Annotated in this window: 64 protein-coding genes (2 of these 64 cut by a window edge); 14 read left to right on the top strand and 50 right to left on the bottom strand. The window is 49.5% G+C overall.

Features of this window, described 5'->3' with window-relative positions; translation table 11 throughout:
- The 8 genes from ACE5LO_RS08725 to hemE all read right to left on the bottom strand — a co-directional run.
- Positions 1-502, bottom strand: partial view of a DUF1829 domain-containing protein gene (locus tag ACE5LO_RS08725; protein WP_375519633.1) — the 5' portion only. The gene continues 290 nt to the left of window position 1, outside the view; 502 of the gene's 792 nt are visible here — the first part of the coding sequence; it begins with the start codon at positions 500-502; the stop codon falls past the left edge of the window.
- A gap of 13 nt (positions 503-515) precedes the next feature.
- Positions 516-956, bottom strand: coding sequence for a DUF6978 family protein (locus ACE5LO_RS08720; protein ID WP_375519632.1), 441 nt, complete (start codon positions 954-956; stop codon positions 516-518).
- A 249-nt stretch (positions 957-1,205) separates the two neighbouring features.
- Entirely contained in the window at positions 1,206-2,012 is an 807-nt protein-coding gene (locus ACE5LO_RS08715; RefSeq protein ID WP_375519745.1) for a DUF92 domain-containing protein, read from the bottom strand.
- A gap of 215 nt (positions 2,013-2,227) precedes the next feature.
- Positions 2,228-2,851 (bottom strand): fumarylacetoacetate hydrolase family protein, encoded by a 624-nt coding sequence (locus tag ACE5LO_RS08710; RefSeq protein ID WP_375519631.1) that lies wholly within the window; start codon positions 2,849-2,851, stop codon positions 2,228-2,230.
- Entirely contained in the window at positions 2,848-3,627 is a 780-nt protein-coding gene (locus ACE5LO_RS08705; RefSeq protein WP_375519630.1) for a glycerophosphodiester phosphodiesterase, read from the bottom strand. The genes ACE5LO_RS08710 and ACE5LO_RS08705 overlap by 4 nt, the downstream gene beginning before the upstream one ends.
- Before the next feature lie 36 nt (positions 3,628-3,663).
- The gene (locus ACE5LO_RS08700) at positions 3,664-5,031 is read right to left on the bottom strand and encodes a CapA family protein (RefSeq protein WP_375519629.1); all 1,368 of its coding nucleotides are present in this window, start codon (positions 5,029-5,031) and stop codon (positions 3,664-3,666) included.
- Positions 5,032-5,143: 112 nt separating this feature from the next.
- Positions 5,144-6,088, bottom strand: a complete 945-nt coding sequence (gene hemH, locus ACE5LO_RS08695) for a ferrochelatase (protein ID WP_375519628.1) — start codon at positions 6,086-6,088, stop codon at positions 5,144-5,146.
- 34 nt (positions 6,089-6,122) lie between these two features.
- Positions 6,123-7,187, bottom strand: a complete 1,065-nt coding sequence (gene hemE, locus ACE5LO_RS08690) for a uroporphyrinogen decarboxylase (protein ID WP_375519627.1) — start codon at positions 7,185-7,187, stop codon at positions 6,123-6,125.
- Between the two features lie 223 nt (positions 7,188-7,410).
- On the opposite strand from hemE, the gene ACE5LO_RS08685 reads away from it, so the two are divergent.
- Positions 7,411-8,628 carry an MFS transporter gene (locus ACE5LO_RS08685; RefSeq protein ID WP_375519626.1) on the top strand — a complete coding sequence of 406 codons (1,218 nt, stop codon included), beginning with the start codon at positions 7,411-7,413 and terminating at the stop codon, positions 8,626-8,628.
- A gap of 76 nt (positions 8,629-8,704) precedes the next feature.
- Here ACE5LO_RS08685 and ACE5LO_RS08680 read toward each other — a convergent pair whose 3' ends face one another.
- The 7 genes from ACE5LO_RS08680 to ACE5LO_RS08650 form a co-directional block, all read right to left on the bottom strand.
- Positions 8,705-9,670, bottom strand: a complete 966-nt coding sequence (locus ACE5LO_RS08680; RefSeq protein ID WP_375519625.1) for an ABC transporter ATP-binding protein — start codon at positions 9,668-9,670, stop codon at positions 8,705-8,707.
- On the bottom strand, positions 9,663-10,649 hold the full coding sequence (locus tag ACE5LO_RS08675) for an ABC transporter ATP-binding protein (protein WP_375519624.1): 987 nt from the start codon (positions 10,647-10,649) through the stop codon (positions 9,663-9,665). Before ACE5LO_RS08675 ends, ACE5LO_RS08680 begins: the two co-directional genes overlap by 8 nt.
- Positions 10,650-10,661: 12 nt before the next feature.
- Positions 10,662-11,588 carry an oligopeptide ABC transporter permease gene (opp4C, locus tag ACE5LO_RS08670; protein WP_375355494.1) on the bottom strand — a complete coding sequence of 309 codons (927 nt, stop codon included), beginning with the start codon at positions 11,586-11,588 and terminating at the stop codon, positions 10,662-10,664.
- A 63-nt stretch (positions 11,589-11,651) separates the two neighbouring features.
- Positions 11,652-12,605: an ABC transporter permease gene (locus ACE5LO_RS08665; RefSeq protein ID WP_375519623.1), complete on the bottom strand. Its 954-nt coding sequence runs from the start codon at positions 12,603-12,605 to the stop codon at positions 11,652-11,654.
- Between the two features lie 64 nt (positions 12,606-12,669).
- On the bottom strand, positions 12,670-14,388 hold the full coding sequence (locus ACE5LO_RS08660; protein WP_375519622.1) for an ABC transporter substrate-binding protein: 1,719 nt from the start codon (positions 14,386-14,388) through the stop codon (positions 12,670-12,672).
- Between the two features lie 294 nt (positions 14,389-14,682).
- On the bottom strand, positions 14,683-15,621 hold the full coding sequence (locus ACE5LO_RS08655) for a winged helix-turn-helix domain-containing protein (protein ID WP_375519621.1): 939 nt from the start codon (positions 15,619-15,621) through the stop codon (positions 14,683-14,685).
- Positions 15,622-15,672: 51 nt separating this feature from the next.
- Positions 15,673-16,305 (bottom strand): O-methyltransferase, encoded by a 633-nt coding sequence (locus tag ACE5LO_RS08650; protein WP_375519620.1) that lies wholly within the window; start codon positions 16,303-16,305, stop codon positions 15,673-15,675.
- Between the two features lie 260 nt (positions 16,306-16,565).
- Between ACE5LO_RS08650 and ACE5LO_RS08645 the strand changes: the two genes are divergently transcribed.
- Both ACE5LO_RS08645 and ACE5LO_RS08640 read left to right on the top strand, forming a co-directional pair.
- Positions 16,566-17,723 (top strand): THUMP domain-containing class I SAM-dependent RNA methyltransferase, encoded by a 1,158-nt coding sequence (locus tag ACE5LO_RS08645; protein WP_375519619.1) that lies wholly within the window; start codon positions 16,566-16,568, stop codon positions 17,721-17,723.
- A 218-nt stretch (positions 17,724-17,941) separates the two neighbouring features.
- On the top strand, positions 17,942-19,948 hold the full coding sequence (locus ACE5LO_RS08640) for an LTA synthase family protein (RefSeq protein WP_375519744.1): 2,007 nt from the start codon (positions 17,942-17,944) through the stop codon (positions 19,946-19,948).
- Positions 19,949-20,223: 275 nt separating this feature from the next.
- On the opposite strand, the gene ACE5LO_RS08635 is transcribed toward ACE5LO_RS08640, so the two are convergent.
- The 12 genes from ACE5LO_RS08635 to ACE5LO_RS08580 all read right to left on the bottom strand — a co-directional run bounded on the left by ACE5LO_RS08635 (position 20,224) and on the right by ACE5LO_RS08580 (position 28,074).
- Positions 20,224-20,493, bottom strand: a complete 270-nt coding sequence (locus ACE5LO_RS08635; protein ID WP_375519618.1) for a hypothetical protein — start codon at positions 20,491-20,493, stop codon at positions 20,224-20,226.
- A 147-nt stretch (positions 20,494-20,640) separates the two neighbouring features.
- Positions 20,641-20,880: a YuzB family protein gene (locus ACE5LO_RS08630; protein ID WP_375519743.1), complete on the bottom strand. Its 240-nt coding sequence runs from the start codon at positions 20,878-20,880 to the stop codon at positions 20,641-20,643.
- Positions 20,881-20,907: 27 nt separating this feature from the next.
- Complete coding sequence (locus ACE5LO_RS08625) at positions 20,908-21,210, bottom strand: iron-sulfur cluster assembly accessory protein (protein WP_375519617.1); 303 nt, start codon at positions 21,208-21,210, stop codon at positions 20,908-20,910.
- Positions 21,211-21,353: 143 nt separating this feature from the next.
- Complete coding sequence (locus ACE5LO_RS08620; RefSeq protein ID WP_375519616.1) at positions 21,354-21,629, bottom strand: hypothetical protein; 276 nt, start codon at positions 21,627-21,629, stop codon at positions 21,354-21,356.
- A gap of 283 nt (positions 21,630-21,912) precedes the next feature.
- Positions 21,913-23,001 (bottom strand): RNA-guided endonuclease InsQ/TnpB family protein, encoded by a 1,089-nt coding sequence (locus ACE5LO_RS08615; RefSeq protein WP_375519615.1) that lies wholly within the window; start codon positions 22,999-23,001, stop codon positions 21,913-21,915.
- Positions 23,002-23,268: 267 nt separating this feature from the next.
- Entirely contained in the window at positions 23,269-24,192 is a 924-nt protein-coding gene (locus ACE5LO_RS08610) for a M14 family metallopeptidase (RefSeq protein WP_375519614.1), read from the bottom strand.
- A gap of 174 nt (positions 24,193-24,366) precedes the next feature.
- Positions 24,367-25,176 (bottom strand): glutamate racemase, encoded by an 810-nt coding sequence (gene racE, locus ACE5LO_RS08605; RefSeq protein WP_375519613.1) that lies wholly within the window; start codon positions 25,174-25,176, stop codon positions 24,367-24,369.
- A 193-nt stretch (positions 25,177-25,369) separates the two neighbouring features.
- Entirely contained in the window at positions 25,370-25,714 is a 345-nt protein-coding gene (locus ACE5LO_RS08600; RefSeq protein WP_375519612.1) for a YtxH domain-containing protein, read from the bottom strand.
- A 178-nt stretch (positions 25,715-25,892) separates the two neighbouring features.
- The gene (locus tag ACE5LO_RS08595) at positions 25,893-26,528 is read right to left on the bottom strand and encodes a helix-turn-helix transcriptional regulator (RefSeq protein WP_375355482.1); all 636 of its coding nucleotides are present in this window, start codon (positions 26,526-26,528) and stop codon (positions 25,893-25,895) included.
- Positions 26,529-26,541: 13 nt separating this feature from the next.
- Entirely contained in the window at positions 26,542-26,985 is a 444-nt protein-coding gene (locus ACE5LO_RS08590; protein ID WP_375519611.1) for a DUF86 domain-containing protein, read from the bottom strand.
- 84 nt (positions 26,986-27,069) lie between these two features.
- Positions 27,070-27,357 (bottom strand): Dabb family protein, encoded by a 288-nt coding sequence (locus ACE5LO_RS08585; protein ID WP_375519610.1) that lies wholly within the window; start codon positions 27,355-27,357, stop codon positions 27,070-27,072.
- Between the two features lie 288 nt (positions 27,358-27,645).
- Positions 27,646-28,074 carry a phage holin family protein gene (locus tag ACE5LO_RS08580; RefSeq protein ID WP_375355478.1) on the bottom strand — a complete coding sequence of 143 codons (429 nt, stop codon included), beginning with the start codon at positions 28,072-28,074 and terminating at the stop codon, positions 27,646-27,648.
- A 265-nt stretch (positions 28,075-28,339) separates the two neighbouring features.
- Here ACE5LO_RS08580 and ACE5LO_RS08575 point away from each other — a divergent pair, with 265 nt between their 5' ends.
- Both ACE5LO_RS08575 and ACE5LO_RS08570 read left to right on the top strand, forming a co-directional pair.
- The gene (locus ACE5LO_RS08575; protein WP_375355476.1) at positions 28,340-28,924 is read left to right on the top strand and encodes a helix-turn-helix domain-containing protein; all 585 of its coding nucleotides are present in this window, start codon (positions 28,340-28,342) and stop codon (positions 28,922-28,924) included.
- Positions 28,925-29,168: 244 nt separating this feature from the next.
- The gene (locus ACE5LO_RS08570; RefSeq protein WP_375519609.1) at positions 29,169-29,381 is read left to right on the top strand and encodes a hypothetical protein; all 213 of its coding nucleotides are present in this window, start codon (positions 29,169-29,171) and stop codon (positions 29,379-29,381) included.
- 22 nt (positions 29,382-29,403) lie between these two features.
- On the opposite strand, the gene ACE5LO_RS08565 is transcribed toward ACE5LO_RS08570, so the two are convergent.
- Entirely contained in the window at positions 29,404-29,952 is a 549-nt protein-coding gene (locus ACE5LO_RS08565; RefSeq protein ID WP_375519608.1) for a GNAT family N-acetyltransferase, read from the bottom strand.
- 158 nt (positions 29,953-30,110) lie between these two features.
- Here ACE5LO_RS08565 and ACE5LO_RS08560 point away from each other — a divergent pair, with 158 nt between their 5' ends.
- A complete protein-coding gene (locus tag ACE5LO_RS08560) occupies positions 30,111-30,983 on the top strand; it encodes an AraC family transcriptional regulator (protein WP_375519607.1) in 873 nt (290 codons plus the stop codon).
- Positions 30,984-31,077: 94 nt separating this feature from the next.
- Here ACE5LO_RS08560 and ACE5LO_RS08555 read toward each other — a convergent pair whose 3' ends face one another.
- Positions 31,078-31,587, bottom strand: a complete 510-nt coding sequence (locus tag ACE5LO_RS08555; protein ID WP_375519606.1) for an SRPBCC domain-containing protein — start codon at positions 31,585-31,587, stop codon at positions 31,078-31,080.
- Positions 31,588-31,611: 24 nt separating this feature from the next.
- The gene (locus tag ACE5LO_RS08550; RefSeq protein ID WP_375519605.1) at positions 31,612-31,944 is read right to left on the bottom strand and encodes an ArsR/SmtB family transcription factor; all 333 of its coding nucleotides are present in this window, start codon (positions 31,942-31,944) and stop codon (positions 31,612-31,614) included.
- A 203-nt stretch (positions 31,945-32,147) separates the two neighbouring features.
- On the opposite strand from ACE5LO_RS08550, the gene ACE5LO_RS08545 reads away from it, so the two are divergent.
- Entirely contained in the window at positions 32,148-32,885 is a 738-nt protein-coding gene (locus ACE5LO_RS08545; RefSeq protein WP_375519742.1) for a polysaccharide deacetylase family protein, read from the top strand.
- Positions 32,886-32,940: 55 nt separating this feature from the next.
- Here ACE5LO_RS08545 and ACE5LO_RS08540 read toward each other — a convergent pair whose 3' ends face one another.
- Positions 32,941-34,275: a sensor histidine kinase gene (locus ACE5LO_RS08540; RefSeq protein ID WP_375519604.1), complete on the bottom strand. Its 1,335-nt coding sequence runs from the start codon at positions 34,273-34,275 to the stop codon at positions 32,941-32,943.
- A gap of 1 nt (position 34,276) precedes the next feature.
- Entirely contained in the window at positions 34,277-34,963 is a 687-nt protein-coding gene (locus tag ACE5LO_RS08535) for a response regulator transcription factor (protein ID WP_375519603.1), read from the bottom strand.
- A gap of 269 nt (positions 34,964-35,232) precedes the next feature.
- Here ACE5LO_RS08535 and ACE5LO_RS08530 point away from each other — a divergent pair, with 269 nt between their 5' ends.
- Positions 35,233-35,871, top strand: coding sequence for a DUF2306 domain-containing protein (locus ACE5LO_RS08530; RefSeq protein ID WP_375519602.1), 639 nt, complete (start codon positions 35,233-35,235; stop codon positions 35,869-35,871).
- A gap of 120 nt (positions 35,872-35,991) precedes the next feature.
- Here ACE5LO_RS08530 and ACE5LO_RS08525 read toward each other — a convergent pair whose 3' ends face one another.
- Positions 35,992-36,870: a hypothetical protein gene (locus ACE5LO_RS08525; protein WP_375519601.1), complete on the bottom strand. Its 879-nt coding sequence runs from the start codon at positions 36,868-36,870 to the stop codon at positions 35,992-35,994.
- 236 nt (positions 36,871-37,106) lie between these two features.
- Here ACE5LO_RS08525 and ACE5LO_RS08520 point away from each other — a divergent pair, with 236 nt between their 5' ends.
- Positions 37,107-38,048, top strand: coding sequence for a zinc-binding dehydrogenase (locus ACE5LO_RS08520; protein ID WP_375519600.1), 942 nt, complete (start codon positions 37,107-37,109; stop codon positions 38,046-38,048).
- 123 nt (positions 38,049-38,171) lie between these two features.
- On the opposite strand, the gene ACE5LO_RS08515 is transcribed toward ACE5LO_RS08520, so the two are convergent.
- Positions 38,172-38,354, bottom strand: a complete 183-nt coding sequence (locus ACE5LO_RS08515; protein ID WP_375519599.1) for a hypothetical protein — start codon at positions 38,352-38,354, stop codon at positions 38,172-38,174.
- A gap of 70 nt (positions 38,355-38,424) precedes the next feature.
- A complete protein-coding gene (locus ACE5LO_RS08510) occupies positions 38,425-39,342 on the bottom strand; it encodes an NAD(P)/FAD-dependent oxidoreductase (protein WP_375519598.1) in 918 nt (305 codons plus the stop codon).
- A 235-nt stretch (positions 39,343-39,577) separates the two neighbouring features.
- Between ACE5LO_RS08510 and ACE5LO_RS08505 the strand changes: the two genes are divergently transcribed.
- The gene (locus tag ACE5LO_RS08505) at positions 39,578-40,381 is read left to right on the top strand and encodes a MurR/RpiR family transcriptional regulator (RefSeq protein ID WP_375519597.1); all 804 of its coding nucleotides are present in this window, start codon (positions 39,578-39,580) and stop codon (positions 40,379-40,381) included.
- Between the two features lie 208 nt (positions 40,382-40,589).
- On the opposite strand, the gene ACE5LO_RS08500 is transcribed toward ACE5LO_RS08505, so the two are convergent.
- The 3 genes from ACE5LO_RS08500 to ACE5LO_RS08490 form a co-directional block, all read right to left on the bottom strand.
- A complete protein-coding gene (locus tag ACE5LO_RS08500; protein ID WP_375519596.1) occupies positions 40,590-41,309 on the bottom strand; it encodes an N-acetylmannosamine-6-phosphate 2-epimerase in 720 nt (239 codons plus the stop codon).
- A 5-nt stretch (positions 41,310-41,314) separates the two neighbouring features.
- The gene (locus ACE5LO_RS08495) at positions 41,315-42,883 is read right to left on the bottom strand and encodes a PTS transporter subunit EIIC (RefSeq protein ID WP_375519595.1); all 1,569 of its coding nucleotides are present in this window, start codon (positions 42,881-42,883) and stop codon (positions 41,315-41,317) included.
- A 224-nt stretch (positions 42,884-43,107) separates the two neighbouring features.
- On the bottom strand, positions 43,108-43,737 hold the full coding sequence (locus ACE5LO_RS08490; protein WP_375519594.1) for a TetR/AcrR family transcriptional regulator: 630 nt from the start codon (positions 43,735-43,737) through the stop codon (positions 43,108-43,110).
- A gap of 167 nt (positions 43,738-43,904) precedes the next feature.
- Between ACE5LO_RS08490 and ACE5LO_RS08485 the strand changes: the two genes are divergently transcribed.
- Positions 43,905-44,267, top strand: coding sequence for a winged helix-turn-helix transcriptional regulator (locus ACE5LO_RS08485; protein ID WP_375519593.1), 363 nt, complete (start codon positions 43,905-43,907; stop codon positions 44,265-44,267).
- 169 nt (positions 44,268-44,436) lie between these two features.
- Here ACE5LO_RS08485 and ACE5LO_RS08480 read toward each other — a convergent pair whose 3' ends face one another.
- The 8 genes from ACE5LO_RS08480 to ACE5LO_RS08445 all read right to left on the bottom strand — a co-directional run bounded on the left by ACE5LO_RS08480 (position 44,437) and on the right by ACE5LO_RS08445 (position 51,052).
- A complete protein-coding gene (locus tag ACE5LO_RS08480; RefSeq protein ID WP_375519741.1) occupies positions 44,437-44,940 on the bottom strand; it encodes an MFS transporter in 504 nt (167 codons plus the stop codon).
- A gap of 65 nt (positions 44,941-45,005) precedes the next feature.
- Positions 45,006-46,433 (bottom strand): hypothetical protein, encoded by a 1,428-nt coding sequence (locus ACE5LO_RS08475; protein ID WP_375519592.1) that lies wholly within the window; start codon positions 46,431-46,433, stop codon positions 45,006-45,008.
- A 254-nt stretch (positions 46,434-46,687) separates the two neighbouring features.
- Entirely contained in the window at positions 46,688-47,593 is a 906-nt protein-coding gene (locus tag ACE5LO_RS08470; RefSeq protein WP_375519591.1) for a phosphatidylinositol-specific phospholipase C, read from the bottom strand.
- 31 nt (positions 47,594-47,624) lie between these two features.
- Positions 47,625-48,125: a type 2 periplasmic-binding domain-containing protein gene (locus ACE5LO_RS08465; RefSeq protein ID WP_375519590.1), complete on the bottom strand. Its 501-nt coding sequence runs from the start codon at positions 48,123-48,125 to the stop codon at positions 47,625-47,627.
- A complete protein-coding gene (locus ACE5LO_RS08460) occupies positions 48,122-48,496 on the bottom strand; it encodes an extracellular solute-binding protein (RefSeq protein WP_375519589.1) in 375 nt (124 codons plus the stop codon). Before ACE5LO_RS08460 ends, ACE5LO_RS08465 begins: the two co-directional genes overlap by 4 nt.
- 168 nt (positions 48,497-48,664) lie before the next feature.
- Positions 48,665-49,360, bottom strand: a complete 696-nt coding sequence (locus ACE5LO_RS08455) for a glycerophosphodiester phosphodiesterase (RefSeq protein WP_375519588.1) — start codon at positions 49,358-49,360, stop codon at positions 48,665-48,667.
- Between the two features lie 246 nt (positions 49,361-49,606).
- Positions 49,607-50,617, bottom strand: a complete 1,011-nt coding sequence (locus ACE5LO_RS08450; protein ID WP_375519587.1) for a LacI family DNA-binding transcriptional regulator — start codon at positions 50,615-50,617, stop codon at positions 49,607-49,609.
- 141 nt (positions 50,618-50,758) lie between these two features.
- Positions 50,759-51,052 (bottom strand): DUF6809 family protein, encoded by a 294-nt coding sequence (locus tag ACE5LO_RS08445; RefSeq protein ID WP_375519586.1) that lies wholly within the window; start codon positions 51,050-51,052, stop codon positions 50,759-50,761.
- A 155-nt stretch (positions 51,053-51,207) separates the two neighbouring features.
- On the opposite strand from ACE5LO_RS08445, the gene ACE5LO_RS08440 reads away from it, so the two are divergent.
- Positions 51,208-51,426: a helix-turn-helix domain-containing protein gene (locus ACE5LO_RS08440; RefSeq protein WP_375519585.1), complete on the top strand. Its 219-nt coding sequence runs from the start codon at positions 51,208-51,210 to the stop codon at positions 51,424-51,426.
- 214 nt (positions 51,427-51,640) lie between these two features.
- On the opposite strand, the gene ACE5LO_RS08435 is transcribed toward ACE5LO_RS08440, so the two are convergent.
- From ACE5LO_RS08435 to ACE5LO_RS08425, 3 genes are all read right to left on the bottom strand, one after another.
- Positions 51,641-51,724, bottom strand: coding sequence for a putative holin-like toxin (locus ACE5LO_RS08435; RefSeq protein WP_375519740.1), 84 nt, complete (start codon positions 51,722-51,724; stop codon positions 51,641-51,643).
- Positions 51,725-52,038: 314 nt separating this feature from the next.
- Positions 52,039-52,122, bottom strand: a complete 84-nt coding sequence (locus ACE5LO_RS08430; RefSeq protein WP_375519739.1) for a putative holin-like toxin — start codon at positions 52,120-52,122, stop codon at positions 52,039-52,041.
- 321 nt (positions 52,123-52,443) lie between these two features.
- Positions 52,444-52,527: a putative holin-like toxin gene (locus ACE5LO_RS08425; RefSeq protein ID WP_355318476.1), complete on the bottom strand. Its 84-nt coding sequence runs from the start codon at positions 52,525-52,527 to the stop codon at positions 52,444-52,446.
- A gap of 216 nt (positions 52,528-52,743) precedes the next feature.
- On the opposite strand from ACE5LO_RS08425, the gene ACE5LO_RS08420 reads away from it, so the two are divergent.
- Both ACE5LO_RS08420 and ACE5LO_RS08415 read left to right on the top strand, forming a co-directional pair.
- Positions 52,744-53,601, top strand: coding sequence for a LysR family transcriptional regulator (locus ACE5LO_RS08420; protein ID WP_375519584.1), 858 nt, complete (start codon positions 52,744-52,746; stop codon positions 53,599-53,601).
- A gap of 133 nt (positions 53,602-53,734) precedes the next feature.
- Complete coding sequence (locus tag ACE5LO_RS08415; RefSeq protein ID WP_375519583.1) at positions 53,735-55,129, top strand: transcriptional regulator; 1,395 nt, start codon at positions 53,735-53,737, stop codon at positions 55,127-55,129.
- Positions 55,130-55,357: 228 nt separating this feature from the next.
- On the opposite strand, the gene ACE5LO_RS08410 is transcribed toward ACE5LO_RS08415, so the two are convergent.
- A protein-coding gene (locus tag ACE5LO_RS08410) for a hypothetical protein (RefSeq protein ID WP_375519582.1) crosses the window boundary here: on the bottom strand, positions 55,358-55,586 show its final stretch. 236 nt of this gene lie beyond the right edge of the window; only the last 229 of its 465 coding nucleotides appear in the window; its start codon lies beyond the right edge, outside the window — the gene reads right to left on this strand; its stop codon occupies positions 55,358-55,360.

Genomic DNA, 55,586 nt, shown 5'->3' with positions numbered 1-55,586 from the left:
CGATAAAGTTAATATTTTCATTAAACGGGATGTCATTGTCAAATAAAAAATCGTGAATATCTTCCCAAAATAACGCCTTTACATTTGATCGTGATGTAAAGAACATATCATTAACGTTTATCATTGCTTGTAATAACATATGCTTTCGCATAGGAAAGTCCTTTTGGTTTGTAATAACAAACAACTCGTTATTTTCCCCTCTTCTAACCCCTAGACCATTTAAAATCCCATTGAGGAGTTCCTTTTTCCTCGGTGAGGAATCAACATCGTTACCCGACATTTCCAACTCATCAATTATATACCCATCATCAGTTAGTTTGATATTATCACCTTGTACAGTTGCAAAAATTCGAAGGTAATCATTGTTACGATCCAATAAAGGGGAGGTAATTTCAACAGCCCCCTCAAGTTGTCTGAATTTTGTTTTCTCTTTTACCCAATTGAGATAGTGATTTTTAAGTTCATCTATATTTATATTGTTTTGAAATGAAAGGTCAGCCATTGAAATCACCCCCTTATAAAATTGAGTCAATTATGTTTGTAGGTACACTGGTAATATTATTATACTTTAAATAATCAATTAATACCTGTACCAGGTTTCCTAAGTCAGGAAAATTTGAATCTGCTTCTGTTTCGACAGGGAATGCCCATTTTAAATCAAAACCTTCACGGTAAATATGTAAATGAGGACAAGGAATAATCATACCATCTGGGTTTTGATGTTCTGGTCCTTCAAGGTCTAGTCGAATGAGAGGGATGTTTTTTTTGTACCTCGTTTGAAAAGTTGCTTGAAATACATCAATCCTGCCTCTCCGGATATCAACTATAAATTCTCCCTCAACACTATTTGCAATTAATTGAGTCTTTTCTCCTAAACTAGGAATGGCAACGGAATTATATTGTTGTAAATACTTTATCAATTCGATAAGTTCATCTGCCTCTTTTTGGCTTAACATGATTTACCCCTAAATTAGTATTTATCATTAGGTCTATAATACTATAGATTCATGACAAATTATACCTTTAAATACGTGAGGAAAAATGAAATTTCACAAGTACTTTGTGGTATTTACAACAAAAAAGGCTTCACATAAGCTTAAACAAGCTGGCGCCGCTTTAAGGACACCAGCCTAAAAAATTGAAAGTTAGCTACTTAGCTGAGTATTTCTTATATTTAATCTCCATTGGCTGCATGCAATGTTTCTTTACATCCATAGGTATCCCAAGGCCAAAGCGACCACTCCTCCTGCTACGGAGCTGATCAGATTCACGGCGTCATTGCTCATCCAGGCCCATCCCCGTGCCTTCTCCGTCACCTGGCCGCAATGGGTGCCAACCTCCACTTCACGTCCGCAAACCCGGCAACGGCTCATGTACTGCACTGTCGCTCCAAGATACGAATCGGTAAAAGCTCCTGCCGCCCCCGAAACGCCTCCAGACACAATCCACGCCCACCAGGGGAAAGTGCTCCCGCCAAGAGAGTACTGGAATAGCCACGTGCTCAACCCAATCAGAGCCCCTCCCGCCACGGCCGCACTGGTCCCTAAAGCGGATACGCCCCCGGAGGTTCCCGGAGGAAGCGGGCGCCCATTCAGCACGGAACGCGGAGCCTGACGGCTCAGGCTGCCAATCTCGGTCGCCCACGTATCCGCGGTGACCGTCGCCATGACGCCGACAAAAAGATAGATCCACGCCGGATGCGGCCATACAGCATAGCCTGCACACAGCAGCATGCCAAGCCCGCCGTTGGCAAACACCTGGCCGGCATCCCTATTGCCCGTTTTGGCATAGGATTTCTCAAGCTCCGCCTTACGCTCCTGCTTGTACCGTGAAAGCAGCGTTGACGTGATAAAAAATACTAGCAATATACCAAACCAGAACAGATCACCGGCGCCGTAATAGACCGTTCCCATTATGAAAGCCGCTGCAAAACCGGATAAAGTCAGTGATTTCTTCCTGTATGCGGCTCCTCCAACAAGAAGGGCTCCTGCCGCTCCAATCAACCAGTCCACCATATACCCTCCCGTTAAATCTATCCATGCCTGCCATGGCGCTTTCGCAGGCTCTATTTATGATTATACCATGCTGCCTGTCACCCAGGGAAAACTGGGGACAACAGCGATGGGAGGAATGGTTCGTTCTCGGAGCGCCCCAGAACACAAAAAAGGGAATCCCAGATCAACAGACCTTTTGGGATACCCTGGATTTTAACTGTAAAGTAATTCCATTAACCGATTGTGCAAGCTCCCTGTATTTCGTCCGCCCAGCGGAGCTCCAGCACATCGCCTTGGACCACTGGCCCGACCCCCGCCGGAGTTCCAGTAAAGATCAGATCCCCCTTGCCCAGGCCGTAATGATCGGCAATATAATCCGCAATCTCTTGCAGGGAAAAGATCATGTCCTTCACGTTGCCGCGCTGTACCTCAACTTCATTTTTGCGCAGGGAGAAGTCATGGTTCAGGAGAGCGGCTTCTCCCGCAAACGACAGAAACGGAGTCAGGGGAGCAGAGTTTTTGAAGGCTTTGGCCGCCGTCCAGGGATGGCCTTTTTGCTTGATGACGGACTGCACGTCACGGAGTGTAAAATCGATGCCAAACGCAAACGCCTCGATACATTCATCCACCTTCATGCCCCGTTCATAGCTTCGCCCCAGTCTGACAACAAGCTCGGCTTCATAGTGCAGCTCTCCCTGGTCCAAAGGCAACTGAAGCGTTTCTCCATTCATGGGCACAACTGCATGAGACGGCTTAAGGAAAATCATCGGTTTTTCAGGCACGGCATTGCCCAACTCTTCCGCGTGCAGCTTATAATTGCGTCCCACACAGTAAACATTGCGAATTTCTCTGTTCATCTAATCAGCCACCTCTTCACGGTTAATATGGTGTTGCCAATCAAGCTTTTCCTCTTCATAGCCTGCTTCCATGCCTCAGGCCGGTTGGTGCAGATCATCAGGTCCGGATGAAGGGAGGCAAGACTTCGTATAATCCCAACCTGATCCACAGTCCAGGCCATCACCGTGATGCTCTGCTCCGTCATTTCAGCCATCAGCCTGGCGTCGATCTTCGGATAGGCCATGGATAGAAAGGAGCAGCCCAGCGCTGAAAGTCTCCTCGACAGATCCGCTGGTCTGATATCGGTAATCAGACCCGTGCATACCTCCGGCATAAGCTCCTTCACCCTGCACAGCGCCTGCTGGTCGAACGATGTCAATACGATCTCCTGCTCCATACCGCGTGCAGCAATCTGACGAAGCACCGCACCTTCCAGCCCAGGGTACATGTCCCCCGACGTTTTCAGCTCGATATTCAGCCGGACCTTGCCGCGGCACAGATCAAGCACCTCAGCCAATGATGGGATGGGTTCGCTGCGGTAACGCGGGCTTTTCCAGGAGCCTGCATCCAGCCTGCGAAGCTCGTCCCATGATTTGTCCCTGACCAGGCCTGACCCGTTAGTCGTGCGTTCCAAGCTGAAATCGTGGATAACCACAGGCACCTTATCCTGTGATAACTGAACGTCCAGCTCTATCCATTTCACAAACGGAAATGCCATTGCCTGCCTGAACGCAGCCAGCGTATTCTCTGGCGCTGCAAAGGAAGCGCCACGGTGGGCCACACAGAGGTTATGCATTCTGCTCCCCCTTCATCTTCGTGGTCTGAAGTGCCATCAGCCTGCCGACGCTCTGCCCTTGCTATCAATGCTTATATTGGAAGAAGACATGTTCTCGACCTTCTTGAGGATTTTCGCGGCTTTCTCGCCGGACAGCGGTACAGGCTGCCCAAGCTCAGCTCTGCAAGGGATCAGCTTCATCGCGCATGCGCCGTCTTTTGTACAGGACGCCTGGAACACAGCCGTATCCTGGGTAGCTTCCGTTACAGATTTAGAAAAAATAAAATTGCCGGTGCTGTAAGCTATCCATTTGCCCTTGTATATCTCCAGTCCTTGCAGAACATGCGGATGGCTTCCGATAACGAGATCCGCTCCCGCGTCAATAAATGCATGGGCCAGCTCGGACTGATGATCTTCAAGGACGGAAGCCCGTTCTTTGCCCCAGTGTGTTGTAACGATCACCAAATCAGCCTTCTTGCTTGCCTTCCGGATTGCCTGCACAGCCGCCGCAGGATCGTAGACACCCGCCACGCCCGCGCGATTTGCGCCAGCATGCCAGCTGACCTCGGGGATGACGCGGCTGAAGCCGAGCAGCGCGATCGTCATTCCGTTTCGTTTCACATATACAGGAGCATAAGCTTCCTTCGTATTCATGCCAGCTCCCATATACAGAATTCCGTAATGACGCAGATGAACCAGTGTATCTTTCAGTCCGGAGACCCCCTGGTCCAAAATATGATTATTGGCCAGATTCACCACATTCATGCCGGCAGCCGCCAGTTCAGGAAGGGCATCAGGGGAGGATTTGTATACATAGGTTTTATTTGCTGCCCCTGTACCCCCGTTCGTTACAGGAGTCTCCAGATTGCCTACCGTCAGATCATCCGATTTGAACAGGCTGCCCAGCCTCTTGTACGGGTAATCATAGCCCTTTTCCTGCAGAAGCTGCTCCACTTTACCGGAAAATTGCATGTCACCTACGAAGTTTAAAATGACACTGTCCGATCTGGTATCATCCGCCGAATCACCTGACGTATCGCTGCCCTCTTCCGGGCCAGTCTCCTCCAGAACTCCTTCCTCCTTCGCCGGACCCGGAGTCGTCTGTACCGTCTCCGGAGCACTTGTATCGGGCTCGGCTTCCGGAACCGTTTCCATTTCAGATTCCTGCTGCACCTGCGCTGCTGGCCCGGGAACTGAAGCGTTACCAGACGTTCCGGGATCGGAATCGGTACCCGTCACTCCAGCATTGGAGTTTGCCGCCATCTGCCTGCTAATCTGTTCATTCCCTTCCGTTATGTAATAATAACCAATCATTGCGAAAATCATAAACAACAGTATGAGATTGATTGCGGTCACAGCCCTTATCCGGCTCTGCCGCCGCTTTTTCTTCAGAGCTTTACGCTCCTCAATTCTTGAGGGGGGCATAACTCCTCCTTGTTATTTCATTGTCCTGCAGACTTCTTCATTATATATCAGGACTCTCAGCAAAGAGAACCCCCGCCGGTCACTTCACACGGCAGGGGTTCTCTTTGCTCTTTTAATCGAATTGCTTCCATTTGTCTATAATGACATCGCTCAAAGTCTCCATGTATAGAGGATCGCTGTTCAAGGATTCGATGCGCATCAGCCGCATATCCAGCTCCTTTGCCACCGTCTGAGCTTCAATATCCAGATCGTACAGCACTTCCAGATGATCGGATACGAAGCCGATGGGCGCGGCCAGCACGTCCTCTACCTGTTCCTCGCTCAACTTATGAAGCGTGTCCAAAATATCGGGACCAAGCCATGGTTCAGCCGTGCGACCCGCGCTCTGCCAGGTAAACTGCCAGCGACTTACACCGGCACTTTCGGCCACTGCTTTGGACGTTTCCATGAGTTGATCGACGTATGGATCGCCGATCGAGAGAATGCGTTCTGGCAAGCTGTGGGCGCTGAATAATACCTGCACTGAATCACGGTCGGCGCCTGCTTCCTCGAACAAATCCAGCTTGGCTGCCACTCTTTGAGACAGAGCCTTGATCAGTTTCGGGTGCAGATGATAGCTTTCGATAAAGGCCATTTCCAGGCCGGCCTCAGCCGCTTTTTCTTGTGCCCGTTTGATATAACCTGCAACGCTCATGGAAGAATAGTGCGGAGCAAGCACAATACCGATCGCCTTCTTAATGCCGTCCGCCGCCATTTGCCCTACTCCGTCCTCGATAAAGGGGCGAGCGTGCTTTAACCCCTGATAACACACAAACTCGACATCGGGATTCCGGTTTTCACGGTTCAATGTCTCCTGCAGGCTGTGCACCTGCCGGTCCGTATTTTCACGAAGCGGAAATACGCCTCCGACGATGGCTTCATATCTGTCCTTCAGTTCCTTGAGCTGCTCGGGAGAAGGCGCGTTGCCGCGCCGGATATGCGTATAATACGCCTCTACCTGCTCCAGGCTTTCCGGAGTGCCATACGACATGACCAATACGCCTACGGTTTCCTTCACTTTTATAATCACCTCTGTATGATTTATGGACAGATTACAAGTTGTGCTGGCCCACCCGCTGCTTGATCACTGTGGCCGAATATTCATGCACATATTGGGTCAGTTCTCTAAGCTTGTCGAGCGAGGCTTCCGGAAAAAGTCCGTGTCCCAAATTGAAAATATAGCCTGGCTCCTGAGCACCCTCATCGATAATTTTTTGGGCATGCTGTTTAATAATTTCCATAGGTGCGGTAAGCACATAAGGGTCCAGATTGCCCTGAACTGCAAAGCGATTGTTCAGTCGCCGCCGGCCTTCCGGAATGGATACGCGCCAGTCCAGCCCCACGACATCAGCCTCCAGCGTACGCAGTAGAGGCAGCAATTCACCCGAGCTGACACCCGGAAAATAAATCTTCGGCACCTGCAGGCCGGACAGCTCGTGAAATATCCGCTTGATCGTAGGGAGTACGAATACTTCAAAATCTTGCGGGGCCAGCGCTCCGACCCAGCTGTCAAACAGCTGGAATGCCTTGCCTCCGCTAGCCACATGAGCACGAAGATAGGTTATTACCATATCGCCCAGTTTCTCCATCAGCTGGAACCATACCTGCGGCTCGCTGTACATAAGCGTTTTGGTATGAATGTAGCTCTTGGACGGGCGTCCCTCTATCAAATAACTCGCAATCGTAAACGGCGCTCCGGCAAACGTAATCAGTGGAACTTCGAGCTGCCGGTCAAGAATGCGAATGGTCTCTAAAATATGAGAAAGATCCTTCTCCACGTCGATCGGCTTGAGACGCTCCACATCAGCCGCCGTACGGATGGGATGGTCTATGACCGGACCGACGTTCTTGACTATATCAAAGTCCACGCCAAGGGAAGCAACGGGATTCATAATATCGGAATACAGAATAGCAGCGTCGACACCCAGCTTCCGAACAGGCATCATCGACACTTCGGCTGCCAGCTCGGGCTGGCGGCATATTTCCAGCAGGGAGTATTTTTCTTTGATTTTCCGGTACTCGGGATCGTACCTTCCTGCTTGCCTCATGTACCAGACGGGAATGTGATCCACATCCTCCCTGAAGCATGCACGGATAAAATTATCGTTGTAAGTCATTGGTTTGAGCCCCCAGTTCGAGTGTAAAACCTATACATTCATTATGCCCTTTTTAAAAGTGCGTAACAACCAGCCGGCACGGATGAACGATGACAATCCGATGACAGTTGGATAAAGTTTCAATGAAGTGTGCTATACTAAAAAGAACTGTTTTTTTCTGGTTTCCCTGACTACGGATGAATATCTGAATGACCTCTCCACGGCCGGAAAGGATGTGAGCACCATGAAGACGTGGCAGGTGAACCTCATCGTTCTCTGGTTCGGCCAGTTTTTGGTCAATGCCGGCATGACCATGATTACCCCGTTTCTATCCCTTTATCTCGCACAGGATTTGCACGTTCAGGGCGAACATGAGATCGGCTTATGGGCAGGTGTGATCTTTGCCGCGAACTTTTTGACCTCTTTTATTTTTCAGCCGCTATGGGGCAAGCTGGCGGATCAATATGGACGCAAAATCATGCTGCTTCGCTCCGGCTTTGGCATGGCCTTAGTGATCGGCTGCATGGGCTTTGTCAATCAACCGTGGCAGCTCTTGGCGCTGCGTCTGTTGAACGGAACGATCTCGGGATTTAATCCAGCCTCCATCTCGCTCGTATCCAGCACCACTCCCAAAGAGCGGATGGGCTTTGCGATGGGCATCATGCAGTCCGGACAAATGGCGGGTACGATTCTGGGCCCGCTAATAGGCGGATTTATGGCGGATTGGTTCGGCTTCAGGCCGATCTTCTTTATTACGGGAGGGCTGATCTTCTCCGGGTCCCTGCTCGCACTGTTCCTCGTCAAAGAGAAATTTAACCGCGCTGAGGCCGCCAAGGCTCCACAGACCTCCGTGCTGGCCGGACTGCGTGAACTGAGCCATACGCCGCAGCTGCCTGCGCTGTTTACTGTAACGTTCCTGCTTCAGTTCGCGATGATCAGCACGGTGTCCCTGCTGCCGCTGTATGTGCAGGACCTGTACGGCTCTGCTGAAGGCATTGCTCTTATTGCAGGTTTTGTCACCGCTGTAACCGGCCTGTCCAACATGATTTCATCGCCGGTTCTGGGCAGGCTCAGCGACCGCGTCGGAGCGCACCGGATATTGACCTACGCTCTGGTCGGAGCAGCACTCACGCTTATTCCGCAGGCCTTTGTCCAGACCGTGTGGGAGCTTGTCATCGTGCGCTTCCTGATGGGCGTGTTCATGGGCGGTCTTCTGCCGAGCGTGAATGCCCTGATCCGCTCTTATACGCCAGCAGGCATGGAAAGCCGGGCATTCGGCTTCAACACAAGCTCGCTTGCGCTGGGCAATATGCTGGGCGCTGTGATCGGTGGCCTGCTGTCAGGCTTTATTGGCATTGAAGGCCTGTTTATTATGTCTGGTGTGATGCTGCTGATCAATATGGTATGGGTAAGAATCAAGCTGTACGGCCACCGCAGCAGACAGGCCCATCATTTCCGGTAGAATACAATGTAATCTAAAAAAAGACAGCAAGTTCTTCATAAAAGAAGACCTGCTGTCTTTTTATCTATACCTATTTTCATACCAAATGACAAGCCACGTAATGACCGGCTCCAGCATCGCGGAATTCCGGCACCTGCTGTGTGCATATCTCCTTCGCGAATGGACATCTGGTATGAAACTTGCAGCCCTGCGGCGGGTTGGATGGATTCGGGATGTCTCCCTTCAGCACAATCCGCTCCCGCTTCAGCTTCGGAATCGGTACCGGCACAGCGGAGAGCAGCGCCTTCGTATAAGGGTGCAGCGGATTCCGGAACAGCTCGTCCCGGCTGGCCACCTCCATCATGGAGCCCAGATACATCACTCCGATGCGGGAGCATAAGTGTTCAACCACGCTCAAATCATGCGAAATAAACAAATAGGTCAGGCCGCGCGAATCCTGCAGCTTACGGAAGAGATTGATGATTTGCGCCTGGATCGACACGTCCAGTGCCGACACCGGCTCGTCAGCGATAATCAGGTCGGGACTCAGCGCCAGTGCCCGCGCGATACCGATCCGCTGCCGCTGTCCGCCCGAAAATTCATGCGGGAAGCGGTAATAATGGTACGACGACAGTCCGCAGGAAACAAGCAATTCTTCAACTACATCGCGAATCTCGTCCCTGGATGCCATGCCATGGTCAATTAACGCTTCGCCGATGGCATCACCAACACGGACACGCGGATTCAATGAGCTGTAAGGATCCTGGAAAATCAGCTGCATTTGCGGCCGCAGACGGCGCATCTCCTCCTTGGAGACCCGATAGAGGTCTTTGCCCTTGAAGCGGATTTCACCTTCCGTCTTGTCCGTCAGACGCAGAATCGTCCGGCCTACCGTGCTTTTGCCGCTGCCGGATTCCCCAACCAGCCCGAAGGTCTCTCCCGGCTGGATGGCAAAGCTGATATCGTCAACGGCTCTTACATGAGTGACGGTACGATTCAGAAGCCCTGCTTTGACGGGAAAATACTTTTTGAGGTGATTGACCTCCACCAATGGTTCATGCACGGGCCGTTACCTCCTCTTCATACAGCCAGCAAGCCACCTTCTGCCGTTCACCTTCCTGCTTGAGCAGCGGTTCTCTGGTCCGGCAGATATCGAGGCATTGAGCGCACCGTTCGTGAAAATAACACGATTCGGTCAGCTCCAGCGGATTCGGCACCTGCCCAGGAATAAAATACAGCTCCTCCTCGCGCTGACCAAGAATGGGTTTGGAGCGAAGAAGCCCCTGGGTATACGGATGCTTGGGGCTCTCAAAGAGCTCAACCACCTCTCCTTCTTCCACCACTTTACCGGCATACATGACAATGACATAATCGGCCATTTCGGCTACAACACCCAAGTCATGAGTAATCAGCAGGATGGACATGTTCGACCGCTCTTTGATCTGGCGCAGCATGTCGAGAATTTGCGCCTGAATCGTCACATCCAGCGCCGTCGTCGGTTCGTCGGCAATCAGAAGCTTCGGATCGCAGGAGATCGCTATGGCAATCATGATGCGCTGCAGCATGCCCCCGCTAAGCTCGTGTGGATAGGACTCTGCAATTTGTTCCGGCCGTGAAATGCCGACCAGACCGATCAACTCAATCGCCCGGGAATAGGCTTCCTTCCTGCTCAGCTTCAGATGTTCCATGAGCGGCTCCATAATCTGCTGACCGATCTTGAGCACAGGGTTCAGGGAAGACATCGGCTCCTGGAAAATCATCGCGATATCGCGGCCACGAATGGTTCTTAGTTCATTTTTGCCCAGGTCCGGTAAATTTCTGCCGGCAAACTCGATGCTGCCGCCGACGATCCGGCCTGCCGGCCCTTCGACCAATCCCATGACAGACATCGCGGTAATACTTTTCCCGGAGCCCGATTCCCCCACAATGCACACCGTCTCACCCTGCCTTACCCGCAAGCAGACTCCGTCCACTGCCTTGACTACACCTTCTTCGGTTTGAAAATGGGTTCGTAAATCGTTAATTTCAAGCACGTTGTTCACGGTACTCCCCACCTACTTTTTCAGCTTGGGATCCAGAGCGTCCCGGAGTCCATCGCCGAAAATATTAATTGATATCACCGTCGTAAAAATAGCAACTCCCGGCGGAATCCATAACCACGGATGCTTCTCGAAATCAATCAGGTTGTTGGCCGAGTCAATCATATTGCCCCATGTAGCTGTCGGCGGCATTACACCAAGCCCGAAGAAGCTGAGCACCGATTCGCTCAGAATGGCGCCCCCGATATTCAGCGTTGCCACCACGATCAGCAGCGGCACCAGATTCGGCAGCAGATGATGGAACAGCTTGCGGCGATCGCGCAGTCCCAGCACCGTTGCAGCCAACATAAATTCACGTTCACGCAAACTGAGTATCTGCCCCCTGACAAGCCGAGCAAGCCCCGGCCAGCCGACAAAGCTCAGCATAAGCATAACAATATACATGCGGTAAGAAGTCGGCACCTTCCAGTCCGAGAGCAGCGCCCCCATGATAAACAGGATCGGCAGACTCGGCACCGTCAACAGCAAATCCGCGACACGCATAATCATCTGGTCGACGATTCCCCGGTAATAGCCGGCAATCGCACCCAAAATAGAACCGATAAATACCGACAGGGCCATAGAGGCGATCCCCACGGTCAACGAAATTCGTCCGGCCTGCAGCAGTCGCGTAAGCACGTCTCTTCCCAGCAGGTCTGTTCCCAGCCAGTGATTAAGAGCGGGTGCCTTGTAGGAGGCCGCCATATTGATTTTGCCGCTTGCATAAGGCGACAGCATTGGGCCGATAAAGCAGATGATAAACATGAATACGATATAACCAAAGCCGAATACTGCCAGCTTGTTCCTCAAGATTCGATGAAACGACTGCCTCCACAAAGATGAGCGCGGGGCTTCCCGCTTGGCCTTCTTAATCTCCGCCACTCCTCCGCCGATGGAAGACATGGAGCTCCCCCCTTGCCATATAGGATAATTGGTACAAGATTGTCTACTGCAACTGAATGATCCCTAAAGTTTGACCCGCGGGTCCGCCACATGATAGAGAATGTCCGAGAGCAGTGTGCCGATGACGGTCAGTACCGCGATGAACATCGTGAATCCCATTAACAACGGGTAATCCCTGACGGTAAAAGACTGCATATACAGCTGTCCGATCCCCGGCCAGTTGAAAATCTTCTCAATAATGAGTGATCCGCCGAATAGACCCGGAAGCTCGAATCCGACCAGTGTGATCGCCGGGAGCATGGCATTGCGCAACGCGTGGCGAAACAGCACGGTCCGCTCCTTCATCCCTTTGGCTCTTGCGGTGCGGATATAATCCTGACGGATAACATCCAGCATGTTGCTGCGAAAATAGCGGGTCAGCGATCCGACACCGAGCAGCACCATGACGACCACCGGCAGGGTCATGTGATGAAGAACCTCAAGCACGTAAGCCCACCCGGCTGCATTGCTTCCGGTCGTTGTCATGCCGCCCGGCGGGAGCCATCTGAGATCCACCGCAAACAGCTTGATCAGGAACAGACCGATGAAGAAGGACGGGATCGACATGGCCGCAAAAATCAGCACCATCACCAGGGAGTCAAACCAGGAATACTGCCTGTAAGCTGAAACAACACCAATGATGACGGCAATGACCCAGGTGAAGAAGGTCGAGGTGATCGCGAGCAGAAACGAGTTCCAGACATACTCATTAAACAGCGTCAGCACAGGCTTCTGCTGGGCTAGAGAGAATCCGAAATCCCCATGCAGCGCCCGTCCCATCCAGTTCAGATAGCGGTCGATCAGCGGCTTGTTGAAGCCATAAATCTCCCGCAGCTCCGCTTTGCGTTCAGGACTGAGCTTCAGGTTGTTTGTTATGAAATCTCCCGGTGTCAGTGCATACAGACAGAATATAAACAGTGAGGCCGCCAGAAGTATGACAACCATATATATCAATCTTCGCAGCAGATATGTGCTCATGACCAGCTCCTTTTAACTGAGCCGCCCGCTGATTCCCGGGCGGGCAGCGGGCGGCTGTCTTTTTTTACTTCAAGGTCCAGTTCGGCAGGCTGGTGGAAATGCCCCAGAACGGATTGATCACCAACCCTTCAAGACGGCCGTTCGTAGCCACCACCATCTTGTTATTGCTGGTGAAGATGTATGGCAGATCATCGTTCACGACTTTGTAGAGCTCATGATAAATCTTTTTGCGCTCCTCCATATCCGATGTTGCCAAGCCCTGCTCATACAGCTTTTTCACTTCCGGGTTATCATAACCGGAAATTTCACCGCTGACGAAGTCGCGCACACCGTCCGCAGGGTCGGTCATGAGAGAGGTCGAGAATGCAGCCATGTCATAGTCTCCGCTTTCCAGCTTGGCAAGCTGGGAATTGAAATCCGCAAATTGCTCTGGCTCGAATTTGACGCCGATCGCCTTGTAGTTTTCAGAAGCGACCGCGATGAAGATGTCGGTAGCCTGTTTTTTGGAGCCAATGAAGTGTATGGTAAGCGGTTTGCCGTCTTTCTCCCGAATGCCGTCGGCTCCCATGGTCCAGCCGGCTTCATCCAGCAGCTGGTTTGCTTTCTCCGGATCGTATTGATAAGGATTGATGCCTTCTTCCGTATAAGTCCAAGAAATTGGCGAAGTCGGGATGTTGGCTACCGTCGCTGCTCCCTGGTTGGAATCCACATAGATTGTCTGACGGTCAAGACCATAGGTCAGCGCCTGTCTGACCTTCTTGTCCTGGATGGCCTCATGCTCAAAGTTCAGGCGCAGATAACCGTAATTGCTCGCCGTGTATGGAGTAAGATTGACAAATCCAAGATTTTTCAGCTTCTCGATATTGTCCGTCGTGGCAGGGAAGGATGCATAGTCCTGCTCTCCGGTCTCCAGGAACTGCCATGTATCACCATCTGTTGTTTTATAGATAAAATGCTCCAGCTTTGGTTTGCCTTTATAGTAGTACTCGTTCGCTGCAAAACGCACTTCCTGTCCAGGGATGAATTTCTCCAGCTTATATGCGCCGTTGCCAAGCGGATTGGAGTGAAGATTTTTGATATAATCCAGCTGGCCAAATTTGTAATCCTTTCCGTAGTAGGCTTTGGACAAAACGTCACTGCCCAGCAGCAGGAGAGCTGTTGCGTTAGGCTTCTCCAATGTAGCGGAAATCGTCTGCGGATCAATGACCTTGATCCCCTCGATCGACGAAGCCTTGCCTTCCTTATAAGCTTCTCCACCCTTCACATGGGCTTCCGTGATATCAAAATCGCCGTCGTAGGACTTGTCGTGCAGCAGGGTCCATGTAAAAGCAACATCATCCGCCGTCAAAGGCGAGCCGTCGCTGAATTTCGAATCTGGACGCAGGTGAAAGGTGTATGTAAGCTGGTCATCGGAGACCTCATATTTCTCGGCAAGGTCGGCGTTCGGGAGGCCCTCCTTATTCACCCTCACTAACGGGGCGAACAGAAGCGAGGTGACATTCCCGTCGTAACCGCTTTGGGCAAAATAAGGAGTAAAGGAGCCGCTTGGATCCGTGAGTCCCACAATGACCGTATCGGTTCGTTCCTTGGCTGCAGTCGGGAGCTTGGATAAAGCGGATGCCTTGATTGGCTCAGTCAAGCCTCCAGCTGCCGCTGTCGGGGCATTTTCACTTGCGGCGGTTTGGCCTGTTGTCGGTGCAGCCGCATTGTCCTCCGTGCATGCAGACAGCAGCAGGGCACCGGATAAGAATAGGGCCGACAATACATAAGTACTTTTTTTCATGGTAAACCTCCCTTGAATGTGAGCGATCTGAAGACCGTAGTTATATTTATAATTCCGATCCGCTAACTATGTTTTTTGATCGACAATTCATATTATAAAAACCATGTCCGGTTCTGTAAAGGGAGAACCACAAAAAATTCCACAAAAAAACCGCCTTATCCAGTTCGGTGACCCTCGATTCACAAGATCGGGATGAAGGTCATCTAACCTTAGATCCGAAAAAAATAGACTAAGGTTATATAACTTTCGATCCAGAATATCGGGACAAAAGTTACTGAATAAGGCGGTTTGTCGTTAGGATTCGGTTGCTGCAGCCATCTCGGACGAGCCTGTAATATACGACATCAGCGACTGCTGAAATTCCATAATGGAACGGCTCCGCAAGGAATATTCCACCAGCGTCTCTCCTGCAAAATGAGCGCAGATCAGACCTGAACTCCTCAGCTTGAAGATATGGTCATGTGTAATGCCTTTGGACAGCTTCAGATGTCTGACAATTTCGATAAAGGCTCGTGGGCCTTCATGCAGATAGCGCAATATTTTGAGCCTGCTGCGTTCCCCTAGTGCCCGAATCAGCCGCAAATCGGGATTTGGGAAGACCTCCCCTGAAGCGAGATCGATCCGGGACGAGTAGTGACATATCATGAACCTGCCGTAATCATAAACGACATTCACTGGCTGAAAATGATATTGCGGCACAAGGAGCAGCCGCTCCATGGCATCGGTCTGGCGGAACCGCATACCGCCCGTGGTTCGATCCACAAATTCATCGGCATCCCACAGCGGCTGCTCTGCCAATCTTGAAGCGGTTTCCTGCTGAAGTGCTGCCGGAATGGCCGGATCAACCGACCGAAAATACTCCTCATACCATCCAGGCAGCACCGATAGATAGACAGAGCGAAAAAAAGCCCAGTCCTCCGGCATCGTAACAGGATAGCCGGATGTCAGCTCGTACAGGTCCTCGTTGCTCTGATCCTTTATCCACTGCAGGAATGAAGGCACGGAGCCCGGATCCGGACATAAGAATGCCAGCAGATATACCAGCTTCCATTCGGCACCAATGACGAGCGGTGCAAGACCGGTCTTCAATTCGGGGGACAGCGTTTCACCCATAGCAGCCGCCCATGCAGGAGTCAGATCTATTTTCTTGTGGGACGGCCTGCAAATAAATGTATGTAAGCTGCTTAGAAACTCATAAACCTCTGCAAACCTGACTTCAACTTGATAAGCCATCCTGTGTCTCCCTTCCTCTTCGCTTAAACTCCGACTTAAAGCTTCCCGCCGCTACCGGATACGGGCCAGCGCCAAGCCATCATAGGACGGGAGCAGCGTGCTCTCCAGCCGTTCATCCTCGGCTATCATCTGATTAAAACGTCTCATCGCCTGGACGGATGAACCGTTCTTCTCCGAATTCAGTGTACGGCCGCGCAGAAAACAGTTATCCCCTGCTATAACAGCCCCCGGATTGCCAAGCTCGATTGCATATTCCAAATACAGCGGGTAATTCTCCTTGTCCGCGTCAATGAAGAAGAAATCAAATTTGCGCCCTTCCCGCTTCAACTGCTCAAGACTCTCCAACGCAGGCCCTATGCGGTACTCGACACGGTCGGCAAATCCGGCTTCTGCCAGATGTCCTCCGGCAAGCGCAGCGTATTCTTCCTTCAGTTCAAGAGACGTCAGTCTGCCTTCCGTCCCAAGCCCCCGGGCAAGGCATATCCCGCTGTATCCGCCCAATGCCCCGATCTCCAGAACGCGCTGTGCCCCCGAGATACGGATGAGCATCGTCAGCAGCCGTCCGTATGCCGCCGCCACGGACACCTCGGGCATCCCTTTTTCCCGAATCGTTTCCTTGACCTTCAATAACAGCTCGTCCTCCTTGAATAACTGCTCTATATAATCTTCAGGTGCTGTGTTCAAATGTACTCCTCCTCAAAAAATATTCAGCTTCAGCATAAGCGCGATCCTTGCCGAACCGGTGGAACCCGGTATGTATATTTACGGTTTGTCTCCAGGAATATAATCGCCTATACTATACGAATGAACCTTTGCCTTGCATGTTCGGTTTAATTTCCGAAACCATAATATAGATTGTATTGTTTTTGGGGAATTGCCACAAGGCATTAGACAAGGCGGCCTTATTCAAGTGCCGTACAATCAAGATGGAGTGAATTGTTTACATGGCCCAACTGCAATTGATTGCAACTGCGCCGATGGGGCTGGAAGCCATCGTAGCGCGTGAACTGAAAGAACTTGGATACCACGATCAGACCGTTGAGAACGGCCGTGTCGTATTCACCGGTGATTACATCGATATCTGCCGCTGCAATTTATGGCTGCGCAGCTCGGATCGTATTCTCGTCAAGATGGCCGAATTTGAGGCCACAACCTTTGATGAATTGTTTGAAGGCACCAAAGCCGTGTCTTGGCAGGACTGGATTCCTGCCAATGGCGAGTTTCCGGTGGAAGGACGCTCGCATAAATCCCAGCTCAGCAGCGTGCCTGCCTGTCAGGGGATTGTAAAAAAGGCGATTGTTGAAAAGCTGAAGGAGACCTATCATACGGAATGGTTCCCCGAGAACGGGCCGCGCTATGTCATTGAAGTAATTTTGCTGAAGGACCGTGCCCTGCTTACATTGGACACCACTGGACCGGGGTTGCACAAGCGGGGCTACCGTAAGCTCGTTACCGAGGCGCCGCTTAAGGAGACGCTGGCTTCGGCCATGATTCAGCTCAGTCGCTGGACGCCGGACAGGCCCTTCTATGATCCTTGCTGCGGCTCGGGCACGCTGCTGATTGAGGCCGCCATGCAGGCCTGGAACCTTGCTCCAGGGCTGCGCCGCTCCTTTAACTCCGAGCCTTGGCCAGTGATCGGCGAACAACTGTGGGAAGAAGCCCGCAATGAGGCCATGGATCTCGTGCGGGACGATGTGGAGTTTCAGATTGCAGGCAGCGATATCGATCCCAAGGCCATTGAAGTTGCGCAAGCCGCTGTCAAGGCTGCAGGGCTGGCGGGAGAAATCAGGCTTGATGTCATGCCTGCAGCCAAAATCAGACTGGACGGCGAATACGGCTGCCTGATTACCAACCCGCCTTATGGCGAGCGCCTGGGGGATGAGCCGGAAGCAGAAAAGCTGATCCGTGGCTTGGGGCGCACTGCGGCTGGCATGCCGACATGGTCCTTCTTTACCATCAGTCCTGCCAAGCAGTTTGAGCATTATTGGGGGCGCAAAGCAGACAAACGGCGCAAGCTGTATAACGGCCGGATTGAATGCCAATACTATCAATACCTGGGCCCTCTTCCTCCTCGCCACAGGAAAGCTCAACCCGAAAATTAAAAAATCTCAATCATGCAGAGAGCGGACCCCATGGGGCCCGCTCTCTCTTTCATCCTCCCTCTCTTTTATGTTGAAAAGAAACGCCGGCAGGATATAATAAGTAAGGGCAAATCCGGTTTTTACACAGAGATCACATTCTGTTTACAAATTATTAAACTCTCTGGGACCGGTCAGATTGCCAAAGGGGGAAATGTAAATTGAACAGGTACAATTCCGGCATGATCCATCGTGCCGGGGCAAGGATCGGCAGTTGGCTGCAGAACCGTCATATAGGGTTCTGGATATTTGCCATACTGATTCTGTATAAGCTGGGGCTGCTCCATTCTCAATTGGACGCCCCGAATATTGATATGAACCCGCTGGACTACGTCATTGCCTTTGGTTCATTGCTGATAGCCAGCTTCTGGACCTTTTGGCTGCCTCCACGCGGTCGGTTCACAGCGCTGGCTGTATTAAATGTGCTGCTGACTGCGCTTATTTACTCGGATATGGTGTACTACCGGTACTTTGGTGATTTTATCACCATCCCCGTATTGCTGCAGGCCGGTCAGGTGGAATCACTTGGAGGAAGCATCGCATCATTGATTCATTGGCAGGATATCTTCTTCTTTATGGACTGGATTCTCTTCATTCCTTATCTGTTATGGATAAAAAAACTCCGCAGCAGGCAGTCCGACCGTTTGTTCGAAGGCCCTGTTTTTGGTGGAAATAGACGGTGGTCAGGCAGAAGAATGCTGTTTCGGGCTGGAAGCGGCTTACTGGCATTGGGATTAGGCTGTGTATTGACCTTCGGACCGATCAATTTCTACACCTCGACATGGGCAAAGGGGCTGTTTGTAGGCAACTGGTGGTCGCTTGCGCTTTATAATGTGACGGGGCTGCTCGGATTTCATGGTTACGACATTTATCGTTACAGTATGGAGCATTTGGGACCACAGCCCGTACTGGGTCAAAAAGAGATGGACAAAGACCTGGCCTGGTTTAAAGACCACCAGAGCCTGATCCATGTGGAAAATGAAACCTATGGCAAATATAAGGACAGCAATGTCATGGTTATTCAGGCCGAAGCCTTTATGAATTTCTTCATCGGCAAGCAGATTAACGGCCAGGAAATCACACCCAATTTCAACAAGCTGATGAAGGAAAGCATGTATTTCAGCAATTTCTATCATCAGACCGCCCAGGGACGAACCTCCGATGCCGATTTTTCGGCTCAGAGCTCACTGCACCCGCTGCAGACGGGATCGGTATTCATCCGTTATCCGGATCATGCCTACGATGTGCTGCCAACGATCCTGAAGCGGGAAGGGTACAGCCCCAATGTGCTTCATGCTTATGACAGCAGCTTCTGGAACCGCTACTCGATGTACAGGGCTATGAACTATGATCATTTTTACAGTAAAAAAGATTTTGTGATTGATGAGCCGCTCGGGTGGTCGCTGGGAGACAAGTCCTTTTTCAGACAATCAGTCAGCAAGCTTGAGGAGTTGAACGGGAATCCGTTCTACGCCTTCATGATCACCTTGTCGAGCCATCATCCGTATAACATTCATCCGGAAGGCACCGGCCTGGACACGGGTGAATTCAACGGCACCATGTTCGGCGATTATCTGGAATCCGTGCATTATGTGGATCAGGCACTCGGGGAGCTGGTGGCACAAATGAAAGCGAACGGCATGTGGGACAACACCATTCTGATGTTCTACGGGGATCATGACAATTCCATTCAGGACAAAGCGCTGTATGAGAAGTTTTTGGGTGCATCTCTATCCGACCTCGACATGCAAAAAATCATGAATCAGGTGCCTCTACTCGTGCATCTGCCTGACGGCGGAAGTGCCGGCGTATACAACGAACCGGCAGGCCAACTGGATATTGCGCCCTCCGTTCTGCATTTGCTGGGCATTTCCTCGGAGCCGTATCATTTTATGGGCAACAATTTGCTCAGCGGCAAGCAGCGGATGGTGGTACTCCGTTCGGGGGCATTTACGGATGGAAAAGTATACTACATTCCGTCCAAGGATAATACCTTCGTGAACGGAACGTGCTACATTGCGGTTACGGGAGAACAGACCGATATCCAGGCATGCGGACCGGGGTATCAGGAGACGCTTAACCGGATTGCCATCTCGGATGATGTCATCACCTACGACCTGATCCGCCGCTGGAATCCTGCCGCCATGAACACGGAGCCGTCTGACGGCGCGAAAGCTTCATCGCCATGAACTGAGGAAAATAGAAAGCAGCCATTTTTCAATTAAAGCAAAAGAACGAGAACAGGAGCCGATTCCCCTCCTGTTCTCGTTCTTTTTTTACCCAATCAGAAACCGCGGGAGATTCGCTATTTCTGATTGGGTATTATTAAGTTGAAGGATGCACGAAGCAGCGGAGAGGACGAAGCAATTCCGGAAAAGCGAAGCGTTCGCCTTTGGCCCGGAGGGTCAACAGCGATTGTAGGAATACTTCGTTCTCGGAGCCTTTCAGAACACGATGTTGCTGCTTATTTCAGACCTGTTCTTTTAATAGAATCGAGCCGACGCTCCTCAGTAGCCATCATTTCCTCCGCCGCCTCCATCACATCGTCCCCAAGGTTTTCACTGGCCTGATCCAGGGCATGCCTCGCGTGAGCCCGGGAGTGCTCGGCCTGCTCCACCAGCTGTTCGTTCGGATGTGACATGGCCTGTGTTACCGCATTATGGAACCTGTCCACCGAATTTTGCGTTTGGGCGGCAACACTCTGATTTTGCAGATTGGAATCGTATTGCGACATCACCTGATCCCCTTTCTCGGAGCTAATAAGTACTCGCCTTATAGCATGAACAGGTGGAAGCAGGACTATACAAAAACCCCCGCAACCGTCTGATCGGTTCGGGGGATCTTCGCTGAAAGCACATAAGTCATCATCTTACAAACCGGATTAGGCCTCTAAGCTCGGCTGCTTAATAAATGCAGCAGCCTTGACCAGCACTTCTTCCTCTGTCGGTGCACTTACATACCGTCCATTCACATATACAAACGCACGCTTGCCGCAGGGCCCGCAATACGATTTGCAGCCGATTTTGATCTCGGCATCAGGTGCCATTTTTTGCAGCTTCGGAATAATGCTCTTCATCCGGACAAACTGACATTTATCACAGACACGAATATCGTTTGCCATCATTCATCCTCTCCACTTCATGCCGTCTTAATGGTCACCGTGGTTGCCCATCGAAGGATTCGTAATGACAAAGCCCTCTTCAGGGAAATACAAATAGTCTATTTTGACGCCGTCCAGGAACGGCTGGCCTTCTTCAAGAATTACGTCAATGTCTTTATCTGTGGAGACTACAGTGTCTCCTTCCTTCGGCGTGTCAAGGTCAAGACCATAGTGTGCATGATCTCCATGCGCATGAGTTACAATGACTCTCAGTATTTTTCCGCTGTTCTCGGGTTTATCCAGCTCAAGCTTCAGCACTTTGGCCGCATTACGTGTAATTTTGCACTTCATTTACTTCAACTCCTATAGGCAGCATAATTTATGAAGATTTCAGGATTCAGTGCATCCCTGATGATTAGTAGTCAATATTCCTATTGTAATGAATAATTTATAGAAGCGCAACACCTGTTATTTGGACAAAATGCGAAGGCTGTTCATTTCACCCGAATACGGCCCGGCTCGGAAAGCTGAGGATACTTGCGCTCCGTTCTGGTCACAAACCAGTTCATCAGCAGCATCGCTACCCCGATATCATCAAGCGGCATGAACGGAATCGGAATGATGATGTCCGGAAGAACCCAATAAAGCAGTGCAGGTACGAGAAACAGCAGCTTGTCCCCAAGAGGCACCTGGGGTGAAGCAAGCAGGCGGGGAAGACGGCGCAATACGTGCTCCCACTGCCGCAGAGACCAAAATTTTCTCCATTTCATGGACATCGCTCCATTCCGCGTCTTTTGCAGCTAATATAAGCCTTCATGTATAGCATACCCTTTCACATCAAAATGAAGAAGGCTGGCGAAAAATCAGGCTTCCTGCCGGAAGCGCTGTTCCTCCACAGGTGAATGTTCCCACCGCCTGAAGAGTGAAGAGGCGGGGGCTTCTTGTTTCGACGATCGCTGCCTCTCTGTAGGAAAGGTCTGACTGGATCTCCACAAGCGTTCGATGCGGTACGCATCCCGTTCGGGGCAAACCCTCCCTACGGTATCCAGTCCATCACGCTACGATGTTCAAAGCCCGCTGCAAAATGACCTGGGCCGAAACGATGTCCCTGTCCTGCACCAGCCCGCATTCTTTGCATTCATGAAGCCGGATTGCCAACGTTTTTGGCACTTCCGCACCGCAGATGCAGGTTTGCGATGTGCCGTGGGCGGGCACTTGTACGAGTCGCTTCCCCTGTTTGGCAGCTTTATACGACAGATACGTGATGAATGTTCGCCATCCGGCATCTGATATGCTTTTGGACAGCCGGCGGTTACGGATCATGTTCTTCACTTTCAACTGCTCCACCGCAATCAGATCATGTCCCTGAACGATGCGATGCGATTGTTTGTGTAAGAAATCTTTGCGCTGCCGGGCCACTTTCTGGTGGATGTTTGCGACTTTCTGTTTGGCCTTCTGCCGATTGCGGGAACCGCGCGCTTTACGGGATAATCGCCGCTGGGCGCGTCTGAGCCGCTTCTCCACTCTTCGCAGATGCCGTGGGTTGTCCACCTTCGTCTCATCGGACAGCGCCGCAAACGTGCGTAGCCCGACGTCGATGCCCACGGCGGTTTCCGCCGTCTGGTCGGCTTCCGCTTCCTCTATGTTCACGCCGATCCCCACCATCCACCCGTCTGCATGCCGTTTCACGTTGATTTGGGTCACATTTGCCCGATCGAACGGACGATGTGCACGCATACGGACAAAGCCGATTTTGGACAGATAGACGTATCCATCCCGAGCAAAGGTCTTGTCTACCGCACCAGGCTGAGGGTACGTAAAGGAAAGATATCGGTCGGCTGACTTATAATGGGGAAAACCCGCCTCACCGCGGAAGAACCGCTGATAGGCATCATCCAAACGCCGCAGGCAATCTTGTAACACCTGTGAATGAACTTCTTTATATTCGGGAAATTCCTTCTTGAAGGCGGGCAATTCATTTTGCTGCTTGGCGTAGGTGACGGTTTTGCCCTCTTGGTTGTAGGCGGTATCCCGTTGCTCCTTCGCCCGATTGTACAGCTTCCGGCATAAGATCAATGTTCGAATCATGCGTTCTTCCTGTTCGGGGGTCGGGTAGAGACGAAACTGATATGTGATTTGCACGAAGGTTCACCGCCTTAATAAGAATAAGAACATATATTCCCATCATACCACACAAACATTCGACTAGGAAAGCACGCGCCTCATACCATAGACAAGTGCTTTTAGGCTTCGCCTAACCGAGATTCATCCCCTACTCAAAGTTTTGTGAGCGCTGCTTCCTGAATAAGCTTCGAACAAAACTCGCTTCGGAAGTATAGGCTCAGAGGAAGGGGACTTCTCACGGAAACATGTTAAATTACGCCGTTTTCCCGTAAAGGTTTCAAGCACTCAGCAGCACAAGCCGGAAAGAGCGGCAGACAGCACCTGGCCTGTTTCCCTGCACAGACTGTCGAAATCACTTAGCGGAAGCGGGTTGACGCCTTCCCCCAATTCCACCGTAAAGCCAGGCCTGCCGAATTCAAGAATGAACCAGTCCTTGTAGCCTGCATCGCTGCCGCTGAGTCTGACAGCCCTGAAATTTGCAGCACGGGCCAGCCTTTGCGCCCACATGAGGCTGTTCGTCGGCTCCCTGTCGCGGTAATTCCAGTAAATTTCACGCCCCTGGGTATGAAATGAGATCACCATGTCTGGCAGCAAACGGCGTGTCCAATCGGCCAGTGCACGCGCTTCAGGCTCGGACAGCGGCTCTGTTCCGCCATAATCACGCGGACCCGGTCCCTTCACGGCCCGCCGCTGCAATTCGTCCCCCCAATAGGCCGGAAACTGGTCGTTCAAATCAATTCCGCGTATATTGGCCTTCCAGGAGCTGAAATCAAGGTTTCCCTGGTTCCACTTCAGAAGATTCTCCCGCTCAGGATGGGAATCACTGCCTTCTTCAACGACCAGGTCCACACCGTCCGGATTGACCATAGGAACTACACTTAGTGTAACATCCCGCAGCCAGCGCTCCGGATCATGCCCATGGAGGGATCTTCCCGCTGCGGCTGCCGCAGCACAGTGCTCCAGAAAATGCAGCACGCACGGAGCGGTAATCCACTCGTTGGCATGGACTGCCGCATTTACCGCAAGCTTGCGTTTCCCTTCACCCAGTTCCAAACATGGAATGGTTCTCCCCATCACACTTTTACCTATGGAGCCCACTTTCACGAAATTATATTTTTCATGCAAATGACCAATATCCTCCATCAGACGCTTATACCCGTATCTTCCGGACAGCCCTGTATTCCCAGAACGAATACTAACCTCTTTCATCCCCATTCCTCCCGGCAGCATGTTTCCGTTTCTCGACTTCGGTTCCTGTGCGATCTTATACTCTAATTTATGCCTGCCTGCCCAATCCGTGATTCCGAACTCTTTTTGCAATGCTGAAAAAAGCCGTCCCACCCGGGAACGGCAAAGTTGAAACTTCCTTCTGCATTTTAAAGATTACCCAAGACGGGTCACCTGCCACAAGACGGGAATGTTGCCGATTTGCTCACCAAGCCACTGTCTTGCGATACTCCGAAACAGGCGAGCATCCCCGGAGCAGTAAAACTGGTGGATTGGAAGTGTATCTCCGGAAGCAAGCTTGCCCTTGTTATAAAGTATTGTGCTTGTCTCTCTTGCCGTCTCATCAGCAGAGCTGATCAGCTTGACATAAGGTCCCATCACTTCCTGAATGGTCTCCCTGAGAAAAGGGTAATGGGTGCAGCCGAGAATAAGACAATCCATGTACTGATTGGTCATAGGCAAAAGCGACTTGCGGACAATCAGTGAAGTGCTTTTCGAGTGAAATTCCCCTCTCTCCACAATAGGAACGAGCAATGGACAAGCCAGACTTACAATCTCAATATAAGGAGACAGCTGCTTCAAGGCTGTGGTATATGCACCACTGCTAATGGTCCCGACCGTGCCGATGACCCCCACATGACCTGTATTGGTAGCGCTGATGGCTGCACGGGCACCGGGATGAATGACTCCGATGACGGGCACGCTGACCTTGCTGCTGATTTCTTCAAGCGCCGCTGCCGTTGCCGTATTGCAGGCAATGACAATGACCTTGGGATCAAATTGAATAAGAAAATCAACGATCTGCCCGGTGAATTTCAAAACTTCATCAGCCGGACGTGGGCCGTAAGGGGCTCGCGCGGTGTCACCGTAGTAAATGATCTTCTCGCGCGGAAGCTGACGCATCACCTCTTTGACAACAGTCAGTCCACCCACGCCGGAATCCAAAATTGCAATAGCCTGCTGCACGAACACACCGCTTTCCTCATTGTTGTTATCCCTCTTGCTATCACTCTTCTACATAACTTATGTGAGTCAAGTTCAAAAGGTACGTTAAAAGTGAACAAAAGGGAAGTCCACCCACGAGGTGTGGCTGCCTGCAATTAGCGGAAGGCCGTGTAAAAGCCGGGCCCCTCCCTTGGATCGAACCCGGCTGCAGTGTTCAGATAGAGTAGCTGTCGTTGCCTGCCTTGCGTTCTTCCGGCTTCTCTCCTTCGGCCGCAGTGATGACTACTTTTTCCTCTTTCCCTTGCTTGCCATACGCTTGGCGAACCTCCTGAACCGCATAGGCAGCCGTATCCTTAACGATATCTACAAGCTGGAGACCCGCTGTCCCGATTTTATCCGCCACAGACAGGCTAGCCTCGCTGAGCTGCTGGGTGCATTCCTCCAGATCCTTGCGCAGCTCACGCCCTGATTTTGGCGCCAGCAGCAATGCTGTGGCTGAACCGAGGATTGTGCCTGCAATGGCACTCCACATCATCATTTTGCCTTTTTGATCCATCATCATCTCTCCTTCGACCAAGCCCCGGGACCGGAAAGACCCCGCTGACAGGAGCATCGCTCCAGGCATACTTACGGAGCCTGCCCGTCAGCGGAGCTGTTTTTCCGGGCGAACGCCCATCTTTTATAATGCAGTATAAGCAGGATGGGCTTGACTTGTTACAGGAGAAATGCTGCCAGGACTAACTCTGATGTGGAAAGATCTTGTACCGGCAGCAGCGGCCACCTTCCGCCAGACAGTCGGTGCGGCGCACCTCCGCTTCCAGCAGCTCTTCAAACATATGCTGCTCACACTCGCAGGCTTTGCGGTAACGGTTCGCCGCTTGAGCAATCGGGCAGTTATACTCATAGAACGTAAAGCTTCCGTCTTCTTCTGTGTTCCAATACGTCATATAACCGGCTGTGTGCTGAATTTCAGCCAGCTTCCTGATCCGCGCCGGCAGTGATCTGCCCTCAAGCTGCGGCATATAACGGCGGATCAGCTTGCGCTTTCTTCCTTCGAAGAGAGCCTCAACAGCCGCTGCTCCCTGAAGCTCATTCAGCTCCTCCAGCAGATCCACCAGCAGATGGTCATAATTGCGTGGAAACTGCTCATCTCCAAGTTCACTGAGGCCAAATTTATAGACAGGCCGTCCCATGGCTTGGCGCACAACGGTAACCTCGACAAAATTTTCCTGCTCCAATGCCTTCAGATGTCTCCTGACCCCCATCTCGGTAATACCCAGCTCCGCTGCGAGGGAAGAGACTCCCAAAGGTCCTCTCGTTTTCAGCAATGTCATAATCAGACGCCGTGTAGACATTTCAGGTACTGTATTCATCGTTTACTCCAGATCATTGACTGCCGGTCGGCAGGGATCCCAACTCACGGTCAAGATAGCCTTCCACACGAATTGCAAACCGTCCCAGCACCTCAGCCAGCAGCGGAGTCAGCTTATGAAGCTCTGTTCGTCTCCAGCAGAAGTACTCCTGAACGAGCGGCTTGCGCAGGGACACCAGCTCATAGATCGGGGCAAAGACAGACTCGTCAATGACATTTTCCTCATGGATGATCCTGATAATGTCTTCATAACTGCTGGCATCACGCATAATAAAGCCGTCAATCAGATAGCTGCCCACGTCAGTTACCGTCTCGATCGCCAGATGCAGACAACGTTCCTGCACCAGTCCCTGCATCAGATCACCAGTCCAGCCTGACGAGACCCGGCGCAGTCCTTCCACAATCTCGGGAATCGCCCTGAGACGCAGCTCAATCTGCTCTCTGTTCACATAGTACATTTGTGCCGCACCCCCTTCCCGGCAGAATTGCCGTCATACCGCCCATTAACAGTATGGCGGCCATTCCATGCCATTCGCAGCCTGTCATATTTCATAGTCAACCGCAAAGGATACGTCCTTTACTTCGTTGATATGCTGAATGATTTCCTGATGCACCGGATGAAGCTGATAAGTCTGCAGGTCTTTGAGATGTTCAAACACTGCCGTCAGGGAAATATCAAAGGAACGTTCGGACCGGATAACATCGACTCCTACTTCCAGCGACAGCACCTCCTTGATTTTGCCGTTCATGCTGCGAAGAACGGAGGCCGTATGTTCAACGCTTTCAGGAGAGCGGTCTTTCAATTTGAAGAACACGATATGCTTAATCATGGGACAGACTCCTTATTTCTAATTTGAAGAGGTAGTTCAAAAAGTCATCTTTTGATCACGAAGGAAGTCAGGAAGCGGACTCGACATCGAATCTTGAATTCAGCCGGGCCTTCCGGTGCTCACGTACCCTACGTACGCTCCGCTCCTCAGTCCCTAGCTTCATCCAATCTTCTCGGTGCTGAAAACCTGACTTTTTGAACACGCACTTGAGAGCTTGCCCTGAAATTTTATCATAATTCTCCCTGATAGGGGAAGATACCGCCGTAGCGGCATCTTTCCCTATCAGCATCACGACGGACCTTCATCCTTCTTTTTTTCCTCCTTGTCTATTTGCTTGTCCTTCAAGGCTGCAAGCAAACCCTGGATCACGGGAGGAAGAGGCATTCCCAGTACGGCAAAATTCTCTGCAACGGAAATGACCTCGTTAAACAGGTAAAAATAAATGGCACCTGCTTGTACAGCATTAACTCCCAAAAGCAGGTCAATTTGGTGGGCAAGACTAACGACCATCAGCATAATCCCCTTTCGGGTCAAGCCCCAAAATCCCGTCTTGCTGCTTAATCCTTTTCCAGATTTGATAGCTGCCGCTATACCTGTAGCAATATCTATAGCCATAGTCACGATAAACACCCCAAGCAGGGGGCTCCATTCCCCGAAGGCAAAGGTGATTAATCCTCCGGTCACAGCACATGATATATTGATTAACGAGTTGCTCATTGTCATCTCTCCTTTCATCAAGGCTATTACATTATATGTAAATAAAGGAAAAATGAAAGTGAGTTTGTCCCTACCGTCGCGCTGAAAATTTATAGATTCATAGAAACGGTTATCCCCGCGTTTTTTTAATTACTTCATATAGTGAGTAGGTCCCTGTTTTTGATTGGCCAGCTATGAAAATAGTTTTATAAAAAATTGATTCGGCCGTACACTTGAAAATATACCGCATGTATTGTAATATTTGTTTAAAAAAATCGGAGGATGTATGCCTAAACAACAAGAACGACATTCCATTCAGGCGTGGTCTCTGATCAACCGCAAGTATTTGGGAAAGGGTGTGCGTGTTAAGCGCTTTCGCAAACCAACCCGCTGTCAAATACGCAACAGGGTTCTCCTCGCGGTGCTGATGGCAAATGACATCAAGCTGTCGCAACTTGCCGAAGATTTATCCATATCATCCCGGAGCGTAAGCGCATGGGTATATGAAGGACGAATTCCCGGCAATACCAACCTGGAGAAAACATGCCGATTGCTTGGTTATCCACGCCATATTCTCTTTAACGAGGATGTGGTCCGCGGTTGTCCGATTATCTGCCAACCTGCCCCTTCCCGTTTCATGAAACGGACGGTAACACGGTCTCCAGTAAAAAACCGGATTTTGGCTGGACTATGCATGGTTCATGATCTGTCCGTGACCGATGTCAGCCATTGGATCGGTGTTCATCCGGGAACCTTCCGCAAATGGCTGCATCAAGGCACAGTACCTTCGCAGGCGTTTCAGGATCAGGCTGAACAATTTTTTCGCATCCCGAAGTCCATTTTGTTTGCAGACGCTATACTAGCCAGGTAAGCTTCTTCAACGGGTTTAAAATGCAGTGGGTTTAAACAAACAATACTTTAAAATTGTGCAGGGACGTATGAATTAACTCCTCTAGCACAAGGAGCACTGTCAGCTGTAGGGCCAACAGTGCTCTTTTTGTTTTTTGATAAGCTTCAATGATGAGCAAACCTGGAATATTTCACATAAGAATGTAAATAATGATTAGCATACATGTACGGTCAATATATTTGAAACGTATTGGAGGAGGGTTTAAATGAAAGTAGCCAAAGATACAGCCTGCGCACTCGGGTGGCTCGCCGGAACAACTTTGGGCAGCGGAATCGCTTTTCTGCTCCAGTGGCAGTCCTACGATGCAGTCTGGTCGGTAGCAATCGGCGGAGCGGCAGGGATTATGGTTGCGCTCGTGTACCGCTTCTTTATACGCCGTGTCCAGTGGCACGGAACACAAAAAAACAGTCCTCAATAGATTTTGAGGGCTGTTTTTGATTTTAATCCAGAAAATCGCTCACTCTGCAAAGCCAGACCATATGTACGGTACCCGGTCCCCAATAGTCCATCACCGCCGCATAAGGCTCACCGAATTTTTGCTTCCATTTCTCTTGGGCGCGTCTATATGCGCTGTCCAGACAAAATTCCTCGATCCCACGGCTGTGAAGATATATGACCACTTCCTTAATCAAAGCAGACGCTATTCCCCGGCCCTGATAGCCTGGCAAAACATATAAACTGCCGAGTTCCCCCACCTGTGCCAATTCATGGTCTGTGCAAGCATTAAGATCCTCATTAGAGGGCCCAAAGGAAATTATCCCCACCACAACACCATTCTGTTTCGCAAGCCAAAAACGGGTTTTCGGCTCATCCCCCTCCCTCGCACTGCGGAGCAAATTTATTTTGTGTTCAATCTCATCCTGCATATCCCCTGTCAAATGTCCAATCCCTTCCTGTTCAAAAACGTCGGGGATAAGCGTCTCGAACAGGTGGCAGGCCTGCTTGAAATCGGATAGACTGAACTGCGTGATGGTAAGCCCGTTCATCATCTTCTTGTTCCTTTCCGTGTAAGTATGGGATAGCATGATTTTCCTATATCAGGACATGCTTTTCAAGCATTTTTTATCCCAGACAAAACCTGCACCGGTATTGTCGGGCTGATTCCTTTTCGTTTTGCTACGATATCAACAGAAAGGAGGTCATGAATTTGGATGCATTAAAGCAGGTTAACCTCGCCATGAGCTATATTGAAGCCAACCTGGCTGGAGAAATCGACCTCAAGGAAGCCGCGAGGCTTGCCTGCTGCTCGGAATATCACTTCAGGAGAATGTTTTCATTCCTGGCCGGCCTGTCCCTAAGCGAATATATCCGCCGCAGAAGGCTGACACTGGCAGCTCTCGAGCTCCATAATTCGGAACATGTCAAAATTATTGATCTTGCAATCAAATACGGCTATGATTCACCGGATTCGTTCTCAAGAGCTTTTCAGTCACTGCATAGCATTACTCCAACGGAAGCACGAAAGAAAGGCGCTGCTTTAAAGGCATTTCCGCCCATGACCTTCCAACTTACAATTAAGGGAGGCAACGAAATGGATTATCGGATTGTAGAGAAGGAAGCTTTTCAAATTGCCGGCATCAAAAAGCAAATCACTCTGATTTATGAAGGTGTAAATCCGCAGATGAATGAGATGTGGGCCAGTCTGACAGAAAAGGACTTCACCGAGCTGAAGCAGCTGTCCAATGTGGAGCCAAGGGGCATCATATGCGCCTCTGTCAATTTCACCGAGGGCCGGGCAGAAGGAACGGTGCTGGATCAGTATATCGGAGTCGCTACATCGAAAGAAGTCCCGCAACGCTGGGAGGTACTGAACGTTCCTGCAGGCACCTGGGCTGTATTTACGGCCATGGGACCGTTTCCCACAGCGCTGCAGGAGGTCTGGGGAAGAATTTACGCCGAATGGTTCCCGACTTCCGGTTATGAAACAACAGGAGGACCTGAAATCCTATGGAATGAAAGCAAGGACACCAGCAGTCCGAACTACAAAAGCGAAATTTGGGTACCTGTATTAAAGCCATAGACTGAACATCAACCAAATGCAAAACTGCGGAAGCCTTGTCATGATCAAGGTCCCCGCAGTTTTGCTTCAAAGTGCATGCTGTTCAATTTTAATACTACCGGATGGACACCACATATTCGGCGAGACGATCCCATGTTTCCGTCAAGCCTTGCTCCATGCCCATGTCGATCACAGTTTTAACCGCATCTGCAGATGCATACACAGCCCGGTTAACGACCTTCGTTTTGCCGTCTTGCTCGATAAAGGTCAATGTGCTTTCCGTAGCGGGCATATCGTCTGAAGTGTTGCCCTCGGCATCCGAGAAGTAGTCAGAATACACGATTTTCTCCCCCTGCACGATCTCGTGGTACAATGCCTTGCCCCACGATTCGACTCCATAAAAATCTCCCTGATTTGGATCCATACACTTCATGCAGTAGTGCCATACGCCTCCGGGGCGAAAATCGATATTGCATACCGTCAGCTCCCAGCCGCGAGGACCCCACCAGTGCTTCAAATGCTCGGCCTCGGTGAACGCCTTGAATACAAGCTCACGCGGTGCGTCAAACGTGCGCTCCACAAATATTTCCTGTCCTTCTGTCCTGAAAATCATTGAATTCGTCATCTTCGTTTCCTCCCTGAAATGAATTTATTCCTTCGATGGTTTATCCTTTGCCTGCAGTTCCTTCAAGTAACGTTCCAGATTGTCAAAGCGCTCATCCCAGAGTGCCTTATAGGTTTCAAGCCACTCATTCAATTCCCGGAACGGCTCCTGCTGAAGCCTGTAAATTCTGCGGTTCGCAACGACCCGGACGTCGACAAGGCCGGCATCCAGCAGGACACGCAGGTGCTTCGAGGCCTGGGGCTGACGAATGCCCACCTGATCGGCAATCTCCCCCACGGTCAATGGACCGTTACGCAGCAGCTCCACGATATGCAGCCGGTTCGGCTCGGCCAGAGCACTAAATGTCGTTGTATCCATATTTTTGTTCCTTTCCGCGTCTTGGTTCGATCCACCTCATTTCGTTAATTATATCGTATTTGTAATATAACACAAAGGGAATATTCCTGTAAAGGAATATTTAATTGAATAAATTGCAATTGGCTTGGGGAATTTAAACAGGTCACACAGCAAATTCATCCAAAAAAGGAGGGAATATTGTGCCGCTGAAGGTTCTCTGGATCATGTCCGGTTGTATCATTAGTTTTCTGCTGCTCCCTGGCTTTTCCTTACCCGTTAAACATGACAGGCCCTATTACGAGACCAGGGGAGATATCGTGTGGGAAGTACCTATGAACGAGAAAATGATCGCCTTGACGTTTGATGACGGACCGGACCCCGACATTACCCCTCAAATTTTGGATTTGCTGAAACAATACGATGCGAAAGCCACCTTTTTTGTCATCGGCTATCGCCTCACAAAATACCCGGAAATCATCAAACGTGAAATTGCGGAAGGACATGAAGTCGCCAATCATACAGACCACCACGTCTATTTCAAAACAACGATGCGGCCGGAAACGATTGAACATGAAATGCGAAGCCTTCAAACTAAGATTAAAGACCTGACCGCGACGAGTTCTCCATGGTTCCGTCCTCCGGGCGGCTACTATAATGATTCGGTAATTGAGATTGCTAAAAAACTTGGATATACGGTGGTGCTGTGGTCGTGGCATCAGGACACCAGGGACTGGAGCAAACCGGGAGTTGGCAGAATTGTCAACAAGGTGCTTAACAATGCGCGCAATGGCGACATTGTGCTTCTGCATGACCATGCAGGAGGCTCCATGCAAACGGCGCAAGCTTTGAAAATCATATTGCCTGAGCTCAAAAAAAGAGGCTACCGCCTCGTAACCGTCTCGGAATTAATAAACCATCGAAAGCTGGAAGAAAATTTGCCTTTAATCAACCTTGTGCCATAAAGACGACGCATACTTTTCTCAGGGGACTGTGCCCGATGCAACGACTTTTTTCGCATCAGTCCGAATGTTTTATTGGAATCCAGCCGGTCAGCAGCGCTCCACCCTCCGAATGGTTGCCTGCGGCAAGCTCTCCTCCATGCTGCCTGATAATTTTTTGTGAAATCGTCAGTCCCAAGCCACTGCCGCCTGTTGAACGATTCCTGGACACTTCCCCCCGATATAAAGGCTCGAACACCCGCTGCAGTTCTTCTGCCGTGAAACCCGGCCCTGTATCACGTATCTCAAACTTTACCCGCTCATGATCCCCATAACACTGAACATCAATTTCACCACTGGAAGGAGTATGCCTTACGGCATTATCCAGCAGGTTGCTGATAGCGCGCTCCAATAAGTGCATGTCCCCGCTAATGAAGCAGCCGTCCACGGCATGGTTTGTGATCGAAATACGCTTTTCCCGGGCCAGCGGGCTTAAACTGTCAATGGACTTCTGAATGATGATGTTGAAATCAACTGTTTTTTGGTTAAGCCCAGTCTCCAGATACTCCATCTTTGTAAATGTGAAAAGGTCCTCCACCAGCCGGTCCAATTGCGCCGATTTTTCCTTGCATACCGCCACATACTTCGCTATTTTCTCCGGGGATTGAGCAATACCTTGCTCCAGGCCGTCCAAATAACCGCGCAAGGCGAACAGTGGAGTCCGCAAATCATGCGTGACTGCACCGATCACGAAACGGCGTTCTTCCTCCATTTCCGCCTGCTTCCGAAAAGCCTTTTGCAGCCCCTTCACCATCACTGCAAACCCATCGCGTACGGCAGAGATTTCGGTGATCTTGGACCGGGGCAGCTCTGCATCCCAATGTCCAGCAGCAATTTGCCTGGCCGCAAAGCTCATCCGTTCGAGCGGCTTCAGCAGGAACCTGCGCATTTCCATAGCGACGACAAAGAAAGCCAATGAAAATCCGGCCAGCATGGAAATCGTCTGGACTGTTTTTGGCGGCTGCGGCAGGTAAATGACGACTCTTCCCCGCAGCTGACCATCCTCGATGATGGAGAACTGCTCAACTGACGACAAGGTGCCACGGCGCTCCGGATTAGACTGGTAGAGCGCCTGATCTGAAGCAGAGAAAATAGTAATGTCCATGTTCCCTTGCTGCAGCTCTTTGTCCAATTGATTTTGCCAATTCGGATCCTTCCACTTGTCCGCGCCCGTTTCGATCAGGTGTGTGATCTCCGTCAAGTGTGTTTGCAGAAGCTCATCCTGCGGACGAGCTTCTGTGATTCTTAGCGTTTTGGTCTCCATGAAATGGGCTGTAAGATAAAAGATCCACGGCACCAGCAGTATGAAGGAAAGGCACAGAAAAGTAAATGTGCGAATGCGAAGTGTCTTCATGTTATCCTCCCTCGAAGCGATAGCCTACTCCCCATACGTTGACCAGGTATTGCGGGTGGTTCGGGTCTGATTCGATTTTTTCGCGCAGACGGGCGAGATGCACCCGGATCGTATGCCTGTCGCCCACCCCGTCCCAAAATTTATCAAGCAGTTGTTCATATGTAAAAACATGTCTGGGATGCTCGGCAAATAATTGCAGCAGCTCATATTCCTTCGGCGTGAGCACGACATTTTTCCCATCCACGATCACTTCTCTTGTGGACAGATTCAGCTTGATGCGGCCCAAATCCAGACTCTTTACATTCATTTGCTGCTGAGAAGCGGAACGCCGCAATACAGCCTTTACTCTTGCTACAATCTCGCCGGGGGAAGCCGTTTTGACAATATAATCATCACCGCCGAGCGTCAGCCCGCGAATCTTGTCCACATCATCACTGCGTGCGCTCAGGAAAAGGATAGGGACACTGCTCTCCGCCCGAATCCGTCTGCATAGCTCAAACCCGTTTTGTCCCGGCATCATGATGTCAAGAATAATGCATTGTATGGAATGCCGCTCAAACGCGTCCCACGCCTGAGCGGCATCACAAGCGGTGATCACGTAAAAATGTTCAAACTCTAAAAAATCTCTCAATAGCTCGGATATGCTTTGGTCATCGTCTACAACCAGTATTGTCGTTGCTTCGCTCATGAATATCCCACCTTCGGATTCCAGTTTAACATTTTTGCGCTGGAAGCTAACGCAACTACCTGATTTGTGATGAAATGTTGATTGTTTTGTGACTTTTTTACAGGTCGTTTGAGATATCTGTTTGTTACCATTCTCTTTGCGAACACGGGCGGCCAATACCGCGGGTAATGACTTGTCCTGCGCAGAAACGGATGAAGGAGGATTTATGGAGTTTCCTGACCGGAATTATATATTAATAATCAATATGGAGCGCGGGGGTTTAAGATCTCATGAAGAAACAAAGAACATTATTCAGACTTTTGACCGTGATCAGCATTCTGTTTATCGTATACGCCTTGGTGAAAAATTATATGATCGATCCCGGAGCTGCGGGATTTTTAAGCCGCAAAACCGGACTCAGGCGCGAGCTTAATCTCCCCCTCTGGCTGAACGTGATGTATATTCATGTTGCATTTGCATGCATCGCCATGGCGTCAGGTCTGCTTAATTTTTCTAATCGGATCTTTGAAAAAAGCCGCCGCTTCCACCGCATCAACGGCTACGTTTATATCGTGTCCGTACTTGTTGTCGTGCTAACCTCCGGATACATGGCGCCTTACGCTACCGGGGGAAGAATAAGCAGTATCGGTTTCAATTTGATCAATATGATATGGCCGGTTATAACCATTATGGCGCTTGTACAGATCAAGAAGAAACAGATGATCCGCCACCGGAACTGGATGATCCGCAGTTACGCCTTTTGCTTTACGAATATGTTCATTCATCTGATCACCACCCTTTTTCATCAGGGATTCGGCCTTGTTTACGCTACCAGCTATATCATTGGCGTTTATGGCTCCATTGTGCTGCTACTGGTCATTCCCGAAATCATTATTAGAGCAATCGGTCAACCTGGAGGCCGCGTCTGAAAAAATAATAGCTGCGGGCATTCTTGAATCCCCGGTCGAACCGAGGATGTTCCTACACAGCAACAGGGCCCGGACGACGGTTCGTCAGGGCCACTTCCTTTCGCTTCCTGGTCTTTCACGTTAGACGAATTCACAATCAGCAGGACAACCCAGTTCCTCGAAAACTTGACGCGCGGCAGCATCGACCGGCAGAAAAACCTCAATTTGCGGATATACACGGCTGCCTGCGGAAATGGAAACCTGTTTGTAGCGAATAGGAATAAGTTCGCCGGAGCTTTCCATTCTGGCCAATATGGTTTGCGTGTGATCAACCTCTTCCCCTGCATCGGGCATAGTTAAATATTCATCCACGTTATATTTTTGAATGTTGTAAAGCAATTTCTGATACCAAGCATCGTAGCGGGACAACATATGCTCCCTCTTGAACGCGTTTACCCCGTTTGTAGCGTGCGCCTCCCAATGTTCGAAAGACGCTTTGTCGAAAGTGGAGCGCGGCCGGATTGGCAAATCAGGATTAAAATGAAAATCAACCCTGTTCATTAAGCCATCGTACGAACGATCGAGAGGGATATCGAACAAGCGGCGAAAGGGCTCGTTAACTCCTTTGATGTCCTGCGTATGCGTTACGATCATGGAAGGAAAAGGAATGGTCCTCATCGTTTGCTGCGCCCACTCCAATACACGCTCCAGCGCCCGTCCCTCCAATGCGGTCTGGATTGGAAGGTAACCGGCTGCCAAAAGCAAATCGTTACGTTCGTCGGAAGTGCACTCAAGATACTCGGCGATGCTCATCATCGTCTGACGCTCCGGTAGGCGGCGGGAACGTCCGACCAGCAGATTTTTATACGAAGGGAAAGCCTCGTCATTCAGCTCCTGTTGCGTGAACCGCTTCAAGGATGGATGAGGCCGATTCGATAGCTCCCCCTGCCGTTTCATCCGCAGCGCTTCAATCTCCCCCAATACGAGTTTAAGTCTTGAGTTCTCTGTTTGTATTTCCATCTTCCTCTCCCCTTCTTTTAAGATTTCAGAAAGTATAGACTTCTTGGTATAAGCTTCCTGAAATCGCAAGAAAACCTACTGCTAAACGCGGTCTGGCTTCTTTGAATTACGTCGATAGACGTTTTTCTTACGAAGTGTAGTTCTGCACTTGAGCCGATCATTGAATTAAATTATACTCCTCCATGAAATCGAAAGTCATCTCATGACACACAACCAATTCATGGAGGAGATAACATATGATTCGTGCCATTGTAGTTGATCCGCTTGCCCCGTCATATTTGACGTTCAAGGAAGTTGAAGCTCCACTGGCCCAGCCTTGGGAAGCGCTCGTACAGGTCAAAGCCGTCTCTCTCAATCGCGGTGAAGTGGGGGACGCCACGGATCAGGAACCTTCCTACCGCCCTGGCTGGGATTTCGCCGGGGTTGTCATTGAGCCGGCCAAGAGCGGCACAGGTCCGCAAAAAGGAGCCCGGGTTGTCGGCTTACTCCCGATGGGTGCCTGGAGCGAGCAAGTGACTGCCCCCGTATCGATGCTGGCCGAAATTCCGGACGAGGTCACTTTTGCGGAGGCGGCAACCCTGTCCGTATCCGGCCTGACGGCGCTTAATGCGCTGCGCAAAGGCGGCATGCTGCTCGGCAAGCGCATTTTCATTACAGGCTCTACCGGCGGTGTCGGGCTGTTCGCCCATCAGCTTGCGGCCCAGTCCGGCGCGTTCGTCGTAGGTACGGCAAGCACGGAGGAGAAGGCCCAGCTTGTCCGGGAGGCCGGGGCCGACGAGGTGATTGTTGGATATTCCGAAATTTCATCAGCTGGCAAATTCGGTCCCTATGATCTGATCATCGATTCGGTAGGCGGCGATACACTGGCGGCATTGCTGCCGCAACTTGCACCGCAGGGCATTTGTGTCGCGGTGGGATTTTCCTCCTCCAATACCGCTACGATCGATATGATGAATTTGGTGACCAGCGGCGGAAAAACCTTGTACAGCTTCTTTCTCGGAGAAGAGCTCACTCGCCAATCTGCCGCGGCGGATCTAGGTTTGCTGGCCCGTTTAGTCGCAGACAGCCGCCTAACGCCACGGATCGAAGTGGAGGCGCCGTGGACCGAAATTGACACCGTCGCCCACAAACTAATGGAACGGAAATTCTCCGGTAAAGCCGTGCTTCACATCAGTTGATTGTAAAGATTTGCAATGATAATACCCGTCCCCTCTTCTACAAAAAAACGGACCCGAAAAGAAACAGCGGCGCTCTCTGACTCATTTCGAGCAGAGAGCGCCGCTGATTTTCAAAGAATTCGGTCATTTCACTTTTATATTCGATACAGTCATTTGGGTAATAGTTATGCATCCCGCTTCAATATCCGCTATGACCTTCGCGGCACGAACGGGGTCTCCGGGCATCTTCCCGTCGATTTCTTTGCGGAAACGATGTATCTTGCCCACAGTTTCCTCATAATCCTCACCCACTTCCCTTATTTGCATGGACGAGCCGCCCCAACCCGACCGCCTATAGAGGAAATTTGAATGATGTGGCCGGAACGCTGCTTCCGAGTCACCATTCTCGCTTCCAGGCCTCCATATTCAGTTCATTGTTTATCATCGCGGCAGCAAGGGAGCCCGTAGAGGCGGCAGCAATAGCCTGATTGAAGCGCGATGCCGCATCTCCTGCGCTATAGACACCCGGAACGGTCGTTTTGCAGAATTCATCGACAACCACGATCCCCGCTTCCGTCATGTCACATCCGATGGCTCGCGGCAAATCAGAGCCTGGGACCAGGTCAGGTTTAAAAAAGATCCCTCTGCATGGAATATTCGTCCCGTCTTCGAGAACAACCTGCTGCACGATCCCGTCCTCTGAATCGATATGCCGGATCGGCGAGTCGAACATAGGAACTTGGTGGCGCTGAAGCTCCTCACGCTGAGCATCTGTCAGCTCATCCGGGCCGTTCGTGCAGAAGATGAAATTGTTCGTCCATCCGGAAATTAACGGGGCAAAATGCATAATGTCTGCCCCTTTATTAATGATGACAAGCGGCTGATCCCTTAACTCCCAGCCGTCGCAATACGGGCAAACGAAGGCACTCTGCCCATACACTTCCTTAAGTCCCGGAATATCCAGCGGACGATCCTTCATTCCGACGGCAAACAGCAGCTTTTTGCTTGCAAAGGTTGTCCCTTGTGCAGTCGTAATTTGAAATTGACCGTCCTCTCCTGCAATCGACACGGCCGTATCCTCAACCAAAGATACAGAAGGATAAGCGCTAATCTGTTCCTTTGCAATTCGCCGAAACTCACCCGGACTAATTCCATCACGTGTGAGGAACCCGTGAGCTTCGCGGGTCACAGCGTTGCGCGGACGGCCTTCATCAATGACCGCCACATTCTTTCTAGCCCGTCCCAGCACGAGAGCGGCGTTCAACCCTGCGGGGCCACCGCCAATAATCGCTACATCGAGAAGTTGTTTTTCCATTTGTTTTCCCATCCCTTAAACCACCTTAATAGATATTTTATATCCATGATTAGAATAAAAAAATAGCTGTTTTATAACTAATATGGACTATTAATATCCATAATAAATAAATCCGCTGCAATTTGCAACGCCTGTTTTCTTTCCCGCCCGCCAAAAGCGTGTCCGATTTTGTTTTCGAAGACACCGACTGCTAAAATGGATGATATATATTCCTAATGGAAATGAGGCTTTTGTGATGTCGTCCAGTGTCATAGATATACTCCAGCTTGAATATCAACGATTTTCAGCCAAGGAAAAAGAGATTGCTGACTATGTGATGCGAAATCGGCAATCTATTAATAATATCAATATTAAGGATTTGGCCTCATATACAAATGCGTCAACGTCAACCATTACCCGTTTTTGCAAGAAAGTGGGCTGCGATACGTTTGTCGATTTCAAAATCCGGCTAAACCGTGAGGCCCAAAAACCCCGCAATGATACGGACTTTTTTATCAAAACGCAACATCTGTACAATGATATCATAAATGCCACAGCTGAAATGCTGGATACGGAAAGGATTAAAGAAGTCGTTGAGCTGATTAAGGCCTCCCGCAGAACCTATGTTTACGGACTGGGCAGCTCCGGCCTCTCCGCATTGGAGTTTAAATATAGACTCACCCGTATGAATCTTGTGGTTGACGCTGTGACGGATTCACATATGATGACGATGAGCGCCTCCCTGCTCGGGAAAGAAGATCTTGTGATTGGGTTGTCCAATTCGGGACGTACGACAGAGGTGAGTCAGGCGCTAAATCAGGCTAAAAAAAGAGGCGCCAAAATCATCGGAATCACTAACTTTGACCATACCCCCCTATCCGAAGTTTCGGATATTTGTCTGTTCACTCCGGAAATCGGAAGATCAGGCGATGTGAATTTTATCAACAGCCAGCTTGCCATCATTTATATTTTGGACGTCATGTCTCTGCTCTTGCTTGAAGACGAGAATTTATTGAAGGCTCGGCAGCGAACTTTGGAGGCGCTGTATTCAGCGGAATAGAGTGGGTGGTTTCTGCGAACAACGCTCCAAGAACAAAGCATTCCTACAATCGCTGTTGACCCTCCGGGCCAAAGGCGACCGCTCCGCTTTTCCGGAATTGCTTCGTTCTCTCCGCTGCTTCGAGTATCCCCCCACTTCTAAATAAAAAGAAGAGCGAGTATTGGTGTGAAGTTCGACACCAATACTCGCTCGTTTAAGCTCAAAAAACTTATTTTGTGGAAGATTCCGAATTCTTTAATTTTGCAATCTCCGCTACAAAGCGCTCCGTAATCTGCTGCGGACGGGTGATGGCTCCGCCAACGACAACACAATATACACCTGCTTTCAGGCAGCTTGCCGCCATTTCCGGTGTCATGATATTCCCTTCCGCCACAACGGGAGTTTTCACAGAGGACACAATATCTTTTAAAATGGCATAATTATCATCATACAGTTTACTTCCGGCTGTCTCCTCTGTATAACCGACCAAAGTGGAAGATATCAGATCAAAGCCGAGGTGTTCCGCATATACCGCCTCTTCCGTAGTTGAGATGTCTGCCATCAACAGAAGCTGCGGATACTTGCTGCGAATCTCGCTAACAAGCTCCTTCAAGGTCTTGCCGTCAGGTCTGGGACGCAGCGTTGCGTCCAAGGCCACGATCTCCGCTCCAACCTCAGCTAACTCGTCGATTTCACGCATCGTCGGTGTGATGAATACCGGGTTGGTTCCGTAGTTTCTTTTTACAATCCCGATGACGGGCAGATCAACCTGCTCTTTAATTTCTTTGATATCAACCGCCGTGTTGGCCCGGATACCAATGGCCCCGCCTTCTTTGGCTGCCACCGCCATTCTGCCCATAATAAACGAACTGTGAAGGGGCTCATGTTCCAATGCTTGACATGATACAACGAGGCCACCTTTTAATCCCAATCGATTCAAATCATTCATTGCCATTACTCCGTTTCCAAATATTCTTCGATTTCATTCTTGATTACCGTAACCTGAGGCCCGTAGATGACCTGCACTCCATTGCCGACAAATACGACACCTTTGGCTCCTGTAGCTTCAAAGGCTTCCTTTTGCACCTTATCCTTGTCGATGACGGAAACCCGCAGCCGCGTAGCGCAGCAATCGAGGTCCGTAATATTGTCCGCGCCGCCAAGCGCGTTTAATATGGCGACGGATCTGGACTCTCCAGATGTTGTTGATGTACCGCTGTTGCCTGGAGCTGCTGTCCCCGGATCGGATGTAGCTTCATCTTCACGGCCCAACGTTTTCAGCTTCAGTTTAACGATCAAAATGCGGAACGTGAAATAATACAGGAAGAACCATATGACACCGATCACCGGCACCAGCAGCCAGTTGGTTTTCTCATTGCCCTGGAGAATGCCAAACAGGATAAAGTCAATTAACCCACCGGAGAACGTCTGCCCGATTGTAATTTCGAAAATGTGTGCCAGCATAAATGCAAATCCGTCAAATGCGGCATGAATCACATACAGGATCGGAGCTACGAACAAGAAAGAAAATTCCAAAGGCTCAGTAATCCCTGTCAAAAATGAAGTGAGTGCCGCAGACAACATGAGACCGCCAACGACTTTTTTACGTTCAGGTTTGGCTGTATGATAAATAGCCAGCGCTGCGCCCAGCAGACCAAACATCATGGTGATGAAACGGCCTGACATGAATCTGGATGTGCCGATGAAGTATTTCCCGGTAGCGGGATCTCCCAATTGCGCAAAAAAGATGTTTTGCGTTCCTTCGTATACTTTGCCAGCGACTTCCATCGTGCCTCCCAGGCCGGTCTGCCAGAAAGGAAGGTAGAAAATGTGATGCAGCCCCAGCGGACCAAGCATGCGCAAGAAAAATCCGTAAAACAGCGTACCGACATAACCTGTTTTGTCAACCAGACTGCCGAGGCTAGCGATTCCGAGCTGGATGGTCGGCCAGATTAAAAATAAAGCAATGCCGATAAATATGGCCGCAAATGACGAAATGATCGGAATAAACCGCGAACCGCCGAAAAAGCCAAGAAACTGCGGAAGCTCTATTTTATTGTATCGGTTATGCAGCCACGCCGTAACTAATCCGACAACAATTCCTCCCAGCACCCCTGTCTGTAAGGTTTGAATCCCGAGTACCATGCCCTGTCCCGCACCTGCCAGGTTGTCCACGGCCAGCTTCCCGGTATTGACCAACATCGCGTTGATCGAGGCATTCATGACCAGGTAGGACAGGCCTGCTGCCAAACCCGCTGTTCCTTTATCCGCTCTTGCCATGCCCACGGCAACCCCGATGGCGAAGATCAAGGCGAGATTATCGAACACAATGCTGCCTGCGCTGCTCATCACGGTAAAAATCTGCTGCAGCCAGGTGATTTGCAGAAGCGGATACGAGTTGATCGTATTTGGATTCGATAATGCGCCACCGATGCCTAATAAAAGACCTGCAGCAGGCAGTACCGCAATCGGAAGCATGAAGGACTTGCCGAATTTCTGCGCCTTCTCAAAGTATCGTTTCATGAGGGACCACCTTTCTAAATTTATTTTCATTTAAATAATAAATATGAAAATTATTTTCGTCAAGAGAAATATAAATCGCTTTCATGGTATGTAAGATATCGTATCCCATCACCTTAAAGAACTGGACACAGATGGTTTGCCGATAAGCTGGAAGCTTCCCGCTAAAAGACCAAAAAGCGACTCGATATCACCTAGTGATAAAGAATCGCTTCTTTTTATCCTGATCATACAATTTCCCGATCGCCCGGTGCGGCGGATAATGCATCCCATACGTACATCAGTTGAGTAATGGCAGCGTCCATGGCCTCGTATGGAACACCGTCGCGGGCTTGCAGCGATGTTCCCCGGAGAAATGTTTCATATAACGTAACCAGCATGGAGATATCCATTGATTTGGGCAGTTCCCCATTGGCTACGGCGCGTTCTATACATTCATTCATCCAACTGTGGACTCTCTCCCGTTCCTGGGCGAGCATTTCCCGGATGTGCTGTTGCTCGGGAGAGCAGTTCACGGCAGACAATACCAACAGACAGCCCGTGGGATGGGAGTTCTCTGTCTGCATTCGTACCGATCGCCGCAATCCCTGCTCCATGGCTGCTTTCGCTGTCAGGCTTGTATCCCTGAAGCTTTCCGAAACTTCTCCATAAGTAGATATATATCGATCCACCGCTTCGCGGAACAGCGCTTCCTTCGATTCGAATGCCGCATAAAAGCTCGCAGCCGATATATTCCCCATTGCAGCGCGCAGTTGGGCCAGTGATGTGGATTCAAAGCCGTTTTCCCAAAATAGAATCATCGCGGCAGCGACCGCCTCGTCACGGTTGAATGAACGTGGACGTCCCGTTCGTGGCATAAGATAACCTCCTTCATCAATTTTATACTAATCGATCCAGAACTTATTGACAAGAGAGCCTGGCTGAACTTAATATATGGAAAGACTGATCCATAATTCATTTCAGTTTAAAGACGAAAACTTACGCAATCCGCTGCTTAATTCTTCTGAAAGGGACGTGTTGATAGATGATCAATTTCAGAGAAAAATCCTACCGCTGCACCTCGGAAATTGTATTGGGCCTGGTGAGCGGGAAATGGAAAATATCTATTTTAAATCATTTGGCCCAAGGCCCGATACGGTTTAATGAATTACGGCGGCTGCTTCCTGAAGCGACCCAACGCATGCTTACAATGCAACTGAAAATGCTTGAAAGCGACGGATTGATTATCCGCAAGGTTTATCCGGTTTCACCGCCAAAAGTGGAATATCGCTTGTCCGAATTGGGTGAGGAACTGGCCCCCATGCTCTTGATGTTATGCGAATTTGGCACCACATATATCGAGAGCTTTCCCGATGAAGTATCGTACTCCGATCATAAGCATGCATAAGGAAAAACAGTTCGGCAAATCCAATCAAAGACTATGTTCACGTCCTGCCCGTTTGAATATTTAAGTCAAGAGGCACCCTCCCGGGCACCTCTTGACTTTTTAATGGGAATCGCTATTCTGGCGTAGTCGTTTCTTTCGCTAATGGTTAATCACACCCTGTCTTCCGTGATTACAAGGTTTTAGCTTCGTATTGGCCTTGAAGCCCATCCTCCTCTTGATTTGCCTTACGGGCTCCCCGCTCCAAACCATAATTAATAAAAGCCAGCACAGCAGCCACAATGGCCACGATGCCCCCGAACCAGGAAACATCAATGAGTTTCATGTTTGTTGTAACAAAGCCTCCCAAAGCCGATCCGATCGCGATGCCAACATTGACAGCTACAGAAGTTAAGGACGAAGCCAAATCTCTGGCCTCCGGCACATGTTGGTCGGCCCAATCAATGAAGTACAGCTGCATCGTAGAGTTCATGAGATAAACGATGAGAGCTATGAACGAAATGCTGACTAATCCCCCGATAAGCGAGCCTGACGAAACATACAGCGACGCGAGGATGACGGCCTGAGCCAGGAATACATATCGAATTTTCCCCATCCCGTTGCGGGTGGCCAGCTTGCCTCCGATTAATGTGCTGAAGATCGATACGACGCCGTACAGTAAAAAGACGAGGCTAATGTAATAAAAATAAATTCAAAGTCAGAAGCTTTTGTTGTTTAGTCAAAATAAATCTCCTTCCCGGCTCACAGCACTAAAAATTGCGTTCCGAACCCCTTGCCGGAAACAAACGCCGCCTCCAGTTCTTCCTTATCCCCTTTATCCAATAACACCACATTTTCAGGATACAGCTTGCCCAGCAAAGCCCATACGATAAGCTCATTTCCGCCAGTCGGAATGAAATGAATACCGTCCGTATTCGTCACCAGCCCGGCATGTGAAAGAATATCTATTGCCTGATGCGAGCTGATGGATGTCCGCTTCACAACTCCGGTATCGGCATTGTCGATCCCTTGCGGGCGATATAAAAAGCGATGCCCCCTGAAGAGCTGACCGAGATCTACACTAAATTCGCGGCCTTCCAGTTCCAGACTGAAACGAAGCGTCGTTCGGTCGGAGCCTGCATTTGGTAGCAGCCGGGCGATGGATGGCTGATCGTAATGCTCTCCAGTAACAGGAAGCGTATCTTTTTTCACCGGTGTACCTGTTCCTGCTTCGCTGCGCGGAGCGGCATAATAATCGTCATATTCATAATCGAATGAGACCGCAGTCACATCTTGTGTTCCTGCTGCCTGTATCGTTTGTACCGGATGCCATTTCAGTAGATAGCGCGCCGCTGTCCCGGCCGTCTCTCCCAAACCAGCAGGCAATACGGTTCCCAGGCGATATTGAAAGCCGTAACCGGCTGTGGTCAAACCTGAGCTGACCACACTTTGCGCATACTGGACAATCGATTTGTGCGTCAGCTTTTTCCCTAACAATTGAGTTAAAAAGCGCTCACGTACCGGCTCCAGAAAACGCAGCCCTTTGAACTCCGTATGCTCCTTGACTTCAAACGGCACCTGCTCCCAATTGGCAAATGGAAGCAAGGCATCCCGCAGCAGAACAAATTGGTGCAGATATTCATTATAGAGCTGCATGACCCTTGGTCCGCCCGTTGGCCCGAAAGCTTGTGCAATAGCTTCCGGAATCAGAGCATGACCATAACAGTGGCTTCGAAATTCCAGCGCTCCGAGCGTCTCCGGCCCATATTGGGCGAGTGCTCTCTTCTGTGCATTAATTTCCCGCGCCCAGCTTACCAGTTGTTCCCCTATGCGTACCGCCTGGGCTGTAAGCTCGGCGCCAGCCTTATCTTCAAATGCCAAAGGCCCAAGCGGCAGTGAAGACACACGTCCGGAAATCGCCAAATTGGCCTGAAGACTATCCAGCAGCACTGTCGGATCGCCTTTAACCGGTTCGCCAAGCTGAACCAGCATCGACTCGAGCAGCTTATCCAGTTCCATTACGACCTCTTTTGCCCGATATACACCGGCAGGCAAATTCCAATCCAGGGCCGTATTCACGCCTTGTCTGATGGAGTCACCGGGATATTTGCCGATTAGCGGCTCAATATCCACTGCAGTTCCCCATACGATTCGTTTATCTTTCAAAGTAAGTTGATATTCTTGCATCATTTCGCACCCCATCTATGAGTAATTTAACGACCGCTCCACTTGTGGATCGTTCGTTCTGTATGTAGATTACCAAGTTCCAATAACGCTGAATAGTACGCACTTTTTTGTATGGTCCGATCATTTTTGTATGGTAGGATACATTGTGATACTGGTTATTTTGCGAATTCTGAGCATGCAAAAAAAGCTCCTAAACCGCCGCGAGCACGAATTCAGGAGCTTTTCATTGCTAGATTGTTGTATATATATGTTGCGAATTAAAAATTAGTTGCAATAATCTTCGAAGCAAGTTCGCTTGTCATAAAATCCATCGCGGAAACACCGAAGCGGCCGCTCGTGTTCGTGGTAAAGAATTGATTGACCTTTGGATTGATCTCGTCCGAAATCGCTCGAATGTTCAGAATGCCGAACAAGCCCGGGCTGTACCCGCTTGTGAAGTTAATGTATAACGTCGATGGATTGGACGAATTCGTTTCGTTGTACATGTTCTGAATATTCGTCCACTTCTTGTTCCGGTCCGATACTTTGTAATAATCTTGGATGTTCAAGCTGGCTGCATTATGGATTGTGAAGGAGGTGTTGTCTTTCCAAGCCGTTGCATCAATGCCTTTCGGAAGCTGGTCGGCCGCGAATCTTCGAAGAAGCACGATCTTGCCCCTGGCCTCGCCGAGAGTAGGGATGTGATCCGTCATCAACCATTTGTTCGGATTTTTATTAATGTAGCTATTAAAGGTCTCTTCATAGGAACGTGTATTTTCGGCAGCGGTATGTTCCTCTTTCACGCTCATGATCACGGTTTCCGTCGGGTTGTTATTCAGGAACGAAATCACGGCATTCAAGACGCCGTCAAAGTTTTGATTCTGATACACCGCGCCGTGGTGAATCGTGAAGGCGTCCTTAAAGTGTCTCGTACGAATATCCAGATAGCGGACCCCACTGGACAACTGCTCGGCAATTGTGAGATCCTGCGTCTTGGCCGTACCGTAAATAGACTCGTACATCGCACCGGAATCATGTGTCCCCGGGATCGAGAGAGCGGATAGCGCGGTCTGATCACTAATCTCCCCCATCCAGTTGGAATTGCTGTAAGCCATGGATGTGTTCGCCAAAGACGTGACACACACAACAACGATAGCAACAAACAGAAGAGCTTTCTTAAACATTTTTGTACCACCTTGCCTCTCAATGGATTTATTATTGCTGACCTTCCAGCCAACTCTCCGTCTCTTCCTGCGCTCGCTTCATTCCTGAGGCAGGCGACAATTCACCTAACAAAATGCGTTCTACGTTCTCCGACAAAATATAACGCGGTTGTCCGGAACGATAAGGATAGCGGGGCGCCCACAGTTGGCTCATTTGTTTGAGAATAATGTCCATCTGCGGCTCTGCCTTCACACTTTCCCAATCTGCCGCTGCCTTAAGGACAGGCATACTCTGGGAGCGTTGTTCTTCCCACATGTATTTCTGAAAAACTTCGCTTCCGCTGAACTTCAGCCATTCCCAGGCAAGATCCTTGTTCTGGCTTGTTGCACCGATGGCAAACGGGCTTCCCGCAAACATGCCGCCCATTCCTTTCTCGGAATTCTGGAAGAGAAGCGTCGCCTGGTAACGGTCTTGCGTGCCGAATGTTTTGATGCTGTCGATGAAGCCGGGGGCTACGCGCAAGTTGATGGCGACATTGTTGTTACCCTTCAAGAAGTTCTCGCTCCCTTGGTCCACAAGCACACCCTCCGAGCATACTGGCTCGCTTCCTTCAGCCGTTCCGCCGCCTCGATCATCGTCGGCGAATCGAATTCCACCTTCATGCCTTTCCACAAGAACCTGGTTCCCCACTGACCGCCAAGCGATTCGTTGACGTTCATGACAGTATCTGCGGCATCCTTTCCATTAAAGGTCAATCCATAGTTTTGTGCGCCGGTTTTCGGGTTTTTTCCCGTCATCTTCGCCGCTTTTTCCAGCACCTCATCGATCGTTGGCGATTCGGACAAATATTCGACACCCCAATCGTCGAAAAGCTGCTTGTCATACACAATATGTCGGGAGCAAGAATACATACCATACAGCATGCGATTCCCGTCTCGAGGCGCCCTTCCAGCTTCCGAACGCCTTAGCTTTTGTTTGTCTTGCATTCACCTGCAACATGATTGTCGGACAACACTTCGGCTGTCCTCCTCCCTTCGATCATGAAATCAGACCATATGGTATCGATACCATATTTGTCAAAGAAAATAGCATCATCTTGACGACCAACGCTTCGTTAGTTCCATGCAGGCGGATACGTCCATAACGGACACCGCGTCTACCCCCATGTCAACATACCTGCGGAGCAACGCCCCGTTCGCCGGCAGCGTATAAATCCAGACGAGCAAGCCGCGCTGTGCCGCATGCTTGATCAATGCTTCGCGGCACGATTCGTAATGGGCGTTCACCCCGCAAAAGCCTGCTTGTTTCACCTGTTCGCAATACCGCCGGATATCCGCATCGTAGTCGTCATCAGGTGTGTCTAGCGGGATGTGCGGCAAATTCCATACGACATGCTTTGCCCGGATGCCATGTGCAAGATGGTCGGTAACACCCGTAAAGTACACTTGACTCCAGGCGTCCAGTTGGTCCACGACCTTCACTGCGGCTTCATAAGCCTCGAGAGTCTTCAAATCCAGGTTGAATTGAATACGCTTATTGAGGAACTGTCTCAATACGGTTTCCAGCTTCTCGACCGGATCGTGTTCGGCACTCGTCCATTCCGTATATGTGTAGAGCCCGACGTCAGGTTCATCATCATGATAAAGCACCGCTACGCCATCCTTCGTCGCGCGAACGTCCACTTCCAGCATGTCGGCGCCTGCATCGAAGCCGGCTTGACAAGATTCTGCCGTGTTGTAAGGGGTTCCTTCGCAGCCGGTATGCGCGATGATCTGATAACGTTTCATTGTGCCAACTCTCCTTCTCCAGTCAATTTTGTTCCAGTTCCAGTAATATCCTCCGCGATCAACAGTTCGTCCATCGTACGTTCCACCCTCTATAACATTGATATGGTATCGTTACCAGAAATGATTCTGTATATATTCTAGTTGGCTTATGTAAAATCTATTGCTATTTTTTGTTTGACTTTATGTAAATTGCACAAAGCAAAAAAAATCACCCCTTCGGGTGACATAGATTGTTCTCTGCGAGAACTACATTAACGCTCGACTGCTTTCACGTACGACGAGTCGATGCTGCAATATAATATCCGAGTCGAACGTGAGCTCCGGGTTTACGATCAATTGGTGCATATAGTCGACCGACTTCCTTCCAAGTTCCTCCACCGGTTGCTCCATTGAGGTAATCGCAGGGCGAACCAACTCCGTTATCCGACTCCCGTCGAAACCGACGATGGAGATATCTTTCGGCACCTGCAGTCCGTAATCCAGTGCACAATTGAGCGCCCCAACGGCCATATCGTCACTGGCTGCAAAGACGACCGTCGGCAACTCATCTTGTCGAATGATTTCCTCCATCAGCCTGCGCCCAGAAGGCAGCTTGTAATCGCCAAATTTGACGAATCGTTCGTCCTGCTCCAGCCCATGCTTCTTCATCGCATCAAGAAATCCGCGATACCGATTCAATCCGGAAGTAATGTCATGCAAATCACCGCCGAGATAAGCAACGTTCACATGCCCTGTCTGAATAAGATGCTCCGTCGTGTCGAATGCGGCTTGATAATCGTCGATCATCACTGACAAGTGTGCGGATGACGGGGCTTTCACACTGGAAAACAAAATCGGCATCGCGGCGCCTGCAAAAAAATCAAGAATGCGGTCATCAAACTTCTGATGCATGACAATGATGCCATCGACCCTCATGTTTTGAAAAATCCGCAAGTACTTCAGTTCCTTCTCCAGGCTCTCCGCGATGTTGCCGACAAGCAGATTATATCCTTTCGCACTTGCGGTTGCCTCGATGTTGCTTAAGATCGTTGAAGAAAATTGATTCGTCAAATCAGGAACAATGATGCCAATGATACTCGTCTTCTGCGACTTCAAGCTGCGCGCGATGTGACTCGGCGAATAATTGAGCTCTTCAATGACCCGATTGACCTTCTCGAGCAGCGCCTTGCTCACATACTTCTCACCGTTCAACACCCTGGACACACTGGTAACAGACACACCGGCTCTTCGCGCGACGTCTTTAATGCTTGCTCCCACCTTGTTGCCACCCCTTAACCGATTACGTTCCTATAATTTACGATATGATACGTCCGCCCATTCGTCAACTTTCATGCTGGGCGAGAACGACCGGCGAAATTCAAGAGCGCCGAAAAAGGTTTTGCGTAACGTTACGCCCTCCTAATTTCCGCCCATAACATCAGGTTTGCCCCCTCTGAACACCTCAACCATTACCAAAGCTCCCATTCTGAATCCCTGGACAAAAGCTTCACTTGCAAGCATCGAATTAGATTCATCGTTCAAATCCAATATTTGCTCAAGGGCTGCGAAATCGCTCTCCGAAAATCTCTGTTTGAGTTCCTCCATGAATTCAGTAATTCTTCTATTGAGCGGACGATATTCGGGATCCGTGGGAAGCATCCCCTCTGCAGGGTCCAGATTGCCTCTGTAAAGTTCCTCCAAAATACTTTTCATTCCATACTTCCCCTTTAAGAAAATTATGTAAACCATATCGTTGAGAATATAAAAGAACAGCTCGTACTTTCTGTACAAATAAATTTTATGCGAAAACTGCATAAAATTCAATATGCAGTTTTCGCATAACTTAAAATTAGCTTGGGTGATGAACGATGTACAAGAGAATACGTAATTTACGTGAAGACAAGGATTTGACTCAACAACAATTGGCTAATTATCTAAAAATCTCTCAGGCAACGTATTCACGATACGAAAACGGAAATCTGGATGTGCCAAGCTCTATATTGATTAAACTATCCGAATTTTACGACGTAAGTATTGACTACATTCTTGGTCAGACGAATATCTCCATTCGTCCAAATGGGAAATAGCCTGTGATATAGTAAACTAACCGTATCTATAGAATCACATAGAAATATATATAATTACACAGCAATCCGTTGAATTGTATAATTTCATTGTGGTAACATAAGAATAGAAAAAGGACCGGTTGCACCCGGTCCCTTGTACAACCACCGCTAAAAGAGCGGGCAGCCATGGAAAGAACTCAAAAGAAATGAGCCGTTATCCTATCCACAGGGCGGCTCATTTCCGTTTACCGAAAGACAGCACGGCAATTACAAACATGCCGAATGCAAGCATCAAGTATAATGCTTCAAATACTGTCATAGCCTCACCTCCCTTCCGGGAGATTTGGCTGCCGCCCTGTTAGCTGATATGGTGTACAAGCCAGATTATACCACAAATAAGCCCCGGGCAGTCAGTCCCGGGGCTATTTATTTATGTAGTTATACACTAACCATATCCAGAGAATTATTTAGAATCACGCAGCAATCCATTGAATTGTATAATTTCATTGTGGTAACATAAGAATAGAAAAAGGGACCGGCTGCAACCGATCCCCTTGTACAACCACCGCTAAAAGAGCGGTCAGCCATGGAAAGAACTCAAAAGAAATGAGCCGTTTACCTTGCCAGGGCGGCTCATTTCCGTTTATCGAAAGACAGCACGGCAATTACAAACATGCCGAATGCAAGCATCAAGTATAATGCTTCAAACACTGTCATAGCCTCACCTCCCTTCCGGGAGATTTGGCTGCCGCCCTGTTAGCTGATATGGTGTACAAGCCAGATTATACCACAAATAAGCCCCGAGCTGTGAGTCCGAGGCTATTTATTTATGTAGTTATAAACTAACTAATTATATCCATAGAAATATATATAATTACACAGCAATCCGTTGAATTGTATAATTTCATTGTGGTAACATAAGAATAGAAAAAGGGACCGGCGGCAACCGGTCCCCTGTACAACCACCGCTAAAAGAGCGGGCAGCCAGTAATAACACACTCACATGGAAATGAGCCGTCATCCTAACCACAGGGCGGCTCATTTCCGCTTATTGAAAGACAGCATGGCAATTACAAACATGCCGAATGCAAGCATCAAGTATAATGCTTCAAATACTGTCATAGCCTCACCTCCCTTCCGGGAGATTTGGCTGCCGCCCTGTTAGCTGATATGGTGTACAAGCCAGATTATACCACAAATAAGCCCCGGGCAGTCAGTCCCGGGGCTATTTATTTGTGTAGTTATTTGGTGTTTTGTTTAACCTTCGCGTCTGCCTTCACGTTTGCCTTTATGTAGACTTTGAGCCTGCAACATAGATTCTCTTTGGAACTCACTCAATTGGAATACTTCATTACCGTGGCCAAGCTTCAGCACATGACCAATGCCTCCAAGGCGCTTAACCTGACCCAGCCGACCTTGAGCCATGCCATTTCCAAGCTGGAGGATGAATTGGGGCTGCCGCTGTTTGACCGGGACGGACGTAATATCCGGCTCAACCGTTATGGGGTGCAGTTCGCCAAGCGGGTGGAAGAAGCTCTGCGGAGTATTGAGAGTGGAATTCAGGAAATCAGAGAATGGTCTGACCCGGATACCGGTGTAGTCTCCATTTCTTATCTGAATATTCTTGGAGTGGATCTGATCCCAAACCTTGTTATGGAGTATAAGCAGGAGCATCCGAAGGTCCGGTTTGAATTATTTCAGGGCAGCCTTGGCGATGTGGACGAGCATTTTGAGAATGGAAGCTCCGACCTGATGATTACCTCCAAGGAATCTGCAATCATGAAGCATGAATGGCTGACGATCCTCAAGGTGCCTTTGTATATCGTCGTTTCCGCTCAGCATGCCTTTGCACGGCAGTCGTCCCCACTCAGTCTTACGAAGCTGTCCGGCGAGCCCTTTGTGGGCCTCAAGAATAACTGTGCCTTAAGAGCCACTATTTCCACATGTTTCGATAACACCGGTTTCCATCTGGCTACCACCTACGATGCCGAAGATCTGGTTACTGTAGCCGGCTTCATCAAAGCTGGTCTGGGTGTTTCGATCCTTCCGCAGACCCCAGGACTGGAGCTGGAGGGACTTGTCTGGATTCCGATTGCCGAGGAAGGCTGGGAATGGGAGATTGGCCTGAAATGGCGAAAAGACCGCTACCTTCCGGCAGCGGCCACGGAGTTTATAGAATTTATTAGACAGCGGTGAGGTACTGCTATTTCAGTAAATGGCGGACAGCAATCTCCTTATTGAAGAACCCGTCGGAATGTATCTATTGACCTTCGTTCAAATAATGGTTATATTTGTAATATATTATCAAAAAATATTAGAGGTGGTTCGTTTGAACAATACAACCACGATTCTCGGAGAGCTGGAACAATTTTTACAGAAGAATGGTTTAAACATCAATCAATTCGGGAAACGGTCCGGGATGAATGCAGGTACGGTGAGTTCCATCTTGAACAATAAGAGGGTGCTTGCTGTGGATCAGTTGGACCGGATTACGGCAACAATGAATCTACCTCATGGGCATTTTTACGAGCAGTACATGCAAGAGTATCTGAATGAAATTGCCCCGAATTGGCGCAGAATCAAACCTTTCTTATACCGCTGCACCGAGTTGAATAAGCTGGAGTGCATCAAGCAGGCTGTAAATTTGTTGATGGATAACCTGTTATATTTGTCTTCTCTGCTTGAGGTAGCGGAAGATTTTTTTGGCCAGGGCAAACATACTGCAGCAGCAATTCTTTACGAGAGCATAGCTTTAAGCGAGAAAAATCAGCATTCAGAGCGGTTAGCTTTTTGTCAGTACAGATTATTTCTCATCAGACAGGGAAAGGATCTTGAGCAGAATTATCAGGCAGCCATACAGTTTGAGCCTTTCGCTGATCGACTTCATGAGATTGAACAACTGGATGCACTGAAGGATTTGGCGAATACATATCGCTCATTACACCGATGGGAGAAGGTTTACACAACTGCTGTTAAGTTGCGGCATATAGCGAAAATCCAATACTCGTTATCACATTCATCTAATAAGGAACTAGCAGTAAATCAAAAAAATCCATTAAGACCCCTATTTTTTTATGTTGCATATAGCTATCTGTTAATTGGTGGTTTTTTCCACGATCAGGGTAACTATGAGATGGCATGGGAAATGGCCTATAAATATGCAGATTTAGAATGGGTGAAGGAGACGGATGAAGAAACTCTTCACTGGAAAGGTCTATTTCAGGAGTGGGCCAGAGCTAATATTTTTTTAGCTAAGTTAATGTCAGGTGACACAAAATTGCTTTCAGAATATGTGAACTACATTGAATCGAGAGAAATTGAAACCATTCGTGGCTTATGGAATGTCATGATGGTGGCCAATCGATTTGGTGTTGATGTAGATCATATTCTCACAAAATTTGGTGCTGTAATAATCAATCTCCATGAACAAAAAGGAAACGAAATATATAACGATCAAAATACTGCCGATCAACATGTTGGTCTACTATCTGAGCTGGCGCAATATTATTTATCTAGAGGCAGTTACGAAAAGGGATTTCATCATTTGTTAGACGGCCTGAAAAAATCTACTATAATTAATGATGAAAGCACTGTGCTTCGGTTTATTCGACTATTTGAACGTTTCCGAAAGTTTGCATTAGTCGAAACAAAGCTAGAATATCATAACTTAGTGGAAATGGGAGGAAAACATGAAGAAAATAATTTCTCTGCTGTTCGTAACTAATTTAATATTATTAGTGACTTCGAACTTTATGATTCAGTTGACATCAATCCACGGAGGTGGATAATCTAGACCATTCCGACAAAGATCGGTGGGCAAACCGTTGATTTCATTAATTATTTTTCACATCGTCCTTCAGACAAATACAGGTAATGGCGTTTCAACAGCTTAACCTTTTGAGATAACCAAAAAAGCTCTGTCAGCTATTCGCTGGTAGAGCTTTTTAACTTTCTATAAAAGCAACATCAGTGCTTTAGTAACCCACCAAGCAGCATCTTCATCACCTGTCACTTGCAAAGCACCTGCATAAATTGCATCTTCAACAGCTCCGGTGAAGTTATCAACTACACCAAGTATTTGCAAGAAACCTTCTACCCCAATAAATGCTTTCACTGGGGCAGGGAGCTTATCAAATCCTGCTTTTAAAGCTTTTACTGCCCAACTCAGTTTCCCCTGTGTA

Origin of the sequence: Paenibacillus medicaginis, from assembly GCF_042138635.1 — a bacterium.
Classification (GTDB): domain Bacteria; phylum Bacillota; class Bacilli; order Paenibacillales; family Paenibacillaceae; genus Paenibacillus; species Paenibacillus medicaginis.
The sequence above is the reverse complement of the archived record's forward strand: the minus strand, read 5'-3'. Positions and strand labels throughout refer to the sequence as shown.

What these genes read in the sequence shown, in the direction of transcription:
- ACE5LO_RS08720 (WP_375519632.1), bottom strand. Translation starts at nt 956, where the DNA reads ATGTTAAGCCAAAAAGAGGCAGATGAACTTATCGAATTGATAAAGTAT.
- ACE5LO_RS08710 (WP_375519631.1), bottom strand. Translation starts at nt 2,851, where the DNA reads ATGAACAGAGAAATTCGCAATGTTTACTGTGTGGGACGCAATTATAAG.
- ACE5LO_RS08705 (WP_375519630.1), bottom strand. Translation starts at nt 3,627, where the DNA reads ATGCATAACCTCTGTGTGGCCCACCGTGGCGCTTCCTTTGCAGCGCCA.
- ACE5LO_RS08700 (WP_375519629.1), bottom strand. Translation starts at nt 5,031, where the DNA reads ATGCCCCCCTCAAGAATTGAGGAGCGTAAAGCTCTGAAGAAAAAGCGG.
- hemE (WP_375519627.1), bottom strand. Translation starts at nt 7,187, where the DNA reads ATGACTTACAACGATAATTTTATCCGTGCATGCTTCAGGGAGGATGTG.
- ACE5LO_RS08685 (WP_375519626.1), top strand. Translation starts at nt 7,411, where the DNA reads ATGAAGACGTGGCAGGTGAACCTCATCGTTCTCTGGTTCGGCCAGTTT.
- opp4C (WP_375355494.1), bottom strand. Translation starts at nt 11,588, where the DNA reads ATGTCTTCCATCGGCGGAGGAGTGGCGGAGATTAAGAAGGCCAAGCGG.
- ACE5LO_RS08665 (WP_375519623.1), bottom strand. Translation starts at nt 12,605, where the DNA reads ATGAGCACATATCTGCTGCGAAGATTGATATATATGGTTGTCATACTT.
- ACE5LO_RS08660 (WP_375519622.1), bottom strand. Translation starts at nt 14,388, where the DNA reads ATGAAAAAAAGTACTTATGTATTGTCGGCCCTATTCTTATCCGGTGCC.
- ACE5LO_RS08655 (WP_375519621.1), bottom strand. Translation starts at nt 15,621, where the DNA reads ATGGCTTATCAAGTTGAAGTCAGGTTTGCAGAGGTTTATGAGTTTCTA.
- ACE5LO_RS08645 (WP_375519619.1), top strand. Translation starts at nt 16,566, where the DNA reads ATGGCCCAACTGCAATTGATTGCAACTGCGCCGATGGGGCTGGAAGCC.
- ACE5LO_RS08640 (WP_375519744.1), top strand. Translation starts at nt 17,942, where the DNA reads ATGATCCATCGTGCCGGGGCAAGGATCGGCAGTTGGCTGCAGAACCGT.
- ACE5LO_RS08635 (WP_375519618.1), bottom strand. Translation starts at nt 20,493, where the DNA reads ATGTCGCAATACGATTCCAATCTGCAAAATCAGAGTGTTGCCGCCCAA.
- ACE5LO_RS08630 (WP_375519743.1), bottom strand. Translation starts at nt 20,880, where the DNA reads ATGGCAAACGATATTCGTGTCTGTGATAAATGTCAGTTTGTCCGGATG.
- ACE5LO_RS08625 (WP_375519617.1), bottom strand. Translation starts at nt 21,210, where the DNA reads ATGAAGTGCAAAATTACACGTAATGCGGCCAAAGTGCTGAAGCTTGAG.
- ACE5LO_RS08620 (WP_375519616.1), bottom strand. Translation starts at nt 21,629, where the DNA reads ATGAAATGGAGAAAATTTTGGTCTCTGCGGCAGTGGGAGCACGTATTG.
- ACE5LO_RS08610 (WP_375519614.1), bottom strand. Translation starts at nt 24,192, where the DNA reads ATGAAAGAGGTTAGTATTCGTTCTGGGAATACAGGGCTGTCCGGAAGA.
- ACE5LO_RS08600 (WP_375519612.1), bottom strand. Translation starts at nt 25,714, where the DNA reads ATGATGGATCAAAAAGGCAAAATGATGATGTGGAGTGCCATTGCAGGC.
- ACE5LO_RS08595 (WP_375355482.1), bottom strand. Translation starts at nt 26,528, where the DNA reads ATGAATACAGTACCTGAAATGTCTACACGGCGTCTGATTATGACATTG.
- ACE5LO_RS08590 (WP_375519611.1), bottom strand. Translation starts at nt 26,985, where the DNA reads ATGTACTATGTGAACAGAGAGCAGATTGAGCTGCGTCTCAGGGCGATT.
- ACE5LO_RS08585 (WP_375519610.1), bottom strand. Translation starts at nt 27,357, where the DNA reads ATGATTAAGCATATCGTGTTCTTCAAATTGAAAGACCGCTCTCCTGAA.
- ACE5LO_RS08580 (WP_375355478.1), bottom strand. Translation starts at nt 28,074, where the DNA reads ATGAGCAACTCGTTAATCAATATATCATGTGCTGTGACCGGAGGATTA.
- ACE5LO_RS08575 (WP_375355476.1), top strand. Translation starts at nt 28,340, where the DNA reads ATGCCTAAACAACAAGAACGACATTCCATTCAGGCGTGGTCTCTGATC.
- ACE5LO_RS08570 (WP_375519609.1), top strand. Translation starts at nt 29,169, where the DNA reads ATGAAAGTAGCCAAAGATACAGCCTGCGCACTCGGGTGGCTCGCCGGA.
- ACE5LO_RS08565 (WP_375519608.1), bottom strand. Translation starts at nt 29,952, where the DNA reads ATGATGAACGGGCTTACCATCACGCAGTTCAGTCTATCCGATTTCAAG.
- ACE5LO_RS08555 (WP_375519606.1), bottom strand. Translation starts at nt 31,587, where the DNA reads ATGACGAATTCAATGATTTTCAGGACAGAAGGACAGGAAATATTTGTG.
- ACE5LO_RS08550 (WP_375519605.1), bottom strand. Translation starts at nt 31,944, where the DNA reads ATGGATACAACGACATTTAGTGCTCTGGCCGAGCCGAACCGGCTGCAT.
- ACE5LO_RS08545 (WP_375519742.1), top strand. Translation starts at nt 32,148, where the DNA reads ATGTCCGGTTGTATCATTAGTTTTCTGCTGCTCCCTGGCTTTTCCTTA.
- ACE5LO_RS08540 (WP_375519604.1), bottom strand. Translation starts at nt 34,275, where the DNA reads ATGAAGACACTTCGCATTCGCACATTTACTTTTCTGTGCCTTTCCTTC.
- ACE5LO_RS08535 (WP_375519603.1), bottom strand. Translation starts at nt 34,963, where the DNA reads ATGAGCGAAGCAACGACAATACTGGTTGTAGACGATGACCAAAGCATA.
- ACE5LO_RS08530 (WP_375519602.1), top strand. Translation starts at nt 35,233, where the DNA reads ATGAAGAAACAAAGAACATTATTCAGACTTTTGACCGTGATCAGCATT.
- ACE5LO_RS08525 (WP_375519601.1), bottom strand. Translation starts at nt 36,870, where the DNA reads ATGGAAATACAAACAGAGAACTCAAGACTTAAACTCGTATTGGGGGAG.
- ACE5LO_RS08520 (WP_375519600.1), top strand. Translation starts at nt 37,107, where the DNA reads ATGATTCGTGCCATTGTAGTTGATCCGCTTGCCCCGTCATATTTGACG.
- ACE5LO_RS08515 (WP_375519599.1), bottom strand. Translation starts at nt 38,354, where the DNA reads ATGCAAATAAGGGAAGTGGGTGAGGATTATGAGGAAACTGTGGGCAAG.
- ACE5LO_RS08510 (WP_375519598.1), bottom strand. Translation starts at nt 39,342, where the DNA reads ATGGAAAAACAACTTCTCGATGTAGCGATTATTGGCGGTGGCCCCGCA.
- ACE5LO_RS08505 (WP_375519597.1), top strand. Translation starts at nt 39,578, where the DNA reads ATGTCGTCCAGTGTCATAGATATACTCCAGCTTGAATATCAACGATTT.
- ACE5LO_RS08500 (WP_375519596.1), bottom strand. Translation starts at nt 41,309, where the DNA reads ATGAATGATTTGAATCGATTGGGATTAAAAGGTGGCCTCGTTGTATCA.
- ACE5LO_RS08495 (WP_375519595.1), bottom strand. Translation starts at nt 42,883, where the DNA reads ATGAAACGATACTTTGAGAAGGCGCAGAAATTCGGCAAGTCCTTCATG.
- ACE5LO_RS08490 (WP_375519594.1), bottom strand. Translation starts at nt 43,737, where the DNA reads ATGCCACGAACGGGACGTCCACGTTCATTCAACCGTGACGAGGCGGTC.
- ACE5LO_RS08485 (WP_375519593.1), top strand. Translation starts at nt 43,905, where the DNA reads ATGATCAATTTCAGAGAAAAATCCTACCGCTGCACCTCGGAAATTGTA.
- ACE5LO_RS08475 (WP_375519592.1), bottom strand. Translation starts at nt 46,433, where the DNA reads ATGATGCAAGAATATCAACTTACTTTGAAAGATAAACGAATCGTATGG.
- ACE5LO_RS08470 (WP_375519591.1), bottom strand. Translation starts at nt 47,593, where the DNA reads ATGTTTAAGAAAGCTCTTCTGTTTGTTGCTATCGTTGTTGTGTGTGTC.
- ACE5LO_RS08460 (WP_375519589.1), bottom strand. Translation starts at nt 48,496, where the DNA reads ATGCTGTATGGTATGTATTCTTGCTCCCGACATATTGTGTATGACAAG.
- ACE5LO_RS08455 (WP_375519588.1), bottom strand. Translation starts at nt 49,360, where the DNA reads ATGAAACGTTATCAGATCATCGCGCATACCGGCTGCGAAGGAACCCCT.
- ACE5LO_RS08445 (WP_375519586.1), bottom strand. Translation starts at nt 51,052, where the DNA reads ATGAAAAGTATTTTGGAGGAACTTTACAGAGGCAATCTGGACCCTGCA.
- ACE5LO_RS08440 (WP_375519585.1), top strand. Translation starts at nt 51,208, where the DNA reads ATGTACAAGAGAATACGTAATTTACGTGAAGACAAGGATTTGACTCAA.
- ACE5LO_RS08435 (WP_375519740.1), bottom strand. Translation starts at nt 51,724, where the DNA reads ATGACAGTATTTGAAGCATTATACTTGATGCTTGCATTCGGCATGTTT.
- ACE5LO_RS08430 (WP_375519739.1), bottom strand. Translation starts at nt 52,122, where the DNA reads ATGACAGTGTTTGAAGCATTATACTTGATGCTTGCATTCGGCATGTTT.
- ACE5LO_RS08425 (WP_355318476.1), bottom strand. Translation starts at nt 52,527, where the DNA reads ATGACAGTATTTGAAGCATTATACTTGATGCTTGCATTCGGCATGTTT.